Source organism: Ramlibacter sp. G4-7 (assembly GCF_057784995.1).
The window spans coordinates 111,380-165,549 of sequence record NZ_JBYNTT010000004.1; the positions used below are offsets into that span (position 1 = coordinate 111,380).

Annotated in this window: 61 protein-coding genes and 2 pseudogenes (2 of these 63 running past the window's edge); 49 read left to right on the forward strand and 14 right to left on the reverse strand. The window is 67.6% G+C overall.

The window, feature by feature from the left end; genetic code table 11:
* The 21 genes from AC3EGR_RS07180 to AC3EGR_RS07280 form a co-directional block, all read left to right on the forward strand.
* Positions 1-491 carry the 3' portion of a 3-hydroxyacyl-CoA dehydrogenase/enoyl-CoA hydratase family protein gene (locus tag AC3EGR_RS07180; RefSeq protein WP_488545767.1) on the forward strand. It extends 1,966 nt beyond the left edge of the window, so only the last 491 of its 2,457 coding nucleotides appear in the window; its start codon lies off the left edge, out of view; its stop codon occupies positions 489-491.
* 61 nt (positions 492-552) lie between these two features.
* Positions 553-954, forward strand: coding sequence for an endonuclease domain-containing protein (locus tag AC3EGR_RS07185; RefSeq protein WP_488545768.1), 402 nt, complete (start codon positions 553-555; stop codon positions 952-954).
* 17 nt (positions 955-971) lie between these two features.
* Positions 972-2,180 (forward strand): acetyl-CoA C-acyltransferase, encoded by a 1,209-nt coding sequence (locus AC3EGR_RS07190; RefSeq protein WP_488545769.1) that lies wholly within the window; start codon positions 972-974, stop codon positions 2,178-2,180.
* A gap of 22 nt (positions 2,181-2,202) precedes the next feature.
* On the forward strand, positions 2,203-3,033 hold the full coding sequence (locus AC3EGR_RS07195) for an acyl-CoA thioesterase (protein ID WP_488545770.1): 831 nt from the start codon (positions 2,203-2,205) through the stop codon (positions 3,031-3,033).
* Positions 3,034-3,037: 4 nt separating this feature from the next.
* A complete protein-coding gene (locus AC3EGR_RS07200) occupies positions 3,038-3,778 on the forward strand; it encodes an SDR family oxidoreductase (protein ID WP_488545771.1) in 741 nt (246 codons plus the stop codon).
* The gene (locus tag AC3EGR_RS07205; protein ID WP_488545772.1) at positions 3,778-4,371 is read left to right on the forward strand and encodes a DsbA family protein; all 594 of its coding nucleotides are present in this window, start codon (positions 3,778-3,780) and stop codon (positions 4,369-4,371) included. Before AC3EGR_RS07200 ends, AC3EGR_RS07205 begins: the two co-directional genes overlap by 1 nt.
* Positions 4,368-5,135 (forward strand): enoyl-CoA hydratase, encoded by a 768-nt coding sequence (locus AC3EGR_RS07210; protein WP_488545773.1) that lies wholly within the window; start codon positions 4,368-4,370, stop codon positions 5,133-5,135. The genes AC3EGR_RS07205 and AC3EGR_RS07210 overlap by 4 nt, the downstream gene beginning before the upstream one ends.
* A 30-nt stretch (positions 5,136-5,165) precedes the next feature.
* Positions 5,166-6,005, forward strand: coding sequence for an SDR family oxidoreductase (locus AC3EGR_RS07215; protein WP_488545774.1), 840 nt, complete (start codon positions 5,166-5,168; stop codon positions 6,003-6,005).
* 161 nt (positions 6,006-6,166) lie between these two features.
* A complete protein-coding gene (locus tag AC3EGR_RS07220; protein WP_488545775.1) occupies positions 6,167-7,942 on the forward strand; it encodes a methanol/ethanol family PQQ-dependent dehydrogenase in 1,776 nt (591 codons plus the stop codon).
* A complete protein-coding gene (locus AC3EGR_RS07225; RefSeq protein ID WP_488545776.1) occupies positions 7,939-8,730 on the forward strand; it encodes a quinoprotein dehydrogenase-associated putative ABC transporter substrate-binding protein in 792 nt (263 codons plus the stop codon). The genes AC3EGR_RS07220 and AC3EGR_RS07225 overlap by 4 nt, the downstream gene beginning before the upstream one ends.
* Entirely contained in the window at positions 8,727-9,299 is a 573-nt protein-coding gene (locus AC3EGR_RS07230; RefSeq protein WP_488545777.1) for a c-type cytochrome, read from the forward strand. The genes AC3EGR_RS07225 and AC3EGR_RS07230 overlap by 4 nt, the downstream gene beginning before the upstream one ends.
* The gene (gene coxB / locus AC3EGR_RS07235; protein ID WP_488545778.1) at positions 9,296-10,264 is read left to right on the forward strand and encodes a cytochrome c oxidase subunit II; all 969 of its coding nucleotides are present in this window, start codon (positions 9,296-9,298) and stop codon (positions 10,262-10,264) included. The genes AC3EGR_RS07230 and coxB overlap by 4 nt, the downstream gene beginning before the upstream one ends.
* Positions 10,261-12,240, forward strand: a complete 1,980-nt coding sequence (ctaD, locus tag AC3EGR_RS07240) for a cytochrome c oxidase subunit I (RefSeq protein WP_488545779.1) — start codon at positions 10,261-10,263, stop codon at positions 12,238-12,240. Before coxB ends, ctaD begins: the two co-directional genes overlap by 4 nt.
* Positions 12,237-12,851 carry a cytochrome c oxidase subunit 3 gene (locus AC3EGR_RS07245; protein ID WP_488545780.1) on the forward strand — a complete coding sequence of 205 codons (615 nt, stop codon included), beginning with the start codon at positions 12,237-12,239 and terminating at the stop codon, positions 12,849-12,851. Before ctaD ends, AC3EGR_RS07245 begins: the two co-directional genes overlap by 4 nt.
* On the forward strand, positions 12,848-13,198 hold the full coding sequence (locus AC3EGR_RS07250; protein WP_488545781.1) for a hypothetical protein: 351 nt from the start codon (positions 12,848-12,850) through the stop codon (positions 13,196-13,198). The genes AC3EGR_RS07245 and AC3EGR_RS07250 overlap by 4 nt, the downstream gene beginning before the upstream one ends.
* Positions 13,183-14,064, forward strand: a complete 882-nt coding sequence (locus AC3EGR_RS07255) for a cytochrome c oxidase assembly protein (RefSeq protein ID WP_488545782.1) — start codon at positions 13,183-13,185, stop codon at positions 14,062-14,064. Before AC3EGR_RS07250 ends, AC3EGR_RS07255 begins: the two co-directional genes overlap by 16 nt.
* 150 nt (positions 14,065-14,214) lie before the next feature.
* Positions 14,215-14,568, forward strand: a complete 354-nt coding sequence (locus AC3EGR_RS07260; RefSeq protein WP_488545783.1) for a YciI family protein — start codon at positions 14,215-14,217, stop codon at positions 14,566-14,568.
* 106 nt (positions 14,569-14,674) lie between these two features.
* A complete protein-coding gene (locus AC3EGR_RS07265; protein WP_488545784.1) occupies positions 14,675-15,097 on the forward strand; it encodes a YciI family protein in 423 nt (140 codons plus the stop codon).
* A 10-nt stretch (positions 15,098-15,107) separates the two neighbouring features.
* Positions 15,108-15,542, forward strand: a complete 435-nt coding sequence (locus tag AC3EGR_RS07270) for an SRPBCC family protein (RefSeq protein ID WP_488545785.1) — start codon at positions 15,108-15,110, stop codon at positions 15,540-15,542.
* A gap of 8 nt (positions 15,543-15,550) precedes the next feature.
* Entirely contained in the window at positions 15,551-15,961 is a 411-nt protein-coding gene (locus tag AC3EGR_RS07275) for a VOC family protein (protein ID WP_488545786.1), read from the forward strand.
* Positions 15,962-15,965: 4 nt separating this feature from the next.
* Complete coding sequence (locus AC3EGR_RS07280) at positions 15,966-17,231, forward strand: RNA polymerase sigma factor (protein ID WP_488545787.1); 1,266 nt, start codon at positions 15,966-15,968, stop codon at positions 17,229-17,231.
* 28 nt (positions 17,232-17,259) lie between these two features.
* On the opposite strand, the gene AC3EGR_RS07285 is transcribed toward AC3EGR_RS07280, so the two are convergent.
* Entirely contained in the window at positions 17,260-17,844 is a 585-nt protein-coding gene (locus AC3EGR_RS07285; protein ID WP_488545788.1) for a DUF2889 domain-containing protein, read from the reverse strand.
* 91 nt (positions 17,845-17,935) lie between these two features.
* Between AC3EGR_RS07285 and AC3EGR_RS07290 the strand changes: the two genes are divergently transcribed.
* The 9 genes from AC3EGR_RS07290 (at position 17,936) to AC3EGR_RS07330 (ending at position 29,097) form a co-directional block, all read left to right on the forward strand.
* Positions 17,936-20,617, forward strand: coding sequence for an excinuclease ABC subunit UvrA (locus AC3EGR_RS07290; RefSeq protein WP_488545789.1), 2,682 nt, complete (start codon positions 17,936-17,938; stop codon positions 20,615-20,617).
* 137 nt (positions 20,618-20,754) lie between these two features.
* Positions 20,755-21,345, forward strand: a complete 591-nt coding sequence (locus AC3EGR_RS07295; RefSeq protein WP_488545790.1) for a TetR/AcrR family transcriptional regulator — start codon at positions 20,755-20,757, stop codon at positions 21,343-21,345.
* Entirely contained in the window at positions 21,342-22,232 is an 891-nt protein-coding gene (locus AC3EGR_RS07300) for an SDR family oxidoreductase (RefSeq protein WP_488545791.1), read from the forward strand. The genes AC3EGR_RS07295 and AC3EGR_RS07300 overlap by 4 nt, the downstream gene beginning before the upstream one ends.
* Positions 22,229-23,833 carry an acyl-CoA carboxylase subunit beta gene (locus tag AC3EGR_RS07305; RefSeq protein WP_488545792.1) on the forward strand — a complete coding sequence of 535 codons (1,605 nt, stop codon included), beginning with the start codon at positions 22,229-22,231 and terminating at the stop codon, positions 23,831-23,833. Before AC3EGR_RS07300 ends, AC3EGR_RS07305 begins: the two co-directional genes overlap by 4 nt.
* Before the next feature lie 11 nt (positions 23,834-23,844).
* Positions 23,845-25,020, forward strand: a complete 1,176-nt coding sequence (locus AC3EGR_RS07310; RefSeq protein WP_488545793.1) for an acyl-CoA dehydrogenase family protein — start codon at positions 23,845-23,847, stop codon at positions 25,018-25,020.
* 7 nt (positions 25,021-25,027) lie between these two features.
* Complete coding sequence (locus AC3EGR_RS07315; RefSeq protein WP_488545962.1) at positions 25,028-26,896, forward strand: acetyl/propionyl/methylcrotonyl-CoA carboxylase subunit alpha; 1,869 nt, start codon at positions 25,028-25,030, stop codon at positions 26,894-26,896.
* Entirely contained in the window at positions 26,893-28,053 is a 1,161-nt protein-coding gene (locus AC3EGR_RS07320; RefSeq protein WP_488545794.1) for an acyl-CoA dehydrogenase family protein, read from the forward strand. Before AC3EGR_RS07315 ends, AC3EGR_RS07320 begins: the two co-directional genes overlap by 4 nt.
* Positions 28,050-28,535 carry a thioesterase family protein gene (locus AC3EGR_RS07325; RefSeq protein ID WP_488545795.1) on the forward strand — a complete coding sequence of 162 codons (486 nt, stop codon included), beginning with the start codon at positions 28,050-28,052 and terminating at the stop codon, positions 28,533-28,535. The genes AC3EGR_RS07320 and AC3EGR_RS07325 overlap by 4 nt, the downstream gene beginning before the upstream one ends.
* A gap of 349 nt (positions 28,536-28,884) precedes the next feature.
* Entirely contained in the window at positions 28,885-29,097 is a 213-nt protein-coding gene (locus AC3EGR_RS07330) for a DUF3820 family protein (protein ID WP_488545796.1), read from the forward strand.
* Here AC3EGR_RS07330 and AC3EGR_RS07335 read toward each other — a convergent pair.
* Positions 29,094-29,468, reverse strand: a complete 375-nt coding sequence (locus AC3EGR_RS07335; RefSeq protein WP_488545797.1) for a winged helix-turn-helix domain-containing protein — start codon at positions 29,466-29,468, stop codon at positions 29,094-29,096. The genes AC3EGR_RS07330 and AC3EGR_RS07335 overlap by 4 nt on opposite strands.
* An 82-nt stretch (positions 29,469-29,550) precedes the next feature.
* Between AC3EGR_RS07335 and AC3EGR_RS07340 the strand changes: the two genes are divergently transcribed.
* Positions 29,551-30,111 carry a hypothetical protein gene (locus AC3EGR_RS07340; RefSeq protein WP_488545798.1) on the forward strand — a complete coding sequence of 187 codons (561 nt, stop codon included), beginning with the start codon at positions 29,551-29,553 and terminating at the stop codon, positions 30,109-30,111.
* A 53-nt stretch (positions 30,112-30,164) separates the two neighbouring features.
* A complete protein-coding gene (locus AC3EGR_RS07345) occupies positions 30,165-30,458 on the forward strand; it encodes a hypothetical protein (RefSeq protein WP_488545799.1) in 294 nt (97 codons plus the stop codon).
* Positions 30,459-30,506: 48 nt separating this feature from the next.
* Here AC3EGR_RS07345 and AC3EGR_RS07350 read toward each other — a convergent pair.
* Positions 30,507-30,767 (reverse strand): annotated as a pseudogene (locus AC3EGR_RS07350) (tyrosine-type recombinase/integrase); the annotation flags it as partial.
* 474 nt (positions 30,768-31,241) lie between these two features.
* Here AC3EGR_RS07350 and AC3EGR_RS07355 point away from each other — a divergent pair.
* From AC3EGR_RS07355 to AC3EGR_RS07385, 7 genes are all read left to right on the forward strand, one after another.
* The gene (locus tag AC3EGR_RS07355; RefSeq protein ID WP_488545800.1) at positions 31,242-31,955 is read left to right on the forward strand and encodes a hypothetical protein; all 714 of its coding nucleotides are present in this window, start codon (positions 31,242-31,244) and stop codon (positions 31,953-31,955) included.
* A gap of 205 nt (positions 31,956-32,160) precedes the next feature.
* Positions 32,161-33,930, forward strand: coding sequence for an ATP-dependent nuclease (locus AC3EGR_RS07360; protein ID WP_488545801.1), 1,770 nt, complete (start codon positions 32,161-32,163; stop codon positions 33,928-33,930).
* Positions 33,931-34,080: 150 nt separating this feature from the next.
* Complete coding sequence (locus tag AC3EGR_RS07365) at positions 34,081-34,965, forward strand: hypothetical protein (protein ID WP_488545802.1); 885 nt, start codon at positions 34,081-34,083, stop codon at positions 34,963-34,965.
* A 124-nt stretch (positions 34,966-35,089) separates the two neighbouring features.
* Entirely contained in the window at positions 35,090-35,800 is a 711-nt protein-coding gene (locus AC3EGR_RS07370; protein WP_488545803.1) for a hypothetical protein, read from the forward strand.
* 81 nt (positions 35,801-35,881) lie between these two features.
* Positions 35,882-36,274 (forward strand): VOC family protein, encoded by a 393-nt coding sequence (locus tag AC3EGR_RS07375; RefSeq protein WP_488545804.1) that lies wholly within the window; start codon positions 35,882-35,884, stop codon positions 36,272-36,274.
* 123 nt (positions 36,275-36,397) lie between these two features.
* Complete coding sequence (locus tag AC3EGR_RS07380) at positions 36,398-36,886, forward strand: DUF2721 domain-containing protein (protein ID WP_488545805.1); 489 nt, start codon at positions 36,398-36,400, stop codon at positions 36,884-36,886.
* 75 nt (positions 36,887-36,961) lie between these two features.
* Positions 36,962-37,501, forward strand: coding sequence for a GNAT family N-acetyltransferase (locus tag AC3EGR_RS07385; protein WP_488545806.1), 540 nt, complete (start codon positions 36,962-36,964; stop codon positions 37,499-37,501).
* 179 nt (positions 37,502-37,680) lie between these two features.
* Here the strand turns inward: AC3EGR_RS07385 and AC3EGR_RS07390 are convergent, their stop codons facing one another.
* Entirely contained in the window at positions 37,681-38,061 is a 381-nt protein-coding gene (locus AC3EGR_RS07390) for a hypothetical protein (RefSeq protein WP_488545807.1), read from the reverse strand.
* Between the two features lie 317 nt (positions 38,062-38,378).
* Here AC3EGR_RS07390 and AC3EGR_RS07395 point away from each other — a divergent pair, with 317 nt between their 5' ends.
* The 10 genes and pseudogenes from AC3EGR_RS07395 to AC3EGR_RS07440 all read left to right on the forward strand — a co-directional run bounded on the left by AC3EGR_RS07395 (position 38,379) and on the right by AC3EGR_RS07440 (position 43,481).
* Complete coding sequence (locus AC3EGR_RS07395; protein ID WP_488545808.1) at positions 38,379-38,822, forward strand: hypothetical protein; 444 nt, start codon at positions 38,379-38,381, stop codon at positions 38,820-38,822.
* Positions 38,823-38,892: 70 nt separating this feature from the next.
* Positions 38,893-38,997, forward strand: a pseudogene (locus tag AC3EGR_RS07400) (GFA family protein); the annotation flags it as partial.
* Positions 38,954-39,325 (forward strand): GFA family protein, encoded by a 372-nt coding sequence (locus tag AC3EGR_RS07405; protein WP_488545963.1) that lies wholly within the window; start codon positions 38,954-38,956, stop codon positions 39,323-39,325. The pseudogene AC3EGR_RS07400 and the gene AC3EGR_RS07405, both read left to right, overlap by 44 nt.
* A 140-nt stretch (positions 39,326-39,465) precedes the next feature.
* Positions 39,466-40,854 (forward strand): NAD(P)-binding protein, encoded by a 1,389-nt coding sequence (locus AC3EGR_RS07410; protein WP_488545809.1) that lies wholly within the window; start codon positions 39,466-39,468, stop codon positions 40,852-40,854.
* A gap of 50 nt (positions 40,855-40,904) precedes the next feature.
* Positions 40,905-41,246, forward strand: coding sequence for a YciI family protein (locus AC3EGR_RS07415; RefSeq protein WP_488545810.1), 342 nt, complete (start codon positions 40,905-40,907; stop codon positions 41,244-41,246).
* Between the two features lie 74 nt (positions 41,247-41,320).
* Entirely contained in the window at positions 41,321-41,782 is a 462-nt protein-coding gene (locus AC3EGR_RS07420; protein WP_488545811.1) for a hypothetical protein, read from the forward strand.
* Between the two features lie 46 nt (positions 41,783-41,828).
* Positions 41,829-42,269, forward strand: a complete 441-nt coding sequence (locus AC3EGR_RS07425) for a VOC family protein (RefSeq protein ID WP_488545812.1) — start codon at positions 41,829-41,831, stop codon at positions 42,267-42,269.
* A 1-nt stretch (position 42,270) separates the two neighbouring features.
* Complete coding sequence (locus AC3EGR_RS07430; protein WP_488545813.1) at positions 42,271-42,771, forward strand: hypothetical protein; 501 nt, start codon at positions 42,271-42,273, stop codon at positions 42,769-42,771.
* Between the two features lie 66 nt (positions 42,772-42,837).
* Positions 42,838-43,209 (forward strand): hypothetical protein, encoded by a 372-nt coding sequence (locus AC3EGR_RS07435; RefSeq protein ID WP_488545814.1) that lies wholly within the window; start codon positions 42,838-42,840, stop codon positions 43,207-43,209.
* Positions 43,206-43,481: a DUF2164 domain-containing protein gene (locus AC3EGR_RS07440; protein ID WP_488545815.1), complete on the forward strand. Its 276-nt coding sequence runs from the start codon at positions 43,206-43,208 to the stop codon at positions 43,479-43,481. Before AC3EGR_RS07435 ends, AC3EGR_RS07440 begins: the two co-directional genes overlap by 4 nt.
* Before the next feature lie 34 nt (positions 43,482-43,515).
* Here the strand turns inward: AC3EGR_RS07440 and AC3EGR_RS07445 are convergent, their stop codons facing one another.
* The 10 genes from AC3EGR_RS07445 to AC3EGR_RS07490 all read right to left on the reverse strand — a co-directional run.
* The gene (locus AC3EGR_RS07445; protein ID WP_488545816.1) at positions 43,516-44,670 is read right to left on the reverse strand and encodes a CaiB/BaiF CoA transferase family protein; all 1,155 of its coding nucleotides are present in this window, start codon (positions 44,668-44,670) and stop codon (positions 43,516-43,518) included.
* Positions 44,671-44,688: 18 nt separating this feature from the next.
* The gene (locus tag AC3EGR_RS07450) at positions 44,689-45,558 is read right to left on the reverse strand and encodes an HpcH/HpaI aldolase/citrate lyase family protein (RefSeq protein ID WP_488545817.1); all 870 of its coding nucleotides are present in this window, start codon (positions 45,556-45,558) and stop codon (positions 44,689-44,691) included.
* A gap of 52 nt (positions 45,559-45,610) precedes the next feature.
* Positions 45,611-46,582: a Bug family tripartite tricarboxylate transporter substrate binding protein gene (locus tag AC3EGR_RS07455; RefSeq protein WP_488545818.1), complete on the reverse strand. Its 972-nt coding sequence runs from the start codon at positions 46,580-46,582 to the stop codon at positions 45,611-45,613.
* Between the two features lie 28 nt (positions 46,583-46,610).
* A complete protein-coding gene (locus AC3EGR_RS07460) occupies positions 46,611-47,582 on the reverse strand; it encodes a Bug family tripartite tricarboxylate transporter substrate binding protein (RefSeq protein ID WP_488545819.1) in 972 nt (323 codons plus the stop codon).
* A 103-nt stretch (positions 47,583-47,685) separates the two neighbouring features.
* Positions 47,686-48,774 carry an AI-2E family transporter gene (locus AC3EGR_RS07465; protein WP_488545820.1) on the reverse strand — a complete coding sequence of 363 codons (1,089 nt, stop codon included), beginning with the start codon at positions 48,772-48,774 and terminating at the stop codon, positions 47,686-47,688.
* A 62-nt stretch (positions 48,775-48,836) separates the two neighbouring features.
* Positions 48,837-50,018 (reverse strand): ABC transporter substrate-binding protein, encoded by a 1,182-nt coding sequence (locus AC3EGR_RS07470; RefSeq protein WP_488545821.1) that lies wholly within the window; start codon positions 50,016-50,018, stop codon positions 48,837-48,839.
* 119 nt (positions 50,019-50,137) lie between these two features.
* Positions 50,138-51,298 (reverse strand): ABC transporter substrate-binding protein, encoded by a 1,161-nt coding sequence (locus tag AC3EGR_RS07475; RefSeq protein WP_488545822.1) that lies wholly within the window; start codon positions 51,296-51,298, stop codon positions 50,138-50,140.
* A gap of 64 nt (positions 51,299-51,362) precedes the next feature.
* Positions 51,363-53,219, reverse strand: coding sequence for an AMP-dependent synthetase/ligase (locus AC3EGR_RS07480; protein ID WP_488545823.1), 1,857 nt, complete (start codon positions 53,217-53,219; stop codon positions 51,363-51,365).
* Positions 53,220-53,328: 109 nt separating this feature from the next.
* The gene (locus AC3EGR_RS07485; protein WP_488545824.1) at positions 53,329-54,126 is read right to left on the reverse strand and encodes an ABC transporter ATP-binding protein; all 798 of its coding nucleotides are present in this window, start codon (positions 54,124-54,126) and stop codon (positions 53,329-53,331) included.
* Positions 54,123-54,170, reverse strand: the end of a protein-coding gene (locus tag AC3EGR_RS07490) for an ABC transporter ATP-binding protein (protein WP_488545825.1). It continues 765 nt past the right edge of the window; only the last 48 of its 813 coding nucleotides appear in the window; its start codon lies off the right edge, out of view — the gene reads right to left on this strand; its stop codon occupies positions 54,123-54,125. The genes AC3EGR_RS07485 and AC3EGR_RS07490 overlap by 4 nt, the downstream gene beginning before the upstream one ends.

Sequence of the window (54,170 nt, forward strand, 5' to 3'; positions counted from 1 at the left end):
CCGCAACGAGCACCGACAAGGACCTGCTGAAATTCCTGACCGAAGGCTTCACCGCCGCGGCGATGGCCAAGGTGGGCACGAGCGCGATCGAGTCGCGCAAGCTGGGTTACGTCCTGGACAGCGACGTGATCGTCCCGAACAAGGACGAACTCCTGTACGTCGCGCTGCAGCAGGCCAGGTCGCTGTACGACGCCGGGTACCGCGCGCCGCACAAGCGGCTGTTCCCGGTGGCGGGCCGCAGCGCAAAGGCGACGATCATGGGCCAGCTGGTCAACCTGCGCGACGGCGGTTTCGCGAGCCAGCACGACTTCCACATCGCCACCCTGATCGCCAACGTGGTGACCGGCGGGGACGTGGACGCGAACACGCTCGTGAGCGAGGAGTACCTGATGACCCTGGAGCGCCAGGCCTTCTGCGCGTTGATCCAGCACCCGAAGACGCAGGAGCGGATCCTGGGGATGCTGAGCACGGGGAAGCCGGTACGGAACTGAACCTGCCTCCCTCTCCGTCCCCCTCTGGGGGAGGGCAGGGGAGGGGGCACGCACGGCGCACATGCAAAACCAATCCACTCCCACCGCACAGCGCAATGCGCGCGTACTGCGCAGCGGCATGACGGATTCGGAGCGCAAGCTCTGGACCGGCTTGCGCGGAGAGCGGCTCGGTGTGCGGTTTCGCCGGCAGCATCCCTTCGGCAACTACATCGCTGACTTCGCGTGCCTGAACCCGAAGCTGGTGGTCGAGCTCGATGGATCGCAGCATGCCGGCAATGCGGCGTATGACGAGCGCCGCGACCGCTACTTCCGCGAACACGGGTTCGCGGTGCTCAGATTTCCAAGCAACGCTCCGTTGACCAATCTGGACGGCGTGTGTACCGCGATCCAGGAACAGATCAAGGTGCTGGCGGGCGCTGCCCCCACCCCAACCCTCCCCCAGAGGGGGAGGGAGCAAGAATGAGACAGAGGACGACCGACATGACCAAACAACTCCAGGACGCCTACATCGTCGCCGCCACCCGCACGCCCATCGGGCGCTCGCACCGGGGGTTCTTCCGCAATGTGCGGCCGGATGACCTCCTGGCGACCGTGCTGCGCTCCGCGCTGGCGCAGGTCCCCAGCCTCGACCCCGCGGCGATCGAAGACATCGTCTGCGGCTGCGCGATCCCGGAAGGGCCGCAGGGCCTCAACGTCGCGCGCATCGGCGCCGTGCTCGCCGGCCTGCCCAAGAGCGTGGGCGGCATCACCGTCAACCGCTTCTGCGCCTCGGGACTGGCGGCGGTGCAGATGGCCGCGGACCGCATCCGCGTCGGGGAAGCCGACGTGATGATCGCCGCGGGCACCGAGAGCATGAGCATGGTGCCCATGATGGGCAACACGCCGTCGCTGTCGCCCACCATCTTCTCCAACCCGGACGACATCGAGAGCTACGGCATCGCCTACGGGATGGGCCTCACCGCCGAGAAGGTGGCCAGGCAGTGGAAGGTGGGCCGCGACGCGCAGGACGAATTCGCCTACCGCTCGCACATGAAGGCCATCGCCGCGATGAAGGCGGGCGAGTTCGCCGCCGAGATGACGGAGGTCGAGGTCGCCGACCGCACCGTGGACCTGGAATCCGCCGAGGTGTCCATCGCCACGCGCAAGGTGAACCTCGATGAAGGTGCGCGGCCCGACACCACCGTGGACACCCTGGGCAAGCTCAAGCCGGTGTTCGCCGCGCGCGGCAGCGTGACGGCGGGCAACAGTTCGCAGACCTCGGACGGCGCCGGCGCGCTGATCCTCGCCAGCGAAGCGGCGGTCAAGCGCTTCGGCCTGCAGCCGCTCGCGCGCTTCGTCAGCTACGCCAGCCGCGGCGTGCCGCCGCACATCATGGGCATCGGCCCGATCGAGGCGATCCCGGCCGCGCTGAAAGCCGCCGGCCTCAAGCAGGAGGCGATCGACTGGATCGAGCTGAACGAAGCCTTCGCCGCGCAGTCGCTGGCCGTGATCAACACGCTCGGCCTGGATGCGGGCAAGGTCAATCCCATGGGCGGCGCGATCGCGCTGGGCCACCCGCTGGGCGCCACCGGCGCGATCCGCTCCGCCACGGTGGTGCACGCGCTGCGCCGCAAGAACCTGAAGTACGGCATGGTGACGATGTGCGTGGGGATGGGGCAGGGCGCCGCGGGCATCTTCGAGCGGGTCTAGTCCTGAGGCGCCGGGCTGACGCATGACCCCGCATCCTTTCGACGCCGCGGTCGCGCTGCAAGCCCGCGAGGACGGCGGCTTCACCGGCCGCACCAGCGCGGCCTACGCCAACTTCATCGGCCCGTACGGAGGCATCACCGCGGCGCAATGCCTCAACGCGGTGCTGCAGCACCCGCAGCGGCTGGGCGATCCGGTCGCTTTCACCGTGAACTTCGCGGCGGCCGTCGCGGAGGGCGAATTCATCCTGCGCCCGCGTGCCGCGCGCACCAACCGCTCCACCCAGCACTGGGTCGTGGAGATGGTGCAAGGCGGCGAGGTCGTGGCGACCGCCACCGCGCTCACCGCCGTGCGCCGACCCACCTGGAGCGGCCACGAGGCGCACCAGCCAGAGGCCCCGCCGCCGCTGGAGACACGCCGCACGACGCGGCGCGGCGTGGCCTGGCTGGAACGCTACGACATGCGCTTCCTGCTGGGCATGATCCCGCACGACTGGGACGGCGGCGGCGCCCAGGAAAGCCTCAGCCGCCTGTGGGTGCGCGACGATCCGCCGCGTCCGCTGGACTTCGCGTCGCTGACCGCCTTGTGCGACGTGTTCTTCCCCCGCATCTGGCTGCGCCGCGCGCGCCAGACGCCCCTGGGCACCGTCTCGATGACGGTCTACTTCCACGCTTCCGCGGCCGAGCTGGGTGCGCTGGACGACGACGCATCGGCGTCCGGCGCCGGCACTTTCGTCCTGGCGCAGGCGCGCGGACAAGGCTTCGGAGGCGGATACTTCGACCACACCGGCCAGCTGTGGAGCGAGAGCGGCGCCCTGCTGGCCACCACCCACCAGGTGATGTACTACAAGGAGTGATCGCATGGCTGTTGCACAGGACGCGCGCCCGGTCGCGGTCGTGGTCGGCGCCGGCGACGCCACCGGCGGCGCCATCGCCAGGCGCTTCGCCCAGGGCGGCTACACCGTCTGCCTGACGCGGCGCAACCTCGACAAGCTCCAGCCGCTCGTCGACGAGATCCGCGCCGCCGGCGGCGAGGCGCACGGCTTCGCCTCCGACGCCCGCAAGGAGGAGGAGGTCGACGCCCTCTTCGACGACATCGAGGACCGCCTGGGGCCGGTGGAGGTGTTCGTCTTCAACATAGGCGCCAACGTCCCGAGCAGCATCCTGGAGGAAACCGCGCGCAAGTACTTCAAGGTCTGGGAGATGGCCTGCTTCGCCGGCTTCCTCACCGGCCGCAAGGCAGCGCGCTGCATGGTGCCGCGCGGCAAGGGCACCATCCTGTTCACCGGCGCGACGGCGGCCCTGCGCGGCTCCGCCAACTTTGCCGCCTTCGCGGGCGCCAAGGCGGCGCTGCGGGCGCTGGCGCAAAGCATGGCGCGCGAGCTCGGGCCGCGCGGCATCCACGTCGCCCACGTCGTGATCGACGGCGCCATCGACACCGAATTCATCCGCGAGAACTTCCCCGAGCGCTACGCGCTCAAGGACCGCGAAGGCATCCTGAACCCGGACCACATCGCCGAGAACTACTGGCTGCTGCACCGGCAGCCGCGCGATGCCTGGACCCACGAGCTCGACCTGCGACCCTGGATGGAGAAATTCTGATGAAGCACGCCCTCGAGTTCTATTTCGACGTCGGCAGCCCCGCCGCCTACCTCGCGTGGACGCAGGTGCCGCAGATCGCCCGCGCAACGGGCACCGAAATCGAATACCGGCCCTTCCTCCTCGGCGGGGTGTTCCAGGCGACCGGCAACCGCTCGCCCATGGAGGTGCCGGCCAAGGGCCAGTACATGGTCGACGACCTGCAGCGTTTCGCCCGCCGCTACGGCGTGCCCTTCGCGCACAACCCGCACTTCCCGCTCAACACCCTGACGCTGATGCGCATGGCATTGGGCCTGCAGCTGCGCGAGCCGCAACGCATGGTCCCGTTCGTCGACGCCGTCTACCGGGCGATCTGGGTGGAGGGCAAGAACATGAACGATCCGGCCACCGTCTCCGGCGTGCTGCAGGGCGCCGGCTTCGATCCCGAGAAACTGCTGGCGCTCGCGTCCGACCCCGCCGTCAAGGACGACCTCAAGGCGGCCACGCAGGAAGCCGTGCAGCGTGGCGTCTTCGGCGCGCCCACCTTCTTCGTCGGCCAGGAGATGTTCTGGGGCCAGGACCGACTCGATTTCGTCAAGGAGAGCCTTCAACAATGAGCCAGGACATCCTCGTCCACGCCGAGAACGGCGTGATGACCCTCACCCTCAACCGGCTGGGGCGCAAGAACTCCATCACCTCGGAGATGTACGCCGCACTGGCCGACGGGCTCGCGCGCGCACAGGACGACGCGTCGGTGCGCGTGCTGCTGCTGCAAGGCCACGAGACGGTGTTCAGCGCCGGCAACGACATCAACGACTTCCTGGACAAGCCGCCGGCGGGCCCGGACTCGCCGGTGTTCCGCTTCCTGCGCGGCATCGCCACCTTCCCCAAGCCGCTGCTGGCCGCGGTGTGCGGTCCCGCGGTCGGCGTCGGGACCACGATGCTGTTCCACTGCGACCTGGTCTACGCGGGCGACAACGCCGCCTTCTCCATGCCGTTCGTGAACCTGGGCCTGTGTCCGGAAGCCGCGTCCAGCCTGCTGGTGCCGCAGATGCTCGGCTACCACCGCGCGGCGGAGGCGCTGATGCTGGGCGAGCCCTTCTTCGCCGAAGCGGCGCTGGAGGTGGGACTGGTCAACCGCATCGTGCCGCCGACGGAAGCCAACGGCTATGCGAGCGCGCAGGCACGCAAGCTCGCCGGCAAGCCGCTGTCTTCGCTGGTGGAGACCAAGCGCCTCATGAAGAAGGGACAGCAGCAAGCGGTGCTGCAGCAGATGCTGGACGAAGGCGAGAGCTTCGGCCGCATGCTGCGCGAGCCCGCCGCGCGCGAGGCGTTCACGGCTTTCATGGAAAAGCGCAAGCCGGATTTCAGCAAGGTATGAGCGCAAGCAACTCATTCCGGGCCTGACCCCATGGCACATCTCCAGGGCAAGACCCTCTTCATCACCGGCGCATCGCGCGGCATCGGGCTGGCGATCGCCAAGCGCGCGGCGGCGGACGGCGCGAACATCGTGGTCGTTGCGAAGACGGCCGAGCCCGATCCCAGGCTGCCCGGCACCATCTACAGCGCCGCCGAGGAAATCCGGGCGGCCGGCGGGCAGGCGCTCCCCATGCAGGTGGACATCCGCGACGAGAACGCCGTGCTCGCCGCGGTGACCCAGGCCGTGGTTACGTTCGGCGGCATCGACATCCTGGTGAACAACGCCAGCGCGATCAGCCTGACGGACACCGAGCACACGCCGATGAAGCGCTACGACCTCATGAACGGGATCAACGCGCGCGGCACCTACCTGTGCACGCAGGCCTGCCTGCCCGAGCTCAGGAAATCGGCCGCGGCCGGGCGCAATGCACACGTGCTCAACATGTCGCCGCCGCTGTCCATGAAGACGCACTGGTTCGCGCCGCACACCGCCTACACGATGGCCAAGTACGGCATGAGCATGTGCACGCTCGGCCATGCCGGGGAGTTCCGCCAGTACGGCATCGCCGTCAACAGCCTGTGGCCGCGCACGGCGATCGCCACGGCCGCGCTGCAGATGATCCCGGGCGTGGACCTGAAGGCCTGCCGCAAGCCCGAGATCCTCGCGGATGCCGCGTACATCGTCCTCACTTCGGACGCGCGCGACGAGCGCAACACCGGCAACTTCCACATCGACGACACGCTGCTGGCCGCGCACGGACAGACCGACCTCGACCGTTATTCCGTGACTCCCGGGCAGCGCCAGTTCGTGCCCGACTTCTTCGTCGACTGAGCGCGACGCGCCTCTGTACGCTTCCGCACACAGCGGAGCCAGCGGCCCCCAAAACGGTGCGGCCTGTGTAAACTTCGCCGCATAAAAGCACAGTCGCGCAAGCGGCGGAATAACAGGAGTCCGTGCACGGCACGGCAGGAACAAGGGGCTTCATTTGGGAGATGAAGTTGAGGCTTGCCTTGTGGTCCATCGCGACCGTCCTGTTCGCTGCCGCGGCCGGCGCGCAGCAGAGCGCCGATGACGGCGAATGGCGCACTGCCGGCAAGGACCCCGGCCTCACCCGCTTCAGCGGCCTCGCGCAGATCACCACCGCCAATGCCGCGCAGCTGAAGCTGGCGCTGCACTTCCCCACGGGCAACGACCGCGGCCACGAGGCCGCGCCGATCGTGGCGGAGAACACGATGTTCGTGGTCACGCCTTTCCCGAACATCGTCTACGCCTTCGACCTCGCAAAGCCGGGGTTCCCGCTCAAGTGGACGTTCGACCCCAAGCCGCAGTCCAGCGCACAGGGCGTGGCCTGCTGCGACCTGGTGAACCGCGGCGGCGCCTACGCCGACGGGCGCCTGTTCCTCAACACGCTGGACAACCACACCGTCGCGCTCGATGCGAAGACGGGCAAGGAGTTGTGGCGCGTCAAGCTGGGGGAGATCAAGAACGGCGAGAGCATGACCATGGCGCCGCAGGTCGTGAAGGGCAAGGTGCTCGTCGGCAACAGCGGCGGGGAGTTCGGCGTGCGCGGCTGGCTCACGGCGCTCGACGCCGCCACCGGTGCGATCGCATGGCGCGCGTACAGCACGGGTCCCGACAAGGACGTGCTGATCGGCCCGAAGTTCAAGCCCTTCTACAAGTCGGACCAGGGCAAGGACCTCGGCGTGAAGACCTGGCCCGGCGAGGGCTGGAAGCTCGGCGGCGGCACCGTGTGGGGCTTCGTGAGCTACGACCCGGAGCTGGACCTCCTCTACTACGGCACGGGCAACCCCGGGGTGTGGAACCCCGAGCAGCGGCCGGGCGACAACAAGTGGAGCGCCGGCGTGTTCGCCCGGCGCCCGGACACCGGCGAAGCGATCTGGTACTACCAGAGCAGTCCGCACGACTTGCACGACTACGACGGCGTCAACGAGAACGTGCTGGTGGAGCTGGACTGGCAGGGCGCGCGGCGCAAGGTGCTGCTGCGGCCGGACCGCAACGGCTATCTCTACGTCATGGACCGCAGCACCGGCCAGGTGCTGTCCGCGACGCCCTTCGTGCACACGACGACGTCGACCGGGGTGGACCTGCAGACCGGCGCGCTGCGCTACAACCCCGCGAAGGATCCGCGCGGCGGCGAGACGGTGCGCAGCATCTGTCCGGCCTCGCCCGGCGCCAAGGACTGGCAGCCTTCGGCGTGGTCGCCGCGCACGAAGTTCCTCTACATCCCGCACCAGAACCTCTGCCAGGACACGATCACCTACGAGGCGAGCTACATCGCCGGCACGCCTTACGTGGGTGCCGACCTGAAGATGTACGCAGGCCCGGGGGGCATGCGCGGGCGCTTCACGGCCTGGGACCCCGTGAACCAGCGCAAGGCCTGGGAGATCCAGGAGAACTTCCCGGTGTGGAGCGGTGCGCTCGTGACCGCCGGCGACGTCGCCTTCTACGGCACCATGGACGGGTACTTCAAGGCGGTCGACGCCCGCAACGGGCACCTGCTGTGGCAGTTCAAGACGGAGTCCGGGATCATCGGCCAGCCGATCACCTTCCGCGCGCCCGACGGGCAGCAGTACGTGGCCATCCTCGCCGGCATCGGCGGCTGGCCGGGCGCCCTCGTCTCGGCCAACCTGGACGCGCGTGATGCCACCGCCGCGGGCGGCTTCGTGAACGCGCTGCGCGACCTGCCCGCGGTGACGCGCAAGGGCGGCCACCTCTATGTGTTCAGCCTGAAGGGGGCGGTCAAGTGAAGCGCCTCGCCGCCGCGCTGCTCTGCCTGGTCACGCTCGCAGCAGCGGCGCAAGCGGCGCCGCTGCGGGTCTGCGCCGATCCCGACAACCTGCCGTATTCGCATGCGGACGGCAGCGGCTTCGAGAACCGGATCGCCGCACTCATCGCGCAGGACTTCGGCGTGCCGCTCGAATACGCCTGGCTGCCGGACCGCCGCGCCTTCGTGCGCAAGACCATGGGCGCGGGGCTGTGCGACCTCGTCGTCGGAGTGCCGGTGGAGTTCGAGCGCACGCTCAACACCCGGCCCTATTACCGCTCCGCCTACATGCTGGTGGAGCCCGCGGGCGGCGGTGCGCCACCTGCGAGCTTCGACGACGCGCGGCTGCGCCAGTGGCGCGTCGGCGTGCAGCTGGTGGGCGACGACCTCGCCACCACGCCGCCCGGCCACGCGCTCGCGCAGGCCGGGGCGGTGGAGAACGTGGTGGGCTACCCCATCCCGGGGGAGCAGTCCGCGGCGGCGCGCATCGTGACGGCACTCGCGCGCGGCGAGCTCGACGCCGCCTTCGTGTGGGGCCCGCAGGCGGGCTACTACGCGGCACGTGCGGCGCGCCCCATGCAATTGCACTTCGTGCCGCCGCCGGCAAGCCTGAGGCAGCAGCCTTTCAGTTTCGCCATCGCCATGGGCGTGCGCCGCGGCGACGCGGCGCTGCGTGACCGGCTGGACGACTTCATCGTGCGGCGGCAGCCGGACATTGCGCGCATCCTGGATGCCTACGGCGTGCCGCGCGTGGGGGAGCAAGCGCCATGAAACGCCTCGCCTGCCTCTTGTTGCTGCTTGCGCTGTTGTCCGGCTGCGAGCGCGAGGAACGCCACTTCCGGGCCGAGCGGCAGAACACCGGTCCGAACGAGTCCGCCGCGCGCCAGAGCCTGAACCAGCCCGGCATGGCGCTGGGCGGCTACGTGAAGCCGCCGGCGGAGAACATCAGCATGTACGACGACAACGCGTTCGCGGTGAACGAAGGCAAGCGCCTCTACCGCTGGTACAACTGCAGCGGCTGCCACGCCAACGGCGGCGGCAACATCGGCCCGGCGCTCACCGACAGCGAATGGCGCTACGGCAGCGACCCCGCCAGCCTGTTCGTCACCATCATGCAGGGCCGCCCCAACGGCATGCCCTCCTATGGCGGGCACGTTCCCGAAGACCAGGTCTGGAAGATCGTCGCCTATGTGCGCTCCATGGGCGGCGGCTTGCGCACCGACGTGGCGCCCTCGCGCAGTGATTCGCTGTACCCCGGCAAGCCGGAGAACTTCCGCTCGCCGCAACCGGCCATCCAGAAGGGCGACTCCAGGTCCGAACAGTCGCTGGAGGTGCGATGAACCCCAGTGTGCACGACGCGCTCCAGGCCTTCGGGCCGCAGGCCGCCCACATCGTGGACCTGTGGCGCATCTTCCTGTTGATCTGCACGGTGGTGTTCGCCGCCGTGCTGGTGGCACTGGTCCTTGCCGTACGGCGTGCGCCGCGCGCCGACGCACCGGCGCCGCCGGACCTGAGCACCATCAACCGTCCCGAACCGCGGCTGCGCCGCAACGTGACCACGGCCACCGTGCTCGCCATCCTGGGCTTGCTGGTGCTGCTCGCCGCCAGCGTGTTCACGGACCGGGCGCTCACGCGGCTGTCGCTCAAGGACGCGATCAACATCGAAGTGACGGCCTACCAGTGGTGGTGGGGCGTTCGCTACATCAACGGCCCCGTGTCCGAGACCTTCACGACCGCCAATGAAATCCATGTTCCGGTGGGCAGGCCGGTGGTGGTCACCCTCAAGGCCGCCGACGTCATCCACAGCCTGTGGGTGCCCAGCCTCGCCGGCAAGCGCGACCTGATCCCCGGCCGCACCGCGAGGATCGCCTTCCAGGCCGACCACCCCGGCATCTACCGCGGCCAGTGCGCCGAGTTCTGCGGCTTCCAGCATGCGTTCATGGCCTTCGAGGTGCACGCGCACCCGCCGCAGGAGTACGAAGCGTGGCGGCAGGCGCAGCTGAAGGCCGCGCCCGAACCGACCGACGTTACGGCGCAGCGCGGCAAGATGCTCTTCCAGTCCATCCAGTGCGCCATGTGCCACGCGGTGCAAGGCACCATGGCGCAAGGCCATACCGCCCCGGACCTCACCCACGTCGCCAGCCGCCGCACCCTGGCCGCCGGCACGTTGCCCAACACGCCCGCCAACCTGGCGAGCTGGATCGCCGACCCGCACAAGCACAAGCCCGGAGTGAACATGCCCGCGAACGCCATGTCCGGCGAGGACCTCGCCGCGCTGGTCGCCTACCTGGGGACGCTCAAATGACCCAGGAACTCCGCAGGCCGCAAGGCCCCCTCGGCGAGAAGCCGCATCCCAGCAAGGGCCGCACCAAAGATGGCCTGGAAGGCGGGGAACTGGTCGCGCGCGTGCTCGACGACACCTGGAGCGACCCACCCGGTTTCCTCGGCTGGTTCTGCGCCATCAACCACAAGGCCATCGCCCGCCGCTTCATGGTGACCTGCATGGTGTTCTTCGTGCTGGGCGGCATCCTCGCGGCCATGATGCGCATGCAGCTGGCCCGCCCCGGACAGCCTTTCATGGACCCGGACCTCTACAACCAGGTCTTCTCCATGCACGGCACCAACATGATGTTCCTGTTCGCCGTGCCCGTGATGCAGGCGGTGGCCATCTACCTGGTGCCGCTGATGGTCGGCGCGCGCAGCACCGCCTTCCCGCGCCTGACCGCCTACTCGTACTGGATCTTCCTGTTCGGCGGGATGATGATCTGGATCGCCTTCTTCTTCAACACCGGGCCGGAGGCAGGCTGGTTCAGCTACGTGCCCCTGTCCGGGCCCGCGTACAGCCCGGGCAAGCGGACGGACTTCTGGGCGCAGATGATCACGTTCACCGAAGTGTCGGCCCTGCTGGATGCCGTGATCATCATCTGCACGGTGTTCAAGATGCGCGCGCCGGGCATGACGCTCAACCGCGTTCCGCTGTACGTCTGGGCCATGCTGGTCACGGCCTTCATGATCGTGTTCGCGATGCCCGCGGTCGCGCTCGCAAGCACGATGCTGATCCTGGACCGGCTCGTCGCCACGCACTTCTACAACCCGGGCGAAGGCGGCGACGTGCTCCTGTGGCAGCACCTGTTCTGGTTCTTCGGCCACCCCGAGGTGTACCTGATCTTCCTGCCGGGGCTGGGCTTCATGTCCTCCATGATCCCCACCTTCGCCCGGCGGCCGATGTTCGGCTACACGGCGATGGTGCTGTCCATCATCGCCACCGGCTTCCTGTCCTTCGGGCTGTGGGTGCACCACATGTTCGCCACCAACGTGCCGGAGCTGGGCAAGACCTTCTTCACGGCGGCCAGCATGCTGATCGCCATCCCGACGGCGGTGCAGATCTTCTGCTGGATCGCGACGCTGTGGAGCGGCCGGCTCAACTTCAAGGTGCCGCTGCTGTACATCCTGTCCTTCTTCTTCATCCTGGTCATGGGCGGCCTCACGGGACTGATGCTCGCCTCGGTCTCGCTCGACTCGCAGGTCCACGACTCCTACTTCGTGGTGGCGCACCTGCACTACGTGCTGCTCGGGGGCGCGGTGTTCCCGCTCTTCGGCGCCTTCTTCTACTGGTACCCCAAGTTCACCGGCCGGATGATGTCCGAGCGCCTGGGGCGCTGGAGCTTCTGGCTGCAGTTCGTCGGCTTCAACGTGGCCTTCTTCCCGATGCACCTCCTCGGCCTGGACGGCATGCCGCGGCGCGTCTACACCTATGCGCCGGAAATGGGCTGGGGCAACATGAACCTGCTGGCCACCGTCGGCGCCGTCACGCTGGCGGTGGGCTTCTTCCTGTTCCTGGTGAACGCGGTCATGAGCGCGCGCCGCGGCGTGCTTGCCGGCCCCGACCCCTGGGGAGCCGGCACGCTGGAGTGGGCCGCCGCGTCGCCGCCGCGCACCTGCAACTTCGTCGCCCTTCCGGTCGTCCACGGGCGCGACCCGCTCTGGCAAGGCGTGCCGCCGGGACAGCCGGACCACGTCCGCGGGCTCGCCGCCGACGTGCGCGAGGTCCTGGGCACGACCGTCGTCGAAGCGAAGCCGGACAGCCGCATGATGTTCCCGGACTCGACCCCCTGGCCTTTCCTCGCCGCGGTGGCGACGACGATCTTCTTCATCGGCTCCATCTTCTCGCCCGTGCTGGCCGTCGTGCTCACCATCCCGGTGGCGATCACGCTGGTCGCGTGGTTCTGGCCCAAGCCGCGTGAATCCGAGGAGGAACTGGCCCTGGAGAAGCTGCCATGAACGGCGAAGTCGTCAAGGGCCGCGCGCTCGACGTGCGGGAGCTGCCGACGGTGGTGTTTGGCCACCGCAGCCTCATGTGGTGGGGAACCCTGGGCATCATGGCCATCGAGGGCACGCTGTTCGCGCTGTCCATCATGGCGTACTTCTACCTGCGCAGCCACCAGGAGACCTGGCCCATCACGTCGCTGCCGCCGGACCTGCTGTGGGGCACGCTGAACCTGGGCGTGATGCTCCTGAGCTTCGCGCCGGCGCACCTGGCAAAGAAGGCGGCGGAGAGCCTGCAGCTGCGGCAGGTGCAGCTGTGGCTGGTGGTGAGCTGCCTGTTCGGCGCCGCCTTCGTCTTCATCCGCAGCTACGAGTTCGCCACCCTCAACGTGCGCTGGGACAGCAATGCCTACGGCTCCGTCGTCTGGCTGTTGCTCGGCCTGCACACGACGCACATCGTGACCGACCTGCTGGACACGATCGTGCTGACGGTCCTCTTCTTCACGGGCCCGCTGGACGGCAAGCGCTATGCGGACGTCAGCGAGAACTCCTTCTACTGGTACTTCGTGGTCGCGACCTGGATCCCGATCTACCTGGTGATCTACTGGGGCGCGAGGACCACATGAAGGGCAAGAGCTGGCTGGGGCTGGTGCTGGGGCCGGTGACGGCGCTGGCGGCGCAGAGCACCCTGTACTCGATGGTGACGCCTTCGTGCAGCCAGCAGGTGCGGCTGGACATGCACCTCGCCGCGGCCGTGGCACTGGCCATCGCCGCGGTCTTCGCGGTGATGGCCTTCGCGGAGTCGTCCCTGCGCCGCGGCGAGCCGGACTCGCCCGACCACGACGGTGCGCATGCGCCCGTGCCGCGTCGTTTCCTTGCCGACATGGCCGCGGCCGTGGCGGGCCTGTCCTGCCTCGTGATCCTGGCGATGTGGTTCGCGCTGTGGGTGCTCGGGCCTTGCGAACTCTTCTGATCCTGGCGGCGGCGCTGCCGTCGGCGGTGCTTGCGCACGCTCCGGACGCCGCGCCGGCTGTTCCCTCACCGTGGCAATGGAACCTGGAGCCCTGGCTGCTGGTGCTGCTGGTGCTCTCAGGGTGGGGCTACGCACGGGGCTTGCGGCGGCTGTGGGCGAACGCGGGCAGGGGCCGTGGCGTGAGCAGCTTGCAGGCCTGGGCGTTCGCAGGCGGCTGGCTGTCGCTGGTGCTCGCGCTGGTCTCGCCGCTGGACCCGCTGGGCGGGCGGCTGTTCTCCGCGCACATGGTGCAGCACGAACTGCTGATGGTCGTGGCGGCGCCCCTGTTGGTGATCGCGCGTCCGCTGGCGGCCTGGACGTGGGCGCTTTCGCCGGCGCAGCGGCGTGCGGTCGGCCACTGGTTCCAGGGGCGCACCTGGTTGCAGCTGTGGTCCACGCTCACGGATCCCCTGGTAGCCTGGGCCTTGCACGCGCTGGCCCTGTGGGCCTGGCACATCCCCGCCTTCTTCGACGCGGCGCTCACGCACGAAGGCTGGCACATCGCGCAGCACTTCTCCTTCCTCGGAACGGCGCTGTTCTTCTGGTGGGCGGTGCTGGGCCACGACCCGCGCGGACGCTATGGCCCTGGCCATTCGGCCGCGTACCTGTTCACGACGATGATGCACACCGGTGCGCTGGGGGCCTTGCTGAGCCTGGCGCCGACGCCCTGGTATGCGCCGTATGTGCCGCTGACCGGGGCGCTGGGATTCGATCCCGTCGACGACCAGCAGCTCGGTGGGCTGGTGATGTGGGTGCCGGCGGGTCTGGCCTACGTGATCGCGGCCTTGTGGGTGGTGGGGCGGATGTTGACGCGGGCGCGGGCGTGAACGCAGTCGCACCCTGCGCCCCGTCCCTGTAGGGTGGGCGAGGCCACCGGCCTCGCGAAGGTGAGCGCCCGCGAACCCCACCGTCCTGCTTCCCCCTCGCGCCCACTGCGCAGGTTGTCTGCCGCATCCCCCGCCCCTATCATCCGCCGCATGGCCTACATGCTCCTCATCCAGGAAGACCCCGCCCAGCGCGGCACGCGCACGCGCGCGGAGGGCGAGGCGGTGTTCCAGCGCATGGTGGATTTCGCGGAGGACCTCAAGCGCGAGGACAAGCTGCTGGCCGTGGAATCGCTCGCGGGCCTCAAGGATGCCGCGCGCGTGCGGGTGCGCAACGGCAAGGCGCAGGTGCTCGATGGCCCCTTCGCCGAAGCCAAGGAGATGGTCGGCGGCTTCTTCCTGCTGAACTGCCGCACGCGCGACGAGGCGCTGGCGATCGCGCGGCGCTGCCCCGCCGCGGAATGGGCGACGGTGGAGGTGCGGGAAACGGCGCCTTGTTACATGTAGGGGTTTCCGCGGGCCGCCGGCCTTGTCGATTCCGCGGGCCGTGCTTCGTCGTGCAGGCAGGAGGGTGGCAAGCGCGCCGCCTCCGCCCACCCGCCAGGAGCCAACCATGCGTTTCATGATCATCGTGAAGGCCACGCCCGATTCCGAGGCCGGCCGCTTCCCGCCCAACCCGGAGCCGATCTTCCAGGCCATGGCCACCTACCACGAGGAACTCGCCCGCGCCGGCGCGCTGCTCGATGCGAGCGGGCTGCAGCCGAGCAGCAAGGGCTGGCGCGTCGCCTACGAAGACGGCAAGCGCAGGATCGTCGACGGCCCCTTCACCGAGAGCAAGGAACTGATCGCCGGCTACACGCTGATCCAGACCCGCACCCGCGACGAGGCGATCGAGTGGTCCAGGCGCTTCCCCAACCCCGTGGGCGAGGGTGCTGCCTGCCACATCGAAGTGCGCCAGCTCTACGAGATGGAGGACTTCGACGGCATCGTGCAGGACGAAACCAGGCAGCGCTTCGAGAAGATCGACATCCGCTGAGGAGGCCGCCATGAACGACGACGACCGCAGCATCGTCAGCACGCGCGTGCTGGCCTATCCGCGCGAGCAGGTGTTCCGCGCCATCGCCGAGCCGCAGCGCCTCGCGCGCTGGTGGGGCCCCGCGGGCTTTCGCAACACCTTCCACACCTTCGAGTTCCGCGAAGGCGGCGAGTGGAAGTTCACGATGCATGGGCCCGACGGCAAGGACTACCCCAACCACAGCCGCTTCGAGAAGATCACCCCGCCGGAAGTCGTGGTGCTGCATGTCAACGCGCCGCACTTCCGCCTGTTCATCTCGCTCGCCGAGCAAGGCGGCGGCACCCGGCTGCAGTGGCGCCAGGTGTTCGAGGATGCGCGCACCCGCGAGCAGCTGGCGCCCATCTGCGTGCCCGCGAACGAGCAGAATTTCGACCGGCTCGAAGCCGAGTTGTCCACCCATTCCTGAGGAAAACCATGGCCCGCAAGATCTTCGTCAACCTGCCGATCCAGGACATGGAGCGCTCCCAGGCCTTCTTCCGCGCGCTCGGCTTCGGCTTCAACCCGCAGTTCACCAACGACAAGGGCGCCTGCATGGTGATCTCCGAGGACATCTTCGCCATGCTGCTGGTGCAACCCTTCTTCCAGACCTTCACGAAGAAGCCCGTCGCCGACGCGAGGAAAGGCACGGAGGTGATCGTGTGCCTGTCCTGCGAATCGCGCGCGGAAGTGGACGACCTGGTGCGCAAGGCACTCGCCGCCGGCGGCACCGCGCCCAACGCGCCGCAGGACCACGGCTTCATGTACGGCCACGGCTTCGAGGACCCCGACGGCCACGTCTGGGAACTGGTGTGGATGGACCCGGCCGCGACGCCGCCGCAAGCCTGAGTCCATGCACTCGGCGACGCACCAGGCCATCGCGGCCGTCTGGCGCATCGAGTCGGCGCGCATCGTGGCCGTGCTGGCGCGCATGGTGCGCGACGTCGGCGTTGCCGAGGAACTGGCGCAGGACGCGCTGGTCTCCGCGCTGGAGCACTGGCCGCGCGACGGCGTGCCCGACAACCCGGCGGCCTGGCTGATGACCGCCGGCAAGCGCCGCGCGCTGGACCACCTGCGGCGCGCCAAGATGCAGGACGGCAAGCACGAGCAAATCGTGCACGACCTCGAGGCGCAGCAGGCGCTGGTCGTGCCCGATTTCGTTGACGCGCTGGACGCCGCGCGCCAGGACGAGATCGGCGACGACCTGCTGCGCCTGATCTTCACGGCCTGCCACCCGGTGCTGTCGACCGACGCACGCGTGGCGCTCACGCTCAAGCTGCTGGGCGGCCTGAGCACGCACGAGATCGCGCGCGCCTACCTCGTGCCAGAGCCGACCATCGCGCAACGCATCGTGCGCGCCAAGCGCACGCTGTCGGAGGCGAAGGTCCCTTACGAGACCCCACGCGGCGAAGAGCTGCAGGCCCGGCTCGCGTCGGTGCTGGAGGTCGTCTACCTGGTGTTCAACGAGGGCTACACCGCCACCGCCGGCAGCGACTGGATGCGGCCGGAGCTCGCGCAAGAGGCGCTGCGGCTGGGGCGCATGCTGGCGGAGATCGCGCCGGGCGAGCCGGAGGTGCACGGCCTGCTGGCGCTCATGGAGTTGCAGGCCTCGCGCATGGCGGCGCGCACGGATGCGCAAGGCCGTCCCATCCTGCTGGCGGACCAGGACCGCAGCCGCTGGGACCCGCTGCTGGTGCGGCGCGGCCTGGCGGCGCTGGAGCGGGCGGAGAAGCTCGGGGGCGAACGGGGTGTGTATGCGCTGCAGGCGGCGATCGCCGCCTGCCACGCACGGGTGTGGCGCAACGAAGACACCGACTGGAAGCGCATCGCCGCGCTGTACGCGGTGCTGGCGGAGGTGGCGCCGTCACCGGTCGTGGAGTTGAACCGCGCGGTGGCGGTGGGCATGGCCGAAGGGCCGGCGGCGGGACTGGCGATCGTCGATGCCTTGCGCGAGGAGCCGGCGCTGCGGCGCTACCAGTGGCTGCCGAGCGTGCGGGGGGACCTGCTGGCCAAGCTGGGACGCAAGGACGAGGCGCGGGCGGAGTTCCTGAAGGCGGCCGAGCTGGCGGGGAATGGAAGGGAGAGGGAGTTCCTGTTGGCGAGGGCCGGGGCGCTGTGAGCGCCGGCGAACCCACCGTCCACCGCCATCACCCTTCCTTCTTCGGCCCCCGATAGAACTGCGGCGCCAGCCGCTGCACCACCGGCCCTTCGAATGACCACGTCATGCACTGGCCCATGTAGAAGGGCGGCTTGCCGTTCGCCATGCCGGCAGTCTCGTCCTTGCGGCCGCCGTGCGTGGCGAGGTAATGCGGAATCATCTGGAAAGCTGCGGTGGCCGCGTTGAACACCAGTTCGCGCAAATGGGTGCAACCCCCCACGCCGCCGATGGCGCCCTCGATGGCCTTGCGCCAGCCCGGGCCCATGGTCAGGCCGACGAGCTTCTGCATGGGCGCGTCGGCCGGCACCAGGCATTCGTCGAACGGCGTGTGGATGGCTGCGGTCGCCACCGCACGGATGGTGAGGCTGTCGTCCACCGTCAGGCGCACCCGTAGCAGGTGCACGGGCTCGCCCGCGGGCAGCACGCCGCGTTCGCGCATCTCGATGGGGTCGGACTTCGTGTCGCTGAGCGTGCAGTCGATGTCCCAGAGGCCGTCCTCGCGCAGGAAGCCTTCGAACGTGGTCTTGCGCGTGTGGATGGGGCGGCGGGGAACGGGGGAGGGCAGGTCGCGCATGCCTGCCATCTTAGGGCGGGTGCGCTTCCTACGTACTTTTGCGAACCATCCCACGCGTGGGGCGATCCCGGACCCCTAGGGTGGCACGAGCATGGGAAAAGAACGCTGGACGCCCGCCGAAGAAGCGAACCGTGAATCTGCGGGTGCTGCGCGCGAGCGCGGCTTCGTGCGCGTGCGCGGTGCGCGGGAGCACAACCTCAAGGACGTGGACGTCGACGTGCCGCGCGATGCGCTGGTGGTTTTCACCGGCGTGTCGGGCTCCGGCAAGTCCTCGCTGGCCTTCGGCACCATCTACGCCGAGGCGCAGCGACGCTACCTGGAATCGGTCTCGCCTTATGCCCGGCGGCTGATCGACCAGGCCGGCGTGCCCGACGTGGACAGCATCGACGGGCTGCCGCCCGCCGTTGCCCTGCAGCAGCAGCGCGGCACGCCCAGCACGCGCTCTTCGGTCGGCAGCATCACCACGGTGTCCAGCCTGCTGCGCATGCTCTATTCGCGCGTCGGGCACTACCCGCCCGGGCAGCCCATGTTGTACGCGGAGGACTTCTCCCCCAACACGCCGCAGGGTGCCTGCCCGCACTGCCACGGGCAGGGCCGCGTCTACGACGCGACCGAGCACTCCATGGTGCCGGACGATGGGCTCACCATCCGCGAGGGTGCGATCGCGGCGTGGCCGCCGGCCTGGCACGGGCAGAACCTGCGCGACATCCTCGTCAGCCTCGGCCACGAGGTCGACAAGCCCTGGCGCGCCCTGCCGCGCAAGCTGCGCGACTGGATCCTGTTCACCGACGAGGCGCCGCGCGTGCCCGTGTACCCCGGCTTCACGCCGAAGGAGACGCGCGATGCGCGGCGCAGCCGGATGGAGCCGGCCTACATGGGCACGTTCACCAGCGCCCGCAACTACGTGCTGCAAACCTTCGCGACGACGCAGAGCGCGCTGATGAAGAAGCGGGTCTCGCAGTACATGGTCAGCACGCCCTGTCCCGTGTGCGCGGGCAAGCGCTTGAAGCCTGAAGCGCTCTCGGTCACCTTCGCCGGCTACGACATCGGCGCCCTGTCGCAATTGCCGATCGAGCAGGCGGCGCGCGTCCTGCGTCCCGCGGCGGAAGGCCGACTGGGCGACGTCACGCCGGCGGCGGGCGACACGCGCTCGCGCGCGGCGGGCAAGCAGGCGCGCGACCGCCGCGTCGCGGGCGGCGGCGCCTCGCACGATGCCGCGCCCGACGTGCGCCTGACCTCGCCCGTGTCGGAGGAGAAGCGCATCGCGGCGCAGCGGCTCGCGCACGACCTGCTCGCCCGCATGGACACCCTGGTGCAGCTCGGCCTGGGCTACCTGTCCCTGGCCCGCAGCACGCCGACGCTGTCGCCCGGGGAACTGCAGCGCCTGCGCCTGGCCACCCAGCTGGGTTCGCAGCTCTTCGGCGTGATCTACGTGCTGGACGAGCCCTCCGCCGGCCTGCATCCTTCCGACGCCGAGGCGTTGCTCACCGCGCTGCAGCGATTGAAAGCCAGCGGCAATTCCGTGTACGTCGTGGAGCACGACCTGTCGCTGATGCGGGCAGCCGACTGGCTGGTGGACGTGGGCCCAGCGGCCGGGGAACGCGGCGGACAGGTGCTGTACAGCGGTCCGCCGCCGGGGCTGGAACAGGTCAAGGCGTCCGAGACGCGCAAGCACCTGTTCGGCCAGGTGCCCATGCCGCGGCGCGAGCTGCGCACGCCGCGCAGCTGGCTGAAGCTCGAGGGCGTCACGCGCAACAACCTGCAGGGCCTGGATGCGAGCGTCCCCGTGGGCTGCCTGACGTCCGTGACCGGCGTGTCCGGCTCGGGCAAGTCCACGCTGGTGACGCGTGCCTTGCTGGAACTGGTGGCACAGCATCTCGGCAGCGACCTTCCCGATGGCGAGGAAGAGGCGGACGAGCTGATGGACCTGAGCGGACGCGACGGCACCTGGTCCGGCCGGCTGGCCGGGGACACCGGCGCGATCCGCCGCCTCGTGCAGGTGGACCAGAAGCCGATCGGCCGCACGCCCCGCTCCAACCTCGCGACCTACACGGGCCTGTTCGATGCCGTGCGCAAGCTGTTCGCCGCGACGCCGGCCGCGCGCAAGCGCCGCTACGACCCGGGGCGCTTTTCCTTCAACGTGGCCAAGGGGCGCTGCGAGACCTGCGAAGGCGAGGGCTTCGTGTCCGTGGAGCTGCTGTTCATGCCCAGCGTCTATGCGCCGTGCCCGGCCTGCCACGGCCGCCGCTACAACGAGCAGACGCTGGAGATCCGCTGGAACGACAAGAGCATCGCCGACGTGCTGGCGATGACGGTGGAGGAAGCGGTCGCCTTCTTCGCGCAGGAGCCCGCGGTGCTGCGGCCCCTGCAGGTGCTGCAGGACATCGGCCTGGGCTACCTGCGCCTGGGGCAGCCGGCGACGGAGCTCTCCGGCGGCGAGGCCCAGCGCATCAAGCTGGCCACCGAGTTGCAGCGCATGCACCGCGGCGACACCCTGTACGTGCTGGACGAACCCACGACGGGCCTGCACCCGTCCGACGCGGACCGGCTGATGGTGCAGCTGCAGCGCCTGGCCGACGAAGGCAACACGGTGGTGGTCGTCGAGCACGAGATGCGCGTGGTGGCGCAGAGCGACTGGGTGATCGACATGGGGCCGGGCGCGGGCGAGCAGGGTGGGCGCATCGTCGCGCAAGGCAGGCCGGAGGAGGTCGCGAAGGCGAAGGAGAGCCGGACGGGGCCGTATCTGGCGGAGAGCCTGGCGGAACAGACCTGAGGGCGCACCCCCACCCAATTTCCCCAAGCACTTGCTTGCCGTAATACGGGGCCTCTGCTACCGTGCGCGGCATGCACGCCGCCGCTGCCCGACCTTCCGCGCCGCCCAAGCGGCCGCGCGGACGGCCGCGCAAGACAGTGGACGAGCGTGACGACGGCAACCGGCGGCGCGCCTTGCTCGTCGGCGCCGCGCGCCTGTTCCGGCGCAAGGGCTTCGACGGCACCAGCACGCGGGACATCGCCGCCGCCGCCGGCATGCAGAGCGGGTCGCCCTTCTACCACTTCCGCAGCAAGCAGGCGCTCCTCTTCGCAGTCATGGAAGAGGGCATGCGACATGCGGGCGAGCGGCAGCGGCAGGCGATCGCGCAGGCGCAGATGGACAGGCTCGCCCCCGCCCAGCAGTTGCGCTTGCTGGTGCGGCACCATTTCGAGGTGCTGCTGGGCCCCGGCAGCGACTTCATTCCCGTGATGCTGTACGAGGCGCGCTCCGTGTCGCCGCGCCAGCGCACCGCGCTCGCGCAACTGCAGGGCGAGTACGAGCAGGCCTGGGTGCCGGTGCTGCAGGCCTTGCATGCGGCGGGGCGCCTGAAGGCGGACGTCAAGCTGGCCCGCCTGCTGATCTTCGGCGCGCTGAACTGGTCGGTGCAGTGGTACGACCGGCGCAAGGGCGCCACCCTGGACGAGCTCACCGACGCGGCGCTGGGCCTTTTCATCGGAGAACCACCATGAGCGGCCATTACCGTTCCGTCTTCGCGCCCGGCCTGTTCGCCGGACAGGTCATCGTCGTCACGGGCGGAGGCTCGGGCATCGGGCGCTGCACGGCGCACGAGCTTGCGGCACTGGGCGCGCACGTGGTGCTGATCGGCCGCAAGATGGACAAGCTGCACGCGGTGGCCGGCGAGATCCTGGGCGACGGCGGCCGCTGCAGCTTCCACACCTGCGACATCCGCGAGGAGGCGGCCGTGCAGGACGTGGTGCAGGCCATCGTGGTGGCGCACGGCCGCATCCACGGGCTCGTGAACAACGCGGGCGGCCAGTACATGACGCCGCTGGAAAAGATCAGCGCCAAGGGCTGGGACGCGGTGGTCGCGACCAACCTCACCGGCGGCTTCCTCATGGCGCGCGAGTGCTACGTGCAGTCGATGCAGCAGCACGGCGGCGCCATCGTGAACATCGTGGCGGACATCTGGGGCTCCATGCCGGGCATGGCGCACAGCGGCGCGGCGCGCGCGGGCATGGTGAGCTTCACGGAGACCGCAGCCCTGGAATGGGCCAAAAGCGGGGTGCGCGTGAACGCGGTGGCGCCGGGCTACATCGCTTCCAGCGGCATGGACCACTATCCGCCCGAAGCCGCGGACATGTTGCGCGAGATGCGGACTACGGTGCCGGCCGGGCGCTTCGGCACGGAAGCGGAGACCTCCGCCGGCATCGTCTTCCTGCTCTCGCCCGCGGCCGCCTTCATCAGCGGCAGCGTGCTGCGCATCGACGGGGCACGGCCGCAGGTGCGCATGGGATGGGGCCAGGCCGCCGCTCCCGCGCAGGCGCAGGAGCGCGACGCCGTCAAGCCCTTCGACGGCTTCCACCGCGCCACGGTGCCCAAGGTGTTCAGCGCATGAGTTTTTTCCAGCCGGCGTGGAACGCGCAATCGCCCGTCGCGCAGCAGCGGCGCGAGGCGATGCTGGCGCGCGTGCGCGCCTTGCGGGCACTGGAGCAGCGCGCAACCGACCGCTCCGCCGAAGCGCGCCCCGTGTTCGACAAGCGCGGGCAACTGCTGCCGCGCGAGCGCGTGGGCCTGTTGCTGGATCCAGGCGAGCCCTTCCTGCCGCTGTGCGCCCTGGCCGGCTTCCTGCAGGACAGCAAGGAGGCGGAAACGTCGGTCCCGGGCGGCGGCATGGTCGCGGGCATCGGCTTCGTGCGCGGCGTGCGCTGCATGGTGGTGGCCAGCGACTCGGGCATCGACGCGGGCGCGATCCAGCCCATGGGGCTGGACAAGATCCTGCGGCTGCAGGAGATCGCGCTGCTGCACAAGCTGCCCTTCCTGCACCTGGTGGAAAGCGCGGGTGCCAACCTGCTGCGCTACCGCGTGGAAGGCTTCGTGCAGGGCGGCGCGCTGTTTCGCAACCTCGCGCGGATGTCGGCGGCGGGCATCCCGGTGATCACCGTGCAGCATGGCTCGGGCACGGCCGGCGGCGCCTACATGCCGGGGCTGAGCGACATCGTGATCATGGTGCGCGGGCGCTCGCGCGCCTTCCTTGCCGGCCCGCCGCTGCTGAAGGCGGCGACGGGGGAGGTGGCGACCGAGGAGGAACTCGGGGGCGCGGAGATGCACACGGCAGTGTCGGGGCTGGGCGAGTACCTGGCAGAGGACGACCGGCAGGCGCTGGGCATCGCGCGGGAGGTGGTGGCCTCGCTCGGCTGGTCCCGCAAGCGGGGGAAATTGGAATCTGACCCCAATAAGGAAGATCTCCTCAGCCTCATGCCCGCCAACCTGCGCGAACCGGTCGACATGCGCGAGGTCATGGTGCGGCTGGTCGACGGCGGCCAGCTGCTGGAGTTCAAGCCGCTGTACGGCGCCGCGACCGTGTGCGCGCAAGGCAGCGTCGCCGGGCACGCCGTCGGCTTCGTGAGCAACAACGGGCCCATCGACGTGGCGGGCGCGAACAAGGCCACGCACTTCATCCAGTGGATGTGCCAGCTGGGCCACCCCATCGTCTACCTGCAGAACACGACCGGCTACATCGTGGGCAAGGACAGCGAGCAGGCCGGCATGATCAAGCACGGCAGCAAGATGATCCAGGCGGTGACGAATGCGACCGTGCCGCAGCTCACCATCCAGTGCGGCGCCTCCTTCGGCGCCGGCAACTACGGCATGTGCGGGCGCGCCTATGCGCCGCGCTTTCTTTTCAGCTGGCCCAGCGCACGCACCGCCGTGATGGGCGGCGAGCAAGCAGCGCGCACCATGCAGATCGTCACCGACGCCGCGCTCGCGCGCAAGGGCCGGCAGCCGGACGCGGCGCAGTCGCAGGCCCAGTTCGACAAGATCGTCGGCGTCTTCGAGCAGCAGGCGGACGCCTTCCATACCTCGGGCCTGCTGCTGGACGACGGCGTGATCGATCCGCGCGACACGCGCGCGGTGCTGGCGTTCTGCCTGGACACCATCGCCGAGGGCGAGGCGCGCACGCTGCGCCCCATGCAGTTCGGCGTCGCGCGCATGTGAGGAGGACAGCGATGCACTACAGCCACGAACACCTCGAGATCCAGAAGACGCTCAAGCGCTTCATCACCGAGGAGATCAATCCGCACGTCGACGCCTGGGAAGAGGCGCAGATCTTCCCGGCGCACGAGGTGTTCAAGCGCCTGGGGCAGCTCGGCCTGCTGGGGCTGACGAAGCCGGAGGAATACGGCGGTGCCGGCCTGGACTATTCGTACTCGGTGGCCATGGCGGAAGCGCTGGGCCACATCGAATGCGGCGGCGTGCCCATGGCCATCGGCGTGCAGACCGACATGGCCACGCCGGCGCTGGCGCGCTTCGGCAGCGAGGAACTCAAGCGCGAGTTCCTGGCCCCGGCGATCGCGGGCGACATGGTGGCCTGCATCGGCGTGAGCGAGCCCGCGGCGGGCAGCGACGTCTCCGGCATCAAGAGCCGCGCGCGCAAGGACGGCGACGACTACGTGATCACGGGCCAGAAGATGTGGATCACCAACAGCCTGCAGGCCGACTGGATGTGCATGCTGGTGAACACCGGTGAAGGGCCGGTGCACCGGAACAAGAGCCTGGTGATCGTGCCGATGCGCGAGAAGGGCAAGCTGCGCCCGGGCATCGAGGTCGCGCGCAAGATCCGCAAGATCGGCATGGACAGCTCGGACACCGGGCTGATCTACTTCGACGAGGTGCGGGTGCCCCAGCGCTACCGCATCGGCGCCGAGGGGCAGGGCTTCGTCTACCAGATGCAGCAGTTCCAGGAAGAGCGGCTGTGGGCGGCGGCGAGCTGCCTGGTGTCGCTGGGCAACTGCATCCAGTGGACCATCGAGTGGGCGCAGGAGCGCAAGCTGTTCGGCAGTACGCTGGCGGACCAGCAGTGGGTGCAGTTCAAGCTGGCCGAGTGCAAGACCGAGCTGGAGGCGCTGCGCGCGCTGACCTACCGCGCCTGCGACCTGTACGTGCAGGGGCAGGACGTGCTGGAGCTCGCATCGATGGCGAAACTCAAGGCGGGGCGCCTGAACCGGCTGGTGCCCGACACCTGCCTGCAGTTCTGGGGCGGGATGGGCTTCACCTGGGAGAACAAGGTCTCGCGCATGTACCGCGATGGGCGCCTGGCCTCGATCGGCGGCGGGGCCGACGAGGTGATGCTGGGGATCCTGGCCAAGATCATGGGCATCGCCAAGCGACCCAACGCCGCCTGAGATGAAGATCAAGCGGCTCCTGGTCGCCAACCGCGGCGAAATCGCCCGCCGGGTCCTCCGCACGGCGCACCGCCTCGGAATCGAGACGGTCGCCGTCTATTCGCAGGCCGATGCGCAGGCCTTGCACGTGCGCGAGGCGATGGCGTCGTCCCCCCTGGGCGGCAACGCGCCGGCGGACTCCTACCTGCGCATCGACAAGCTGGTGTCGGCGGCGCGCAGCAGCGGCGCCGACGCGGTGCATCCGGGCTATGGCTTCCTGAGCGAGAACGCCGAATTCGCGCAGGCGGTGGAGGACGCGGGGCTGACCTGGGTCGGGCCGACAGCCGGTGCGATCCGCACGCTGGGCAACAAGTCGCGCGCGCGCGAGCTGGCGCTGGCCCGCGGCATCCCCTGCCTGCCGGGCTACCAGGGCGAGGACCAGGCGGATGCGCGCCTCCTGCACGAAGCGCAGGCCATCGGCTATCCGGTGATGGTCAAAGCGGCCGCCGGTGGCGGCGGGCGCGGCATGCGGCTCGTGACCGAAGCGGCGCAGCTGCATGCCGCGCTGCACGGCGCGCGCTCCGAAGCACAGTCCGCCTTCGGCTCCGGTGAGTTGCTGCTGGAAAAGGCGCTGCTGTCGCCGCGCCACGTCGAGGTGCAGGTCTTCGCCGACATGCACGGCAACTGCATCCACCTGGGCGAGCGCGACTGCTCGGTGCAGCGCCGCCACCAGAAGATCATCGAGGAAACGCCCAGCCCCGCGGTGGACGATGCGCTGCGCGAGACCATGGGCCGGTGCGCGATCGACCTGGCGCGTGCGGCGGGTTACGTGGGCGCCGGCACCGTGGAATTCCTGGTCGACGAGGACGGGTGTTTCCACCTCATGGAGATGAACACGCGCCTGCAGGTGGAGCACCCGGTCACCGAGATGGTGACCGGCCTGGACCTGGTGGAATGGCAGCTGCGCATCGCGTGCGGCGAGCGCCTGCCGGCGCGCCAGGGCGACCTGCGCTTCCACGGCCACGCGGTCGAGGTGCGGCTGTGCGCGGAAGATGAGCACTTCACGCCGCACGCAGGCACCGTGCTGCATTTCGTTCCACCCTCCGCAGCGGAGCGTCGCGGCATGGGCCTGCGCTTCGACCACGCACTCTTTGCCGGGCTGGAAGTTTCGCCCTGGTACGACTCGCTCCTGGGCAAGCTGGTCGCGCACGCGCCTACGCGTGCCGAAGCGGTCGCGAAGCTCGCCTCCGCGCTGGACCGCCTGCAGGTGCTGGGCTTGCCGACGAACCGGCGCTTCCTGGCCGGCTGCCTGCGGCATCCCGTGTTCGCCAAGGGCGAGGCGCGCATCCCGTTCCTGGCGGAACACGGCGACTCGATCCGGCGCCTGCTGGAGCAGGAGGAGTTCGGCGTGGCCGCGGAGGCCGCATTCTCGGCAGTCCTGCCGCAGGGCGCGGCTGCTGCGCTGGCCTCGCCCTTCGACCGGCCGCTGCGCATCGCGCACCGCGGCGCCTTGTTCGACGTGCCGGTCTGCGAGGCCGATGGCATTGCCGGCGCGCAGGCGCAGGTGGCCGCCCTGGGTGACGATGGCTGGCACGTGCAGGTCGGCGCGGTCGACCTGTTCCTGCGCGACGCGTCCTTCGATGCACCCTTGCAGGAGGGTGCAGCCGCGGGCGAGGGCGAGTTGCGGGTGCCTTTCAACGGCAAGGTGGTCGCCGTGCACGCGGCCCCCGGAGATGCGGTGAGGAAAGGCGACACGCTGGTCGTGGTCGAGTCCATGAAACTGGAGCACGCCCTGGCCGCGACGCGGGACGGCGTGGTGCGCACCCTGCACGTGCAGGCCGGCCAGCAGGTCGCGCCGGCGCAGCTGCTGCTGACGCTGGCCGAGGCACAGGCGTGAATACCGAGCTGCGCGCCGACATCGCGGCGCTGGAGGACACGGTGCGACGCTTCACGCTGGAGCGCATCGCGCCGAACGTGGAGCGCTGGGAGGAAGCGGGCGAGGTGCCGCGCAGCGTGCACGGCGAGGCCGCGGCGCTCGGCTTGCTGGGGCTGGGCTACCCCGAAGCCCTGGGCGGCACGCCCGCGCCTTACGCGCTGCGCAATGCCATGGCGGTCACGATGAGCCGCCACGGCGGCAGCGGCGGCGTGATGGCGGCCCTGTTCTCGCACAACATCGGCCTGCCGCCCATCCTGCGGCACGGCAGCGACGCCCTGCAGCGCGAGGTGATCCCGCCGGTGCTGCGCGGCGAGCGCATCGCGGCGCTCGCGATCACCGAGCCGGGCGGCGGATCGGACGTGGCGGCCTTGCGCACCCGTGCGCACCGCGAGGGGGACGCCTTCGTCGTCGACGGCGAGAAGACCTTCATCACCTCGGGCCTGCGCGCCGACTGGATCACGGTGGCCGTGCGCACGGGAGATCCCGGCACGCGCGGCGCCTCCGGCATCTCCATGCTGGTGGTGCCGGGCGAGGCGCCCGGGCTGGAGCGCACCCGGCTGGCGAAGATGGGCTGGCATGCGAGCGACACCGCACATCTGCGCTTCGACGGCGTGCGCGTGCCGGCGCGCTACCTCGTGGGCGAGGAGGGCGCGGGCTTTCGCATGGTCATGAACAACTTCAACGGCGAGCGGCTCGCGATGTCCGCCATGGCGCTCGGGTTCGCGCAAGCCTGCTTCGACGAGGCGCTGGCCTGGGCGCGCGAGCGCCGCACCTTCGGCGCGCCCCTGATCGAGAAGCAGGTGATCCGCCACAAGCTGGTGGACATGCAGATGCGCATCCACTCCACGCGGGCGTGGCTGGATGCGGTCACCGTGCTCGCCGACGAGGGAAAACTGGAGTCCGAGCCCGATTGCGTGGCGCAGGTGTGCACGCTCAAGAACCACAGCACGCAGGCGATGCAGTTCTGCGCCGACGCCGCCGTGCAGGTCCTGGGCGGCATGGGCTTCATGCGCGGGACGAAGAGCGAGCGGATCTACCGCGAGGTGAAGGTGATGATGATCGGCGGCGGCGCGGAGGAGATCATGAAGGACCTCGCCGCCAGGCAGTGGGCACTATGACGCGCCAGCCCGCCAGCCCGCCGCCGCAGTTCGAGGACGAATTCGTCGCCGGGCTGCGCGCCATCTTCGAGGAGAAGATCGTCTTCAACAGCGTGCTGGGCCTGAAGATCGCAGAACTGCGGCCGGAGCGCGTGGTGGGCCGCATCGCGATGCGGCCGGAACTGGTGGGGCACTACGCCTACAACCGCCTGCACGGCGGCGTCATCAGCGCGGGGCTGGACGCGATGGGTGGGCTGGCCGTGATGGCGGCCATCGGCGCGCGGCACATGGACGAAGCCCCGGCGCAGCGGCTGCACCGCTTCGGCAAGCTGGGCACGATCGACCTGCGGGTCGACTACCTGCGCCCCGCCGTGGGGGACAGCTTCGAGCTGCGCGCGGAGGTGCTGCGCCTGGGCTCGCGCGTGGCGAGCACCCGCATGGAGTTCTTCGGGTCCGAGGGCCGCCTGCTTTCGGCGGCCGCCGGCGCGTACATCATCGCGTGAGCCTGGGAGTGCGGCTCGCGCCGGAAGTCCAGCGGGGTCGCCTCGCGCCAGGAGTTCGCTTCGGCCCGCAGGGCCACGGCACGCGCCCGCAAGGACGGGTCCGGCCGCGGGCCCCGGCCGCGCAAGTGCTCGAGTTCGGCGCGCAGCACCTGCGCCTCAGCAGCACAGGCGGCCGCGTGCAGCTCGCGCCAATGGCCGAGCGCTCGCGTCTGCGCCTGCAGGAGGAGTCTGTCGTCGAGCGTCATGGGCCGGAAAGGAAATTGCCACCGGGCCTGCCACGCCTGCGTAGGACGATTTCCCATGCGGACGCGGTCGTATCCTACATTCGGCGGCGAGAGACAATCGGGCCATGAGCGATCCGCTGCTGCGCCTGGTGCAGGTCCAGATGCCCTTTGGCAAGTACGAAGGCCGCCTGCTGGCCGACCTGCCCGGCAATTACCTGAACTGGATGGCGCGGGAAGGCTTCCCCAAGGGTGAACTCGGGCGGCTGCTCGCGCTGATGCACGAGGTCGACCACAACGGGCTGCGGCACCTGCTGGCGCCGCTGCGCGGCCAGGGCTAGGCGCCCTTGGCCGCCTTGACCAGGGCGCGCGAGAGGTGCGCGAAGTGGCGCAACGCCGCGTCGCTCAGCTCGATCTGCTTGCGCCGGGCGTCCTCGGTGTCGGCCAGCACGATCCAGCCCTTCTCGCGCATGGACTTCAGGCGGCCGTGGATGGTGGCGGGAGCCCCCAGTTCGTCCTTGCCCATCATGTCGCGCACGGACAGGCGCTCGCCGGCGCGCATGGCACGGGCGACCCCGGCCAGCATGCGCTCTTCCAGGGGGTCGAGCGGGGGCAGGGCCGGAAGGCCCCGGATGGAGTCGGCCAGGTGCAGGAAGCGCAGGTAGACCTCCGCCCCGCCCTTGCCCTTGCTGTTGGAACTCTCTCGTGTCACGTGAGGATTGTGCGGCAAAAGCGCCACAACGCTGCTGTAACATCGATGCCACGATGGTCGTTCCGAATTTCGAACCGTCACCGTGAGCTTCGCGCAGTTCCGCCTGCAGGCCGGCATGGTGCTGGCCACCATCGCGCTGTTCGGCGCCATGGTGGCCGTGAACGAATGGCTGTTCCGGTCGCTGGAATTTACGCGCGGCATCAACTTCATCTACCTGCCGGCGGGCATGCGCCTGCTGTGCACCCTGCTGTTCGCGGAAGCCGGCGCCCTGGGGTTGCTGCTGGTGTCCTGGGGCGTGAGCTTCCAGCTGTTCTTCCCCGGACAGTTCCAACGGCCCTTCGTCGGCGGCGTCATCGCCGCGGTGGCGCCTTACCTGGTCTACCGGCTGGCACGCTGGCAGTACGGGCTGCAGGCTTCGCTGGCCAATCTCACTTCCCCGCGCCTGCTGGTGCTGGTGTTCGCCTACTCGCTCGCCAGCCCGCTGCTGCACCACATCTACTTCGCCTGGGCAGGACAGCAGGACCTGGCGCGCGGCTTCCTCGCCATGTTCATCGGCGACCTCACCGGCAGCCTCCTCGTGATCTACGGGATCAAGGCGTTGCTGGGACTGATCCCGCGGCGAATCCCCCAAACGGGGGTTTGACAGCGCCGAGGGGCGGCCGCTAGCCTCGGTCGTTCGTTCTGGAATCGGGATCAATGACGACGGTGGGGCGTTGCTACGGGGAACAGGTGTGCACACAGGACCTGCAATGCGCGGGTTGCCGCGCCGCCCTGGCGTCCGCGCCTTCGTACCTGATCCCGGCGGAGCCCGGCATCCCGGTGCGCCGGTACGGCAAGCTGCCGCTGCTGGATGACGAGCCGGCCTGGGAGATCGAGCCAATGGCAGCCGCCGAGGCGCCGCGCAGCGTCGGGGACTACGGCGGCACCGCGGTGTTCCTCGCGGCCATGGCGGCTGCGGTGCTCGCGGGGTGCGTGCTGTACCTGCACTGAGCGGGAGTGCGGCCTGCGATGGGGGAGCCGGGGAGAACCGGCTCGGGCCTATGCGGTCGCCAGGCGGTCCAACGGACTCGTTGTTCCCGCCGCTGCCGCCTTCAACACGTGCGTGTAGATCATCGTGGTGCTGACGTCGCTGTGCCCCAGCAGTTCCTGAACCGTGCGGATATCGGTGCCCGTCTGCAACAGGTGCGTGGCGAAGCTGTGGCGCAGGGTATGCGCGGACACCCGCTTGGGGATGTCGGCGGCGACGACGGCGCGCTTCACGGCGCGCTGCAGTTTCTCTTCATGAAGGTGGTGGCGTCGAGGACCGCGTCGTCATGCTTCCGCAGGCGCTCGCGCCGGACCTGCGGGCGCAGCTCGCGTTAGCGCGTGCCCGATGGGAGCCCGACCGCGCTGGCGGCAAGGGCGGCGTCGCGCCGCACTGGAGCGCGCTCTCATTGAACCGCGCAAGCTGGCCGTTGACGACTCCCCTGGCGAGTTCGTCGTGGCTGTCGCGGTATTCGGGGACGCCCTTCTTTATTGGTCTAGATCGAGGAAGGCTGCGAGTTGGCGGTTCCAAGCCAAGCTGGCACTATTCGGTCCCGTGGGCGCAACCAGTTCGAATTGGAGCATGTCCTCTATAACGCCATCGGCCCTGCCAATGCGGTCTAACGGGTCGTTCGACCCGGACACGCAGCGGCATTGCGCCGCGAAGCGTGCTGGTGAGCGTACGCCTCGCGGCGCAATGCCGCTGTGTGCCGGTCAACTCCGACGTTAGGTCTCAACGGGGCGTGCGCCATGAACAAAGAGCTCGATCAGAACGCTACAGACTACGTCGTCGCAACTGCCAAGGCAGTTCTAGGCATGGTTCCTTTTGCCGGGTCTCTTCTCGCGGAACTTGCCGGAACGATCATCCCAAAGCAGCGCCTCGATCGTCTCGCGGACTTCGCCCAGAAGTTGGAGAACCGATTTGACGGCCTGGATAGGGAGCAGATTCGGACGAAGCTGACTGACGAGAACTTTACGGACCTCGTAGAAGAAACGGCGCGACATGCTGCTCGGGCGGTCACGGAGGAAAGAAGGGCTTATTTGGCGTCGTTGCTCGCCACCGGAGTGTCCGAAGATCGCATTTCGTTCATTGAGACGAAGCACCTCCTGCGTATCCTCGGCGAAGTGAACGACATTGAGATCATTTGGCTGCGCTTTTATCTCAACCCTGTGATTAATGGCGACCACGAGTTTCGAGCGAAGCATGAGGCTGTGCTGGAGCCCGTGAGCGCCACATTGGGCAGCGACCAGGCCACACTGGATAGGCATGCGCTTCAGCAGAACTATCTCCAGCACCTGGTCTCATTGGGTCTGCTTGAGCGCCCGTTGGACGTCGATTCAAAAACGGGATATCCGAAGTACGACAAGTTCTCACACGACTGGAAAACAAGGGGGCACCATGTGAGCCCTCTTGGGCGGCTGCTCCTCCGGCATATCGGATTCAACACGAAGGACGGAGATTGAGACCTAACAGGTCAATCGACACGGACGTCATCGCGGCAGGCTTCGCCTGCCTATGTGCCGCCCGTCATTTCTGACGTTAGGCATCACAAACAAGCGCTGGCGTTCCCACATTTGGCGGAGCGCGAGCCTAGGTAGACGAGCAGCGCATGCACTCCGGTTACGATCACGGGACGTATGAGAAGTCGTGCGGCTTGGAGAATCACTTGTGAGCGTCAACATAACTTCGATTCGCTTTTCAAACTTCAAGTCTCTCCGCAATTACGTCCTCTCGATACAGGACATGAACGTTCTAGTCGGCCCCAACAACTCAGGGAAGTCGACGATCATCAGCGCTCTCCGTATCCTTGAAGTGGCTTTGCGAAGGGCGAGGAGTAAGAACGCAGAACGTGTGCGCATACCCGAGGGGAGATTCGGTTACGGGCATCACCTGTCCCTGAACCAGCTCAGCGTCTCTTTGGAGAACGTCGCGACCGACTACAACTCGGAGGACAGCCGAATCGAGTTTCGCCTTTCGAATCGGAACAAGCTGCACCTGTATTTCCCGAGCGATGGCGGCTGTACTCTCTATTGGGAGACCGAGGGCTCCGCAGTTATCACTGCAAGCCGCTTCGCCACCGCCTTTCCAATCACAGTTCAAGTTGTCCCGGTGCTAGGCCCACTCGAGCACAAGGAAGCGTACGTCGCCGAGGACACGGTGCGGGAGGGACTGAGCACTCATCGCGCCAGCCGTCACTTCCGAAATTACTGGCGCTACTACCCCGACGGCTGGCAACTGTTCGCCGACATGGTCGAAGCGACTTGGCCGGGAATGAGGATTCAACGTCCCGACCTTAACCTTATGAACAAGCAACTCACCATGTTCGTGTCGGAAGACCGAATCGATCGTGAGATCTACTGGGCCGGATTCGGATTCCAGGTATGGTGCCAGCTACTTACTCACATTTCCCGCGCATCTGGAACGACACTGCTAGCAGTCGACGAGCCCGAAATCTATCTTCACCCAGACATCCAGCGTCAACTTCTCGCGATTCTACGAGGGCTAGAGGCGGACGTTCTCCTTGCAACACACTCTGTAGAAATCATCAGCGAAGCAGACCCTGCGGAGCTGCTGCTGGTACAGAAGGGTAAACAATCCGCACAGCGGCTTCGAGATGTGGAGGGAATGCAGGCTGCGCTGCAGTCCATCGGATCTGCGCACAATGTCGCGCTGGCTCAGTTGGCTCGCACGAAGAAGATCATCTTCGTTGAGGGGCTAGATGACTTTCGTACTCTACGTCGATTTGCCAAGCTGATCGGTCTGACGGAACTCGCGGCCGGTTCGGACCTTACCGCCTTTGAGTCAGGAGGCTTTTCCTCGTGGGAGCGCATACGCTCTTTCGCTTGGGGCGTCAAAAGAGCGATTGACGCGAGTATCAGGATGTTCGCGGTGTACGACCGAGATTACTATTGCGCGGAGGAAATATCCGAGATCTCAGTCGAACTCACTAAAGAACTGACGGACGCCGTCATCCTCCAGCGGAAGGAGATGGAGAACTACCTGCTCGACGTCGACGTTCTTCAGCGAACGCTTGATAAGCAGCTCGCGGCACGAAACAAGCGCCTGGGAACAAGCGTCGCTGCTTCGAAGGGAGTAGAGCAGTACTTGCTAGAAATCACTGACAAAGAGCGTATCGATGCGCAGTCGCAATACCTGGCGAAGAAGATTGCATTTCACAAGGGTTCGCACATCGACCATAGCACGCTTAGTAAGCAAGTGATGCAGCAGTTCGAGGACGGCTGGAAGACGCTCTCCACCAGGCTTCGAATTGTGCCGGGAAAGACGGTTCTCCGCGCGTTGAGAGAAGCCATACAGACCGACTTGGGAGTGAACTTGACAGACGTGCAGATCATCGACGAGTTCAGGCCATCCGAAGTGCCAGAAGATCTGCAGTCAGTGATAGCCCGCCTGGAGAAGTTCCGGCAAGGAGGCAAGTAGATGAGGACTGTCACCTATGATGCCTAACAGGTCGGTCGACTCGGACACGTTGCGGCAAGGCGCCGCGAGGCGCCGTTGGATATTCTGCACCTCCCGGCCCCTTGCCGCAACGTGCCGGTCACCTTTACGTTAGACGTCCTAGGCACGCTCATGGTTCTCAAATTCTCCAACCAGTGGCGCTTTCAACCGCCTGAGGACGGCACGTACGTTAAGAAGGCCATCCCGCCTGAGGCAGTTGAGGAGTTCATTGGGCTCGCTTCAAAAGTTTCGACGCAGGGTGGTAGCCGGCAAGCCGTTCTTGAACATTTCAAGTCCTTCACTGCGGCCGCCGCGGGCGTAACTCATTCGCGAAGCTCCAACGAACAGTGGGCCGCGAGCGACCTTGATCGGAACTTCAAGAGCGCGGCCGACAATGCTCCTCTTTTCATTGAGGCGTTCTACGACGCGTGCGCGCTCTTAACCCGTCGCAATCCCGATTGGTGGGTGCCCGATGTGGCGTACATCAACGCCGTTCTTCGCAAATACAACATCGGATACGAGATTCGGCACCCTGATTTGGTCGCCCTGGATGACAGCACACCAGCGGTGCCGGTTCCGGCTGCTCCTCCCTCTCTGGAGCAAACAGCTTTGGAGGTGTACCAGACCTCCTTGGCTCGTGCTGAGCAGCTTTTGGTTGAGGGTAGGCCACGGGAGGCCGTGCAAGAACTGCTGTGGCTTTTGGAAACCGTGTCTACCGCCTTTCGAGGCATTGAAACAGCGTCGGGCACCGTGGCCGGGAAGTACTTCAACCAAATTGCGCGTGATCTGAGGGCCAAGCATACTGGCACCACATTCGACCGAGTGCTCGAATGGGTGACTACTCTTCACGGCTACTTGTCCTCTCCCTCCGGTGGCGGCGTCCGTCACGGCCTCGATCTCAACTCTGGGGTCCAGATCACTCCCATCGAAGGCCGCTTGTACTCCAACTTGATCCGTAGCTACATTGGCTACCTTCTAGGGGAGCATGAACGTCTGCAGCCGAGACGCCAGCGATGACGTCTAACTTGGCAATCGACACGGACGTCCTCGCGACCCCTGGCGCGTGCCTATGGTCCGCCGGCGGTTTCTACGTAGACGTCATAAAGGTCACGCGCCGAAACTCACCACTTGCACCCAACTCATGAAAGCTGGTCTGCGCTGCTATGTCTGCGGAAATGCCGCAACGGGGATGGAACACATACCGCCGCGGTCGTTCTTTCCCCGTGGTGGCGGGCTGCAGCTGAAGACAATTCCCTCGTGCGCGGAGCACAACAATGCAAAGTCGGGCGACGATCAGTACGTCCTCGCCCAAATCTGCATCGGAGCTTCGTCGGGCGAGGGTCTTGCCCGAGCGATTTTCATGCGCTCGATTGCGCCGCAACTGTCTCGGAGCCCAGCGTTCCGTGAATTGCTCGCGGCCGGATCGCAGACGCTGCGGGATGGTAGCCGACGGTACTTGGTTGACACGGCGCGGTTAGACAACTTCTTCGATCATCTAGCGGCAGGAGTGTTCTTTGATCGCTACGGAAGATCACTCGATTTGACTACCCACCGAGTAGGACATGTCTACCTTGACCTATACGATGACGATCCCGAGGAAGACGAGAAGCGCCGAATGGTGGCGGCAATGCTCGGCCACCTCTTTGCCGGATTCCAGGAACAGATCGCGCACTATGAAGCCGATAAGATCGATGAGACGGTGTACATGAACCGAATCATGGATCCAGGCGGCCCGGATGCTTCAATAACGATAGTCCATACCTTTTATGGCGTCTTCGACGTAGCGACGTTCCTGACCAGGTATGTAGCCAAGTTCGACGATGTGCACGGGCTACCGCGCGATGACGCCTAACTGGGCAATCGACGCGGACGTCCTATCGGCCGGCTCTCGCCGGCCTACTGTCCGCCGGTCATTTCTACGTTAGGCCGCGACATGCCGCACCTGCATCACGTAGCGTTGTGGGCGTCTGACCTCGATGTGGTCTGCCGCTTCTATTCAGAGCACTTTGGTGCCGATGTTGGTCCGCTCTATGAGAATGAAGGCAAGGGCTTCACATCGCGCTTTCTCAGGTTCGAAACCGGTGCGCGGCTCGAAATCATGAGAACGACGAAGCTCGCGCCGGTTGCGGTGCAGCACGGAGCTGAACGTATGGGACTGACTCACATTGCGATATCCGTTGGCTCCGAGGAGGCCGTGAACAACGTCACTGCTCGTCTTCGCGAGGCTGGGGTGACCGTTGTAAGTGGTCCGCGTAGAACTGGTGACGGATACTACGAGAGTGTCATTCTGGATCCGGAGGGGAACCGTGTTGAGATCGCGGCCTAACAGGTCAATCGACACGGACTTTCTCGCGGCGGGCTTCGCCCGCCTATGGCACGCCGGTCATTTCCAACGTTAGGTTGCACGAACACCACTACCGGCAATGTCGCGGCGCAACATGCGCGCTATGTGACCTTCAACTCAGCCTTCTCTCAGTACCCAATGGCCAGCTCAACTGTCAATTTCGGTGATGTGGCTCACGCCATCCAACTGGCACTTGCTCCAGTCTTCTTGCTGACGGGGATCGCAGGCGTCCTCAATGTCATGGCTGGGCGTCTTGCCCGCATCATTGACCGAGGCCGTCAACTGACTGAACGCCCGCTCCCACCGCAACCGGAAGGCTCAGGAACAATACACATTGAGCTTGCAAGCCTGGAGCGCAGGCGCCACTTGGCCAGTTCGGCTATCACGGCTTGCACTTTCTCCGCGCTTCTGGTCTGCACGGTGATCGCGGCGCTCTTCGTGGAGGTGCTGCTGCAGGTCGAGCTCAAGTGGCTTGTTGGTATTCTCTTCACCGGCTCCACTTTGGCATTGGTGGTGGGTCTTGCGTCCTTCCTGCGGGAGGTCCACTTGGCAACCCAAACCATTCGCATCCCTGCCTCTGTGCCAAAGGGCTGAGCAAGACGTGCAGCCTAACCCTTCCATCGAGCGGACTTGCCTTCGGCAAGCCGCTCATGTCAAACGTTAGGCCGCATGACCTCACTTCCGTTGCTCTCCTGCCGTGAGGTATCGGCCGCAGATGATCTTGCTGCCCTCACGCACTTGATCCGTTCCGCATATGCCCCGCATGCGGCCAGCGGATTGCGCTATTGGGCCACCCATCAGTCCATGGAAGATACCGCCAAGCGCCTTGCATCAGGCCGGGGCTTCGTAGGCGAACTCGATGGAAGGGTGGTAGCAACGGTCACCCTCAAGCGAGCAGAGCCTGACTCTCAGGTCGAACTCTTGCGCGAGCCTCACACGTGGTCCTTTGGGCAGTTTGCCGTCGCGCCGGAGCACAAAGGCAAGGGCTTCGGCAAGCAAATCCATGACTTCGCCCTCGGCTATGCCGCCGCACATGGCTGCACCAAGATGGCGCTGCACACGGCACAAACTGCAGCAGCCTTGATCGCCATGTACCAGTCTTGGGGTTACGCGTTGGTGGGCACCTGTGACTGGCGACCTCATACAAACTTCCTGAGCGTACTGATGTCCAAACCACTCGCGGCAACGCACAGCACAAATGCGGCCTGACCCCTCCATCGAGCGGACGTACCAAAGGCCGCTTCGCGCCCTTTGGCCCGCCGCTCATGTCGAACGTCAGACCGCATGAACGCCCCAGATGTTTCGAAGCTCTCCGACCAGGAGCCTCATGCCTGGCCAAGTAACTTGCCGCAGAGATGCGCGCGTCTCTGCCGAAGGACAGTGCCGGCCTAGAGCGCGAACTCCAGCGCGAAGTGCACCGTGGAGACCCCCTTCTTCTCGATCGGCGGCACGTAGGCGATCCGGGCGGACACATCGCCGGCGAGCGGAATCCGTACGCTGGGGATCGCCATCGGCAGCACCGGGTTCGCCCGGTAGCCGGTGATGGCGCCCACGGTGACGCCGGCGGAAAGCCAGGGCGCCAGCTGCGCCTCAAAGGTGCGTCCGAGGTAGAAGCTCTGGCGCCGTTCCGAGTTGTAGTAGGTTCCGGCGGTATAGCCCTCGGTGGTCTTGACGTAGACCCCCGGGTTGCTGTTGTTGTAGCCAGGACGCGAATGGTGCGAAGCGACATGCAGACCGACGGCCGCAATGCAGCAAAGGAGGGTGGACATGGAGAGAACAAGCGAGGAACCGTGGCGGGCGGTTTCCGCCACCAACTCATCCATTGCAGCATCGGCCCGCCGGCTTGCCTCAGGCGATCGACTTGGCGGGCCTTGGGGAAATGAGCGAAGATGCGTAGGCCACGGGCTTACCTGCTTAGGGCTACGCTGAAGTGGCCGGGATTTTTCGACGGTCGCAGCGACGCTGTTCCGCATTGCGGCTCAGGTCGGCGTGGCATTGCCGGCACTGCTAGAGGCGGGGGCATACGTCTCTCGGCGCAATGCCGCTGTGTGCCGGGCAATTCCAACGTTAGACCGCGTCAACAGCCATGAGGCCACTCGATCTCGATCACTTCCCCCAGCCGGAGTCCAATGACTCGGGCACCGTGGAGGCCGCGCTCGATGGGCTTTGGAGCGCCAGCGATGAACCGTCGGCGATTGATGCATACGACGCTTTTCTCTGGGCAATGGGCGACAACCACGCGGGTACGTTCTATCCGGTCGTATTGGGTGTCCTGCCTGAAATCGAGCAGCTTCTCCTAAGTGGAGAACCATGGGCGCAGCGCGCCACCCTTGAAGCTCTGATAGATCTTGGTGGCTCATTCGCCCCCCAAGAAGGGTATGAGACGTACCTTGGAGGATCTGTTCAAGATTCGCTGAAGGCATTCATCCACTCCATGCGCGGACACATCGCCATGCTGGCGATCGGAGACGATGCACGAGCAAAGAGCGCAATCGACCTATTGGAGCTCATCGATGACCAGGCGGTCTAAAGGTCGTTCGACGCGCACACGCAGCGGCATTTGCGCCGCGCAGCCGACGATAGACTCATAAGGAGGAGCCGTGCTTCGCGGAAGCTGTCTCTGCCAAGGTGTGGCATTTGAGATCGACGGCAAGGTCATCGATCTGCTGTACTGCCACTGCGCCATGTGCCGCAAGGCTCACGGGTCAGCCTTCCGGGCTCGGGGCAAGGTCAAGGGCGTCCGAGTTTCGCTGGACCAGGGGCAGTGAACTGGTCCGCTATTTCGAGTCTTCCCGGGGGACGCACAGGGGCTTCTGCTCAGTCTGTGGCTCCAACCTTGTGAGCAGGTTCGACCAGAACCCTGGGGTGCTCGGTCTCGCTCTAGGCGTGCTCGACGATGACCCGATCAATCGTCCCATCTGCCATGTCTACGTGGCCTGGAAGGCGCCATGGCACGAGATCACGGACGATCTTCCTCGGTTCAAGGAACTGCCCCTGGGGCCGGTGCAGCCTGGGACCTCAGGCGACGCCTAGCGCCGTCATCCGGACCGTGCGCCTCGAGCCATCGCTTTCGGCTCGACCCGGACGCGGGCTAGCTGATCGCATGGACGAGCGACTTGCCCTCCCCCTTCGCCCGCGCCAAGATCACGGTCCCGCCGGCAACAGGACCCAGCATGGCACTCCACCCCGAACCCATCGACACGGACTACCTCGTCGTCGGCGCCGGCGCGGGAGGCATGGCTTTCACCGACGCACTGCTCTCGCACTCGGACGCCACGGTCACCATCGTCGACCGGCGCCACGCGCCGGGCGGGCACTGGCTGGACGCCTATCCCTACGTCCGGCTGCACCAGCCCTCGGCCTTCTACGGCGTGAGCTCGGTGCCGCTCGGGCACGACAGGATCGACGAGACCGGCAGCAACGCCGGCTGCTACGAGCGCGCGGGGCCGGACGAGATCCGCGCGTATTACGCGGAGGTCATGCAGCGGCATTTCCTCCCCAGTGGCCGCGTGCGCTACTTTCCGAACTGCGAGTTCGTGGGCGAGAACCGTCTTGCGTCGAGGCTGGCGCACAAGGCATGGAACGTCCGTGTGCGGCGCAAGGTGGTCGACACCACGTACCTCGAAGGCACCGTTCCCGCAACGAGTCCGCCGCCCTTCGCGGTGGCAGACGGTGTGCGGTGCGTGCCGGCGGGCGGCATCGCCGCCTTGCCCGAGCGCGCCGAGCGCTTCGCCATCATCGGCGCCGGCAAGACCGCCCTCGACGCGTGCGTGTGGTTGCTCGAGCAGGGCGTGCCTGCCGCAGCGCTGCGCTGGATCAAGCCGCGCGAGGGCTGGTGGATCAACCGCCGTTTCCAGCAGCCCGGCACCTTGCTGCCGGACCTGTACCGCAGCATCCCCATCCAGCTCGAGGCCATGGCGCAGGCGCGGTCGATGCCCGAACTCTTCGCGCGCCTGGAAGCCGAAGCGTTCTTCCTGAGAGTGGATCGCGCCGAGCAACCGACGATGTTCCGCGGCGCGGTGATCAGCGAGGACGAGATCGCGCTGGTGCGCCGCATCGAGGACGTCGTGCGCCTGGGCCATGTGCGCAGGATCACCCACGACGAGATCGTGCTGGACGGGGGCCGCGTGCCCGCGCTGCCCGGCACGGTTTACGTGCATTGCGCCGCGCAGGCCCTGCCGCGCCGGCCACTGCGGCCGATGTTCGAGCCGGGTCGCGTGACGCTGCAGCCTTTCCAATGGAGCTTCGCGTGCTTGCAGTTCGCGACCCTCGGGGTCGTCGAGGCCACCGTCGAAGGCGACGAAGAGAAGAACCGCCTCTGTCCGCCCATCCAGAACTGGGACACGGACAAGGACTACCTCGTGTCCTTCCTGGCCAGCCTCGCCCACGGACAGGCGCGCGGCGCGCACCGTGCGCTCGCGAAGTGGGCGAAGGAGACGCGGCTCAACCCGCTCGCCGGCATCGAGGCACTCCGCGACGATCCGGGCGTGGCGGCCACCCGCGAGCGGGTGCATCGCTCGGCCGCTGCGGCGGCAGGCAACCTGGCGAAGCTGCTGCGTTGACGAACGGTGCGTTCGATCCAGTGGCGAAGCGTGCCGCCAGAGGACTAGCCATGACGAAATACTTGATCTCTTTCCCCGCACCGGCGATGGACATCCCGCAAGAAGACTTGGGCGAAGTCGGCGAAGCGGCGCGCGCGGTCATACGCGAGGCGAAGCGAGCCGGCGCCTACGTGTTCGGTGGGGGGATCAACGAAGGCGTCGCGCCGCTGATGGTCGCTGCGGACGGGGCTGTTACAAGCGGGACCTACCCGCAGACCAAGGAGTTCAACGGCGGCTTCTGCGTGTTGGAGCTGCCGTCGCGAGACGCCGCCATCGAGTGGGCCGCGAGGATCGCCAAGGCCTGCCGCTGCTCGCAGGAACTCCGCGAATTCGGGTATGACCCCGAGAGCTGATCCGCGAGCTCCATGGTGAGGCCGGACACATCGTTCGACAACCGAGACCCGGCGGCCTTGAACCGCGTAGCGCGATGAACCAGGCCCTCGAACGCCTCGCTGGCGAGCTTCGGCTGGACGACCCCGGGAACGAGCGCCTGCGGCTGGAGTTCGGGTACGCATGCGCGATGCGTGTCAAGCGTCTGCTCGAGGACCCAGCTGTGGCTGAATGCCTGCTCGCACTCGGCGAGTTCCTGCGCGGCTCGGTCGACCGATCCCGCCTCGCCGCCGACGCCCAACGCGCCAACGTGCTCGCGAACCAGCACCAAGGCTCGAAGTCCATCGACGGCTGTGGCCACGCCGCGGTTTCGGCCAGCTATGCAGTGGCGAATGCGTTGGCCGGCAAGGCGCTGCAGGCGGCGGACTATGCGGCCTACGCCATGGTCTACGGGCAGGGCGGCTATGGCGCGGTTGCCGACCGCGAGTCGTTCGGGCCGGAATTCCAATGGCAGCTCGCCTGCCTGGCATCATTGGCGGGGCGCGGGGGCAACGTGTGAGGGTGTCCGCCGTGCACCTGCAACGTCAGCCGGCGAAGGGAGCATCGTGACCGTCAAGCGCATCGACAACGTGGGCATCGTGGTGGAGAACCTCGATGCGGCCATCGCGTTCTTCACGGAGCTCGGCCTCGAGCTCGAGGGGCGCGCCCCGATCGAAGGAAGCTGGGCCGAGGGCGTCACCGCACTGGCGAACATGCGTGTCGAGATCGCCATGATGCGCACGCCGGACGGCCACGGCCGGATCGAGATCTCGCGGTTCCTCGCGCCTCCCGTGGTCGCCGATCACCGCAGCGCTCCGGTGAATGCGCTCGGTTATCTCCGCATCATGTTCGCCGTGGAGGACATCGACGACACGCTCGCGCGGCTCGGCAAGCGGGGCGCGAAGCTCGTGGGTGAAGTGGTCCGGTACCAGGACGCGTACCGCCTCTGCTACATCCGCGGGCCCGAAGGCGTCCTCATCGGGCTTGCACAGGAGCTGGGAAAGTAGCATGTCCGATCGCCAGCAGAGTGGCCTGCGCCGCGGGATTGCGGGAGGTGGCGTCCAGGCTCGCCATCGAGACGGGCGCTCCGTCGACTCCGTCGGATGGAGAGCCGCCGTTGCCGCCTTCGCTCTCTGCGGCAGCGCCGGTGTTCACGCCGAGCCCATGGCTTGGGGGCCGCTCGCGGGCACCTGGACCAAGTTGCCCGTTGCATGTGGCCGCAACCTGGAGTCGAGCTGTGGTGGCGATCATTTCACGATCAAGCCGGGTGTGCTGGACGCGCGCAGGACATGCGCCGGCGTGCAGCTCGTCATCCGGGACCAAAGCGAATCCAAGTGGCAGGTCGATGTCGTCGGGAAGAAGGAGTGCGTCTGGAACGCCCGCCGCGTGCGCTCGTTCGTGTTCACGCTCGGGCCGACGCCGGATTCGCTTCGCCTCATCGCGTATTCCGGCCCGTCGGCCGAGCAGGGCGAGCAACTGTTCCAGGGGCATGGCTTTGAACGCAACTGAGCGAGCGCGCGTGCCGATCGCCGGGTGCTTCCTGTCGGTGACCCGTACCGGGCCGGGGCGACGCTGATGGCACAGATCCTCGCCCTGCTGCTCCTGGTCCTCGCCGCCTCTGCCGCGGTGGTCGGCGCGCCCGTCTATCTCCACGCCCGGAAGAACCTGCGGCAATCCCGGCTGTCCGCCGCGCTCGGGTCCGCCGTCCTCACCTTCGTGGGCTTCTGCGCCGGACTCTGGATCACCAATGAATGCATGTTGTGGAGCTATGGCAGGGAGCGCCTGGCGCAATTGCTGACGCCGGCGGAATTGGCCACCGTCCGTGGCTCCGGCCTGTTCTGCTCCACCAGCTTCACTTTCTCGCGGCGGGGCAAGCCGGCGTCCGCCATGGTGGTGGACGGCTGGCGCGGCGCCCGGGTCTACATCGGGGACGACATCGCACCATGACGATCGAACTGGGCAGGGAAGCACGCGCGCAAGCCATCTCCTCCATCGAGCGCTACTTCCGCGAGAACATGGAGGAGCCGATCGGCAATGTCGCCGCCGGCGGACTGCTCGGCTTCTTCCTGGCGGAGGTGGGGCCGGCCATCTACAACAAGGCCGTGCTCGACGTGCAGGAGCGCCTGCAGGCCCGCCTGAGCGAGCTGGACCTCGAAGTGCACGAGGAGGAGTTCCAGTACTGGCGCAAGTACGAGCGTCCCGGCAAACCGAAGAAGTGACGCGGGAGACTGCGCGGGGCCGCAACCCAACCCGTCAACGCCTGGCGCGTTCCTCGTCGGCTTCGCGCCGCACTTCTTCCCCGTGCTGGTCCAGTGCCGGCGCCGCGAACGGCTGCGGCGGCGGCGTGCGCCCGAACTTCCAGGCCGCGGCGAAGCCCCGGTAGCTTCCCACGGTGGGATGCTCGAAGTCCGTGAGCATCTCTTCGGACTGAACCTGCGGGAAGTCGAACATGTCCTCCACCTCGCGCGCAGCGGCGCAAGGCACTTCCTCGCCGAACAGGGCTTCCCACTCCAGCGCGCTGCGGGCGGCCAGCGCCGCGTGCAGCCGGGGCACGATCTCCTGCGCGTGCTGGGCGCGCTTGCGCACGCTGTCGTAGCGCTCCACCAGCAGGTCCTGCAGGCCGGTCTTCGCGCACAGGGCCTGCCAGAAGTGCGGCGTGTTGGCCGAGATGTACAGCCAGCCTTCCCGCGTGGGGTGGATGCCCGTGATGCCGCCGGAGCGCATGTCGCGGCCGCCGACGTCGCGCGGCTCGCTGCCGGCCCAGACCAGGCGTGCGGACTGCATCGCGAGCGCGGAGCGCAACAGCGACACGCCGACGTACTGCCCGTCGCCGCTCTTCTCGCGTTCGTACAAGGCCGCGGACACCCCGCCCGCGACCAGGGAGGCGGCGTAGTAGTCGACGACCGATCCATACAAGATGCCGGGCGGCCCCCCGGCCGGTCCTTGCAGGGCCGCCATGCCGGTCATCGTCTGCAGCACCTGGTCGTAGCCGGCCTTCTCGCGCAGCGGCCCGGTCTCGCCGTAGCCGGTGACCGCGCAGTACACCAGGCGCGGATTCACCGCGCGCAGTTGCTCGTAGCCAATGCCCAGGCGGCCCGGCACTTCCGGCCGGAAGTTGTGCACCAGCACGTCGGCGCCCCGCACCAGGGCGAGCAGGCGCTGCAGGTCGTCCGGCTGCTTCAGGTCCAGCACGACGCCGCGCTTGCTGCGGTTGACGCCCAGGAAGGCGCGGCTTTCCGCGGCCAGCGTCGAGGGGTACTTGCGCAGGTTGTCGCCGGCGGGCGGTTCGATCTTGATCACCTCGGCGCCCAGGTCTGCCAGCAGCGCGCAGCCGTACGGCCCCGCGATGTAGGCACTGAGGTCGAGGACGCGGATGCCGGCGAGCGGTCCGGTGGCGGGTGCGGTCATGCGCGGCTCCGTTGGGGTTCAGGCGTCCGGCAGCAGGCCGAGGCGGCGGGCGGCGGCGACGATGGCACGGGCGCGCTGCAGGAAGGGCCGGTCGATCATGCGGCCGTCGACCAGGAAGGCCCCCACGCCCGCGGCATCCGCTTCCTCGGCAGCCTGCGTCACCCGGTGCGCGTGCGCGATCTCCTCGTCGCTGGGGCGGAAGGCCTCGTTGGCCAGCACCACCTGGCTCGGATGGATGCAGGTCTTGCCGGCGTAGCCCAGGCGCCGCGCGAAACGGGCCTCGGCCAGGTAGCCGTCGGTGTCGCGCACGTCGGCGAACGCGCCGTCGTACGCATCGACACCCGCTTCACCGGCCGCAAGCCGCACCGCGAACAGCACCTGCTGCACGGCCGACGTCTCCCGGCGGTGGATGCCCAGCGGCTCGAACAGGTCGCCCAGGCCGACCTGCAGTCCCATGACGCGCGGGTCGGCGGACGCGATGGCCGCCGCGTCGCGCAGGGCGCGCGGCGTCTCGATGTTCAGCAGCAGGCGGACGGGTTGCGCCACCCCGTTGGCGCGCTCGGCGCGGCGGATCGCCTCGCTCGCCGCCCGCACGTCCCCGGCGGACTGCGGCTTCGGCAGGTTCAGGATGTGCACGCCCGGCTGCACCACGGCGGCGAGGTCGGCCTCGAAGTGCGGCGTGTCCATGGCGTTGACGCGCAGCACCATCAGCTTGCCGTGCATGGCAGGGCCGCCGCGCAGCCAGTCGCGCACCGTGGTGCGCGCTTCTTCCTTGCGCTCCTCGGCGACCGCATCTTCCAGGTCGATGGAGATCGCATCGGCCTCGCCGGCCAGGGCCTTCGCGAACAGTTCCGGCCGCGATCCGGGGACGAACAGCTTGCTTCTCATGTCCCGCAGGATAACGGGCCGCGTCCTGCAGTGCCCACGGCCCGCGCCACGCTCATTCCGGCTTGATGTCGGCGGCCTTGGCCACCTGCTTCCAGCGCTCGATCTCGGCCGCGATGAAGGCCTCGAACTCGGCGGGCTTCATCGACGCGGGTTCGGCGCCTTCCTTCAGGAAGAACTCCTTCATGTCCGCGGACAGGATGATCTTGTTGATCTCGCTGTTGAGGCGGTCGACGATGGGTTGCGGCGTGCCGGCGGGCGCGAGCACGCCCCACCACAGTTCGCTGGCGCTGCCCTTGTAGCCGGACTGCTCCAGCGAGGGCAGCTCCGGCGCCACCGGCGAGCGCGTCGCGGAGGTCACCGCCAGCGCGCGCACGCGGCCGCCCTTCACCTGACCGAGGATGGAGGGCGCACTGGCCACCAGCACCTGGATCTGGCCGCCCAGCAGGTCGTTGGTGGCGGGGCCCATGCCCTTGTAGGGAACGTGCGTCATCCGGATGTTGGCGGCATCCGTGAACAGCTCGGTGGCGAAGTGGTTGATGCTGCCGGCGCCCGAGGTGCCGTAGTTCAGCTTGCCCGGGTTGGCCTTGGCGGCCGCGACGAGTTCACCGATGGTCTTGTACGGCGACTCGTTGGCCACCGTGATCAGCATCGGTCCCTTGCCCAGCATCGCCACCGGCTTGAAGCTCTTGACGGCGTCGTACTGCAGGTTGGTGCGGATCGCCGCGCCGGTCGTGAACGTGGACGACAGCACCACCAGGTTGTAGCCGTCGGGCGGCGCCTTGGCGACGAAGGCATTGGCGAGCACGCCGCCGCCGGCCGGCTTGTTGTCCACCACCACCGGCTGGCCCAGGGATTCGGACAGCTTCTTGCCGATCGCGCGGGCGAAGGTGTCGTTGGAGCCGCCGGGCGCGCTGCCCACCACCAGGGTGATGGGCTTGGCCGGCCAGGCCGGTGCCTGGGCGGAAGCTGCGAGGGGGAGGGCGCAGGCGAGGCCCAGCGCGGCGTGCATTGCGAAGGTCTTCATGTTGTCTCCTGGTACGGCGTGGCGGGCCTCACTCGATGCGGATGTTGGCCTCGCGGATCAGCGTACCCCATTTCGCGTGCTCGGCCCGGATGTGCGCGGCGAACTGTTGCGGCGTGCCCGGCGTGGGCTCGCTGCCTTCCTGCACCAGCTTGTCCTTCACGTCGGGGCGCGCCAGGATCTTCACGGTCTCCGCATTGATGCGCGCAACCACGTCGGCCGGCATGCCCGCGGGGCCGACCAGGCCCAGCCACGTGGTCGCGTCGAAGCCGGCGTAGCCTTGCTCGGCCACGGTGGGCACGTTGGGCAGCGCGGAGATGCGGCGGCCCGAGCTCACGGCCAGCGCGCGGATCTTGCCCGCGGCCAGCTGGCCCATGACCGACACGGAGTTGCCGAAGTAGGTCTCGACCTGCCCGCCCAGCAGGTCGGTCATGGCGGGGCCCGCGCCCTTGTACGGAACCTGCAGCACTTCGATGCCGGCGCGGCGCTCCAGCAGTTCGCCCGCGAGGTGGCCGATGGTGCCGTTGCCGGCCTGCGCGATGCCGACCTTGCCCGGGCGCGCCTTGGCGGCCTGCACGAAGTCGCCCAGCGTCTTCAGCGGCGAGTCCGCGCGCACGACCAGCACGACCGGCTGCTCCGCCACCGAGACGATGGGCGTGAGGTCCTTCAGCGGGTCGAAGGGCATCTTCGCGTACAGGGACGGATTGACCGCGAGGTTGGACGCCTGGCCCATGCCGATCGTGTAGCCGTCCGCGGGCGCCTTGGCCACGAAGTCCAGGCCGATGTTGCCGCCGGCACCCGGCTTGTTGTCGACGACCATTGTCCAGCCCAGCAGGGTGCTGAACTTCTCCGCGATCATGCGCGAGGTGGTGTCGGTGCCGCCGCCGGGCGGGAAGGGCACCACGAAGCGCACCGGCTTGGCGGGATAGGCGCTTGCCCCCTGCGCGAAGGCAGTGGAGGCGGTGGCCGCGAGCGCGGCCGCGATGAAGTCTCGTCTTTGCATGGGTGTCTCCTGGCTCTCGTGAAGGTCGGAGCCGATGGTAGCCATGTGGCGGACGGCGCGTGCGGCGGCGCCTGCGCCTGGCGGCCGCAGGAGCGGCAGGAGGCTAGCTTCCGCCGGGCGTGATCGGCTGCTGGCGCACCGAGGCGAGCATCTCCCAGCTGACCAGGAACACCGCGGCGATCACCGGGCCGATGACGAAGCCGTTGAGGCCGAACACCACGATGCCGCCCAGCGTGGCGACCAGCACCAGGTAGTCCGGCATGCGCGTGTCCTTGCCCACCAGCACCGGACGCAGGAAGTTGTCGACCAGCCCGATTACCAGCGTGCCCCACAGCACCAGCCCGAAGCCCTTGATGACCGCGCCCGTGAAGAAGAAGTAGGCAGCCACGGGCCCCCACACCATCGCGGCGCCGACGGCGGGCAGCAGCGAGAGCAGGGCCATCACAGCGCCCCACAGTACCGCGCCCGTCAGGCCCAGCACCCAGAACGCCAGCGCGCCCAGGGCACCCTGGATCAGGGCCACGACGATGTTGCCCTTCACCGTCGCGCGCACCACCGTCGCGAACTGCGTGAGCAGCCGGCGCGTGTGCTGCGGGTGCAATGGAATGGAGCGCGCGATGGACTCCGAGAGCCGCTCCCCGTCGCGGAAGAGGAAGAACAGCACGTACAGCATCACGAAGAAGGCGACGATGAAGTCCAGCGTCACCTGCCCGATGCCCACCACGCGCGAGGTGAGCGCCTGGCCGCTGCTGCCCACGATGGCCATGACCTTCTGCTGCAGCAGCGAGAAGTCCGCGATGCCGAAGCGATTGAGCATGTTGCGCGCCCACTCGGGCAGCGCCTGCACCGCGCGCTGGAAGTAGGTGGACACCTGGATTTCGCCCGAGCGCATCTTCTCCACGACCACCGACGCTTCCTGCGTGATGGACGCGGTGAGCATGGTGAATGGCAGGATCACGATCAGCAGGATGACCGTGAGGGAGGCCAGGGCGGCCATGTTGGGGCGGTGGTGGCTGCCTTGCAGCAAGTGCTGGTGCATCGGCCAGAACACGATGGCGATGAACACCGCCCAGCAGACGGCGCCGAAGAAGGGCCAGAGGATGAGTGCGAACAGCGCCGAGGCCGCCACCACCAGGAACAGCAAGGCCTTCGACTCGACGTCCGGGTTCTTGAGCGGGTTGGGCGTACTCATCCAATCGAGCGTACCAACAAACAAGCCGCCTCGGGGGCGGCCTGTGTCGGGGCCTTGGCGGGTCAGGGCGTAGGTTCGGGCCGCACGTAATCGGAGACTACCTTCCAGCGGCCGTCCTGGATCTGCGACAGCCGCGACAGGTCGCTGCCCAGCCGCTTGCGCGGCCCGAAAGCCGCCTCCGGGCTGCCGAAGATGTCGGGCTTGATCACCAGGGTGTCCATGGCCTGGATGAAGCTGTCGGTGGTCAAGGTGGGCCCGGCCTTCTGCGCAGCGGCGATGAACGCGTCCATGATGTTGTAGGCATAGGCCGAGAACACCGTCGGGTCCTCGTTGAACTTCGTCTTGTACTTGTTCGCCCAGAAGCGCATGGGCTGCGAGGCTTCGTCGAGGTACGGGTGGGCGGTGGTGTGGGTGGCGTAGAAGCCGTCCATGGCCTTGCCGCCCAGCTTGTGGATCAGGTCGGTGTACGCGGCGGCCGAGCCCAGGAACACGGGGTTGTAGCCGGTCTTGCGGGCCTCGCCGATCGTGCCTATGGTCTCGCGGATGATCGTGCCCAGCACCACCAGCTCGCAGCCGGAGGACTTCATCTTCGCGACCTGCGAGGAGAAGTCGGTGGCGCCGCGCTTGTACGTGGTCTTCTCGGCGAGCTCCATCTTCATGGACTTCAGCCCCGCCTCGGCGCCGCGCAGCACCTCCAGCCCGAACTCGTCGTCCTGGTACAGCGCGCAGACCTTCTTCACGCCCTTGTCCCTGACCAGCGTCGGCAGCGCGGCGCGGATCTGGTCGTAGTAGGAGGAGAGGAAGGCGAACTTGAGCCGGTGGAAGGGCTCGTACATCTCGCGCGCGGCCGTGAGCGGCATGTAGTTGATGACGTTCTTGTCGAACTGGACCGGCATGGCCGCCATGTTCTGCGCCGTGCCGATGTGCGCCACCATGGCGAAGACGTGGTCCTGGTTCACCAGCTTCTGCGCGGCGAGCACCGCGCGCTTGGGGTCGTAGCCGGAATCCTCCACCAGCAGCCGGATCTTGCGGCCGTGGATGCCGCCCTGCTCGTTGATCTCGTCGGCGCGCAGCTGCAGTCCCATGCGCGCCTGCTTGCCGAAGGCGGCGATCGGCCCCGACAGGTCCTGGATGCTGCCCAGGACGATCTCGTTCTTCGTCACGCCCTGCGTGCCGGTCTGGGCAGCCACCGCGGTGGCGGCGAGCACCAGCAGGACGAGGACCAGGATGGCTTTGCGCTGCATGGCCGGCTCCTTCGCGAGAACCTTCGTATTCGGATTCTTCTCCGGCGGGGCCCGGGGCGGGCTGGGGATTTCCATGAAAAAGGCCGCCCGGAGGCGGCCTGCTCTTCCTTGGGGGCGGCTTACTTCGCGTAGTCGCCCACCACCACCCACTTGCCGTCCTTGATCTGCGACAGGCGCGAGATCTCGTTGCCCAGGCGCTTGGTGGACGTATAGGTGGACTTGGGGCCGCCGAACATGTCGGGCTCGAAGCTGATGCTGTCCATCGCCTTCACGAAGCTGTCGGTCGTGAGGTTGGGGCCGGCCTTCTGGGCGGCCTGGATGAACTGGTCGATGATGGTGTAGCCGTAGACCGAGAAGACCGTCGGGTCCTCGTTGAACTTGGTCTTGTACTTGTTGGCCCAGAAGCGGATCGGCTGCGAGGCTTCGTCCAGGTAGGGATGCTGCACGGTCATCGTGGCGTAGAGGCCGTCCATGGCCTTGCCACCGAGCTTGTGGATCAGGTCGGTGTAGGCGGCGCTGGAGCCCAGGAAGATCGGGTTGAAGCCGGTCTTGCGCGACTCGCCGATCGTGCCGATGGTCTCGCGGATGATGGTGCCCAGCACCACCAGCTCGCAGCCGGAGGACTTCATCTTTGCCACCTGCGAGGAGAAGTCGGTCGCGCCGCGCTTGTACGTGGTCTTCTCCGTCACCTCCATGCCGATGGACTTCAGGCCCGCCTCGGCGCCGCGCTGGACCTCCAGGCCGAAGTCGTCGTCCTGGTAGATGGTGCAGACCTTCTTGACGTTGCGCTCCTTGACCATCTTCGGCAGCGCCTGGCGGATCTGGTCGTAGTAGGTGGCGGCGAAGGAGTACTTCAGCTTGTGCAGCGGCTCGTACATCTCGCGCGCCGCCGTGATCGGCATGAAGTTGACGACGTTCTTCTCGAACTGCACCGGCATGGCGGCCATGTTCTGCGCCGTGCCCAGGTGGCCGGCGACGATGAACACCTTGTCCTGGTTGACCAGCTTCTGCGCGGCCAGCACCGCCTTCTTCGGGTCGTAGCCGTCGTCCTCGACGACGAGCTTGAGCTTGCGGCCGTGGACGCTGCCCTGCTGCTCGTTCAGTTCGTCGATGCGCAGCTGCATGCCGTTGCGCGCCTGCTTGCCGTAGCCGGCCAGCGGACCCGACAGGTCCTGGATCGTGCCGATCAGGATCTGGTCCTTGCTCACGCCCTGCTGCTGCGCGAAGGCGGGCAGCGTGGCGAGGACGGCGGCCAGGGCCAGGGTGGGTTTCAATCGCATCGGGGGTCTCCTTGGTGAGTAATCGGTTTCCGTGTCATCGCGGCTCGGCCCGCGATGGCATTCCTCATGCATACATCGCCTCGATCTGGGGCGCGTACTTGGTCTGCACCAGCTTGCGTTTGAGCTTCATGGTGGGCGTCAGCTCCTCGTCCTCGGCGGACAGCTGCGTCTCCAGCAGGAAGAACTTCTTGACCTGCTCGACCCGCGCGAACTTGCGGTTCACGCGGTCGATCTCGGCCTGGATCAGTGCCTGCACCTGGGGCGCCCGCGTGAGGCTGGCGTAGTTGGAGAAGGGCACGTCGTGGTCCTGGGCATACTTCTCCACGTTCTCCTGGTCGATCATCACGATCGCGCTCAGGTAAGGGCGGCGGTCGCCGATCACCACGGCATCGGTGATGTAGGGCGAGAATTTCAGCTCGTTCTCGAATTCGCTGGGCGTGACGTTCTTGCCGCCCGCCGTGATGATGATGTCCTTCATGCGGTCGGTGATGCGGAAGAAGCCGTCCGTGTCCACGCCGCCCACGTCGCCCGTGCGCAGCCAGCCGTCGGGCGTGAAGGTCTCGGCGGTCTTCTCGGGCTGGTTGAGGTAGCCCATGAAGACGTTGGGGCCCTTCACCTGGATCTCGCCGGTGGCCGCGTCGATGCGCACTTCGTTGTAGCTGGCCGCCGGCCCGATGGAACCGGGCTTGATGCGCGCCGCGGGGATGCCGGTGGCCGCGCCGCAGGTCTCGGTCATGCCCCAGACCTCCAGCATGGGCACGCCCAGGGCCAGGTACCACTTGACCAGCTCCGGCGAGATCGGCGCCGCGCCGGTAACGAGGAAGCGCGCCCGGTCGATCCCCATGGTCCTGCGCACGTTGGAAAGCACCAGCGCGTCGGCCGCCAGGTACTGCAGCTTCAGTGCCGCGGGCACGGGCTGCCCCGCCAGTACGCGCTCGGCGATGCGCGTGCCCACGCCGATCGCCCAGGCGTAGGCGGCCTGCTGCAGGCCACTTGCTTCCTTCAGGCCGATCATCACGCCGGAATAGAACTTCTCCCACACCCGCGGGACCGCCGTGAAAACGGTGGGCGCGATCTCGCGCACGTTCTCGGGAACGGTCTCGGGGTTCTCGACGAAATTGAGCTTGGCGCCGGTGTAGAGCGAGAAGTACTCGCCGCCCAGACGCTCCGCGATGTGGCACAGGGGCAGGAAGCACATGCACTCGTCCGCTTCATGGCGTGCGATCAGCGTGTTGTAGCCCCGCACGGTATAGACCAGGCCCGCGTGCGAGTGCATGGCGCCCTTGGGCTTGCCGGTGGTGCCCGAGGTGTAGACCAGGATCGCGAGGTCTTCGGGCTTGACCTGCGCCACGCGCTGCTGCACCGCGTCGGGGTGCTGCGCGTTGTGTTCGCGGCCCAGGCGGCGCAGTTCGTCCAGGCTGGTCACCATGGGGTCGCGCAGGTCGCGCAGGCCTTCCATGTCGAAGACGACGATTTTGCGCAGGCGCGGGAGCCGGTCGCGGACTTCCAGCGCCTTGTCCAGCTGCTCGTCGTCCTCGACGAACAGGATGGTGGTGCCGGAGTCCTCGCACAGGTAGTGCACCTGCGATGCGGCATCGGTGGGATAGATGCCGTTGGCCACGCCGGCGCAGGACAGCACGGCGAGGTCGGCCAGCACCCATTCGATGACGGTGTTGGAGAGGATGGAGGCGGTTTCACCCGGCGCGAAGCCCAGCGCGAGCAGGCCGCCGGCGACTTCGCGCACGGCATCGCCGGTCTGGTCCCAGCTCCAGCTGCGCCAGATGCCCAGTTCCTTTTGCCGCATCCAGACCTTGGGCCCGCGCTGCGCGACGGCGTTCCAGAACATCGCGGGAACGGTGTCGCCATCGAGCACGGAACGTGTCTCGGGCCGGATGTCGGAGAGGTTCCAGAGATGTCTCATCGCGGTTCCTCCTTGCCCCTCCGGGAGAAGGCCGGGATGGGGGCGCCAGGGACCGCGCGAGCGGCCCCACCCCCGCCATCCCCCGGAGGTGGGAGGAAAAGGAGAAGAGTCAGCGCCACGTTTTCTTCTTCTTCCATCGCCGTTCCCCGCGCACTCCCGCTTCCTTCATCCCCAGGTAGAACTCCTTGATGTCTTCCTTTTCGCGCAGGCGGGCGCAGGTGTCTTCCATCACGATGCGGCCGTTCTCCAGCACGTAGCCGTAGTCGGCGGCGTTCAGCGCCATGTTGGCGTTCTGCTCCACCAGCAGGATCGTCGTGCCGCGCTCGCGGTTGATGCGCACCACGATCTCGAAGATCTCCTTGGTCAGCTTGGGCGACAGGCCCAGGCTGGGTTCGTCCAGCAGGATCAGGTCCGGCGAGGCCATCAGCGCACGGGAGATCGCCAGCATCTGCTGCTGGCCGCCCGAGAGCAGGCCGGCGTCCTGCGCGGCGCGCTCCTGCAGGATGGGGAAGTAGCGGTACACCGCCTCCATGTCGCGGGCGATACCGTCGCGGTCCTTGCGGGTGTAGGCGCCCATCAGCAGGTTGTCGTGCACGGACAGGAGCGGAAAGACCTCGCGCCCCTCCGGCACGTGCGACAGGCCCTGCTGCACGATGTACGCGGGGTCGCGGGCGGTGATGTCCTCGCCCTTGAACTCGACGCTGCCCTTGCGCGGGTCGAGGATGCCGGAGATGGTCTTGAGGATCGTCGACTTGCCCGCGCCGTTGGACCCCAGCACGGTGGCGATCTCGCCGCGGCGCACCTGCAGGCTCACCCCGCGGATCGCCTTGATCGGGCCATAGGCGCTCTCCACGTTCAGGAGCTTGAGCACCGGAAGGTCGCTGACCGCGGGCGGATTGGAACTCATTGCGCACCCGCTCCATGCAGCCGGCGCAACGAGGAAACGTCTTC

What these genes read in the sequence shown, in the direction of transcription:
- AC3EGR_RS07185 (WP_488545768.1), top strand. Translation starts at nt 553, where the DNA reads ATGCAAAACCAATCCACTCCCACCGCACAGCGCAATGCGCGCGTACTG.
- AC3EGR_RS07190 (WP_488545769.1), top strand. Translation starts at nt 972, where the DNA reads ATGACCAAACAACTCCAGGACGCCTACATCGTCGCCGCCACCCGCACG.
- AC3EGR_RS07195 (WP_488545770.1), top strand. Translation starts at nt 2,203, where the DNA reads ATGACCCCGCATCCTTTCGACGCCGCGGTCGCGCTGCAAGCCCGCGAG.
- AC3EGR_RS07200 (WP_488545771.1), top strand. Translation starts at nt 3,038, where the DNA reads ATGGCTGTTGCACAGGACGCGCGCCCGGTCGCGGTCGTGGTCGGCGCC.
- AC3EGR_RS07205 (WP_488545772.1), top strand. Translation starts at nt 3,778, where the DNA reads ATGAAGCACGCCCTCGAGTTCTATTTCGACGTCGGCAGCCCCGCCGCC.
- AC3EGR_RS07210 (WP_488545773.1), top strand. Translation starts at nt 4,368, where the DNA reads ATGAGCCAGGACATCCTCGTCCACGCCGAGAACGGCGTGATGACCCTC.
- AC3EGR_RS07215 (WP_488545774.1), top strand. Translation starts at nt 5,166, where the DNA reads ATGGCACATCTCCAGGGCAAGACCCTCTTCATCACCGGCGCATCGCGC.
- AC3EGR_RS07220 (WP_488545775.1), top strand. Translation starts at nt 6,167, where the DNA reads ATGAAGTTGAGGCTTGCCTTGTGGTCCATCGCGACCGTCCTGTTCGCT.
- AC3EGR_RS07230 (WP_488545777.1), top strand. Translation starts at nt 8,727, where the DNA reads ATGAAACGCCTCGCCTGCCTCTTGTTGCTGCTTGCGCTGTTGTCCGGC.
- coxB (WP_488545778.1), top strand. Translation starts at nt 9,296, where the DNA reads ATGAACCCCAGTGTGCACGACGCGCTCCAGGCCTTCGGGCCGCAGGCC.
- ctaD (WP_488545779.1), top strand. Translation starts at nt 10,261, where the DNA reads ATGACCCAGGAACTCCGCAGGCCGCAAGGCCCCCTCGGCGAGAAGCCG.
- AC3EGR_RS07245 (WP_488545780.1), top strand. Translation starts at nt 12,237, where the DNA reads ATGAACGGCGAAGTCGTCAAGGGCCGCGCGCTCGACGTGCGGGAGCTG.
- AC3EGR_RS07250 (WP_488545781.1), top strand. Translation starts at nt 12,848, where the DNA reads ATGAAGGGCAAGAGCTGGCTGGGGCTGGTGCTGGGGCCGGTGACGGCG.
- AC3EGR_RS07260 (WP_488545783.1), top strand. Translation starts at nt 14,215, where the DNA reads ATGGCCTACATGCTCCTCATCCAGGAAGACCCCGCCCAGCGCGGCACG.
- AC3EGR_RS07265 (WP_488545784.1), top strand. Translation starts at nt 14,675, where the DNA reads ATGCGTTTCATGATCATCGTGAAGGCCACGCCCGATTCCGAGGCCGGC.
- AC3EGR_RS07270 (WP_488545785.1), top strand. Translation starts at nt 15,108, where the DNA reads ATGAACGACGACGACCGCAGCATCGTCAGCACGCGCGTGCTGGCCTAT.
- AC3EGR_RS07275 (WP_488545786.1), top strand. Translation starts at nt 15,551, where the DNA reads ATGGCCCGCAAGATCTTCGTCAACCTGCCGATCCAGGACATGGAGCGC.
- AC3EGR_RS07280 (WP_488545787.1), top strand. Translation starts at nt 15,966, where the DNA reads ATGCACTCGGCGACGCACCAGGCCATCGCGGCCGTCTGGCGCATCGAG.
- AC3EGR_RS07285 (WP_488545788.1), bottom strand. Translation starts at nt 17,844, where the DNA reads ATGCGCGACCTGCCCTCCCCCGTTCCCCGCCGCCCCATCCACACGCGC.
- AC3EGR_RS07290 (WP_488545789.1), top strand. Translation starts at nt 17,936, where the DNA reads ATGGGAAAAGAACGCTGGACGCCCGCCGAAGAAGCGAACCGTGAATCT.
- AC3EGR_RS07300 (WP_488545791.1), top strand. Translation starts at nt 21,342, where the DNA reads ATGAGCGGCCATTACCGTTCCGTCTTCGCGCCCGGCCTGTTCGCCGGA.
- AC3EGR_RS07305 (WP_488545792.1), top strand. Translation starts at nt 22,229, where the DNA reads ATGAGTTTTTTCCAGCCGGCGTGGAACGCGCAATCGCCCGTCGCGCAG.
- AC3EGR_RS07310 (WP_488545793.1), top strand. Translation starts at nt 23,845, where the DNA reads ATGCACTACAGCCACGAACACCTCGAGATCCAGAAGACGCTCAAGCGC.
- AC3EGR_RS07325 (WP_488545795.1), top strand. Translation starts at nt 28,050, where the DNA reads ATGACGCGCCAGCCCGCCAGCCCGCCGCCGCAGTTCGAGGACGAATTC.
- AC3EGR_RS07330 (WP_488545796.1), top strand. Translation starts at nt 28,885, where the DNA reads ATGAGCGATCCGCTGCTGCGCCTGGTGCAGGTCCAGATGCCCTTTGGC.
- AC3EGR_RS07345 (WP_488545799.1), top strand. Translation starts at nt 30,165, where the DNA reads ATGACGACGGTGGGGCGTTGCTACGGGGAACAGGTGTGCACACAGGAC.
- AC3EGR_RS07355 (WP_488545800.1), top strand. Translation starts at nt 31,242, where the DNA reads ATGAACAAAGAGCTCGATCAGAACGCTACAGACTACGTCGTCGCAACT.
- AC3EGR_RS07365 (WP_488545802.1), top strand. Translation starts at nt 34,081, where the DNA reads ATGGTTCTCAAATTCTCCAACCAGTGGCGCTTTCAACCGCCTGAGGAC.
- AC3EGR_RS07370 (WP_488545803.1), top strand. Translation starts at nt 35,090, where the DNA reads ATGAAAGCTGGTCTGCGCTGCTATGTCTGCGGAAATGCCGCAACGGGG.
- AC3EGR_RS07375 (WP_488545804.1), top strand. Translation starts at nt 35,882, where the DNA reads ATGCCGCACCTGCATCACGTAGCGTTGTGGGCGTCTGACCTCGATGTG.
- AC3EGR_RS07385 (WP_488545806.1), top strand. Translation starts at nt 36,962, where the DNA reads ATGACCTCACTTCCGTTGCTCTCCTGCCGTGAGGTATCGGCCGCAGAT.
- AC3EGR_RS07390 (WP_488545807.1), bottom strand. Translation starts at nt 38,061, where the DNA reads ATGTCCACCCTCCTTTGCTGCATTGCGGCCGTCGGTCTGCATGTCGCT.
- AC3EGR_RS07395 (WP_488545808.1), top strand. Translation starts at nt 38,379, where the DNA reads ATGAGGCCACTCGATCTCGATCACTTCCCCCAGCCGGAGTCCAATGAC.
- AC3EGR_RS07410 (WP_488545809.1), top strand. Translation starts at nt 39,466, where the DNA reads ATGGCACTCCACCCCGAACCCATCGACACGGACTACCTCGTCGTCGGC.
- AC3EGR_RS07415 (WP_488545810.1), top strand. Translation starts at nt 40,905, where the DNA reads ATGACGAAATACTTGATCTCTTTCCCCGCACCGGCGATGGACATCCCG.
- AC3EGR_RS07420 (WP_488545811.1), top strand. Translation starts at nt 41,321, where the DNA reads ATGAACCAGGCCCTCGAACGCCTCGCTGGCGAGCTTCGGCTGGACGAC.
- AC3EGR_RS07430 (WP_488545813.1), top strand. Translation starts at nt 42,271, where the DNA reads ATGTCCGATCGCCAGCAGAGTGGCCTGCGCCGCGGGATTGCGGGAGGT.
- AC3EGR_RS07435 (WP_488545814.1), top strand. Translation starts at nt 42,838, where the DNA reads ATGGCACAGATCCTCGCCCTGCTGCTCCTGGTCCTCGCCGCCTCTGCC.
- AC3EGR_RS07440 (WP_488545815.1), top strand. Translation starts at nt 43,206, where the DNA reads ATGACGATCGAACTGGGCAGGGAAGCACGCGCGCAAGCCATCTCCTCC.
- AC3EGR_RS07445 (WP_488545816.1), bottom strand. Translation starts at nt 44,670, where the DNA reads ATGACCGCACCCGCCACCGGACCGCTCGCCGGCATCCGCGTCCTCGAC.
- AC3EGR_RS07450 (WP_488545817.1), bottom strand. Translation starts at nt 45,558, where the DNA reads ATGAGAAGCAAGCTGTTCGTCCCCGGATCGCGGCCGGAACTGTTCGCG.
- AC3EGR_RS07455 (WP_488545818.1), bottom strand. Translation starts at nt 46,582, where the DNA reads ATGAAGACCTTCGCAATGCACGCCGCGCTGGGCCTCGCCTGCGCCCTC.
- AC3EGR_RS07460 (WP_488545819.1), bottom strand. Translation starts at nt 47,582, where the DNA reads ATGCAAAGACGAGACTTCATCGCGGCCGCGCTCGCGGCCACCGCCTCC.
- AC3EGR_RS07465 (WP_488545820.1), bottom strand. Translation starts at nt 48,774, where the DNA reads ATGAGTACGCCCAACCCGCTCAAGAACCCGGACGTCGAGTCGAAGGCC.
- AC3EGR_RS07470 (WP_488545821.1), bottom strand. Translation starts at nt 50,018, where the DNA reads ATGCAGCGCAAAGCCATCCTGGTCCTCGTCCTGCTGGTGCTCGCCGCC.
- AC3EGR_RS07475 (WP_488545822.1), bottom strand. Translation starts at nt 51,298, where the DNA reads ATGCGATTGAAACCCACCCTGGCCCTGGCCGCCGTCCTCGCCACGCTG.
- AC3EGR_RS07480 (WP_488545823.1), bottom strand. Translation starts at nt 53,219, where the DNA reads ATGAGACATCTCTGGAACCTCTCCGACATCCGGCCCGAGACACGTTCC.
- AC3EGR_RS07485 (WP_488545824.1), bottom strand. Translation starts at nt 54,126, where the DNA reads ATGAGTTCCAATCCGCCCGCGGTCAGCGACCTTCCGGTGCTCAAGCTC.